At 49.5% G+C, this 57,671-nt stretch carries 49 protein-coding genes and 1 tRNA gene (1 of these 50 running past the window's edge); 27 read left to right on the forward strand and 23 right to left on the reverse strand.

Annotation, left to right across the window (positions count from 1 at the left end; translation table 11 throughout):
- The first annotated feature begins 263 nt into the window (after positions 1–263).
- The gene (locus H6G00_RS34865; protein ID WP_199318696.1) at positions 264–749 is read left to right on the forward strand and encodes a hypothetical protein; all 486 of its coding nucleotides are present in this window, start codon (positions 264–266) and stop codon (positions 747–749) included.
- A 115-nt stretch (positions 750–864) separates the two neighbouring features.
- On the opposite strand, the gene apcB is transcribed toward H6G00_RS34865, so the two are convergent.
- A complete protein-coding gene (apcB, locus tag H6G00_RS24895; RefSeq protein WP_190798807.1) occupies positions 865–1,374 on the reverse strand; it encodes an allophycocyanin subunit beta in 510 nt (169 codons plus the stop codon).
- Positions 1,375–2,024: 650 nt separating this feature from the next.
- Between apcB and glnA the strand changes: the two genes are divergently transcribed.
- From glnA to H6G00_RS24920, 5 genes are all read left to right on the forward strand, one after another.
- On the forward strand, positions 2,025–3,446 hold the full coding sequence (gene glnA / locus H6G00_RS24900; RefSeq protein WP_190645162.1) for a type I glutamate--ammonia ligase: 1,422 nt from the start codon (positions 2,025–2,027) through the stop codon (positions 3,444–3,446).
- Positions 3,447–3,643: 197 nt separating this feature from the next.
- Positions 3,644–3,817, forward strand: coding sequence for a hypothetical protein (locus tag H6G00_RS24905; protein WP_190645161.1), 174 nt, complete (start codon positions 3,644–3,646; stop codon positions 3,815–3,817).
- A 2-nt stretch (positions 3,818–3,819) separates the two neighbouring features.
- Entirely contained in the window at positions 3,820–4,620 is an 801-nt protein-coding gene (locus tag H6G00_RS24910; protein WP_190798808.1) for an alpha/beta hydrolase, read from the forward strand.
- A complete protein-coding gene (locus tag H6G00_RS24915; RefSeq protein WP_199318697.1) occupies positions 4,605–8,009 on the forward strand; it encodes a response regulator in 3,405 nt (1,134 codons plus the stop codon). The genes H6G00_RS24910 and H6G00_RS24915 overlap by 16 nt, the downstream gene beginning before the upstream one ends.
- Positions 8,006–9,637 (forward strand): ATP-binding protein, encoded by a 1,632-nt coding sequence (locus H6G00_RS24920; protein WP_190798809.1) that lies wholly within the window; start codon positions 8,006–8,008, stop codon positions 9,635–9,637. The genes H6G00_RS24915 and H6G00_RS24920 overlap by 4 nt, the downstream gene beginning before the upstream one ends.
- On the opposite strand, the gene H6G00_RS24925 is transcribed toward H6G00_RS24920, so the two are convergent.
- From H6G00_RS24925 to H6G00_RS24935, 3 genes are all read right to left on the reverse strand, one after another.
- Positions 9,634–10,524, reverse strand: a complete 891-nt coding sequence (locus H6G00_RS24925) for a S1 RNA-binding domain-containing protein (RefSeq protein WP_199314052.1) — start codon at positions 10,522–10,524, stop codon at positions 9,634–9,636. The two genes, H6G00_RS24920 and H6G00_RS24925, sit on opposite strands and share 4 nt — an antisense overlap.
- A 256-nt stretch (positions 10,525–10,780) precedes the next feature.
- Complete coding sequence (locus H6G00_RS24930; protein WP_190645158.1) at positions 10,781–11,026, reverse strand: hypothetical protein; 246 nt, start codon at positions 11,024–11,026, stop codon at positions 10,781–10,783.
- Positions 11,027–11,485: 459 nt separating this feature from the next.
- The gene (locus H6G00_RS24935) at positions 11,486–12,016 is read right to left on the reverse strand and encodes a hypothetical protein (protein WP_190645157.1); all 531 of its coding nucleotides are present in this window, start codon (positions 12,014–12,016) and stop codon (positions 11,486–11,488) included.
- A 332-nt stretch (positions 12,017–12,348) separates the two neighbouring features.
- Here H6G00_RS24935 and dapB point away from each other — a divergent pair, with 332 nt between their 5' ends.
- Together dapB and H6G00_RS24945 are read left to right on the forward strand one after the other, a co-directional pair.
- A complete protein-coding gene (gene dapB / locus H6G00_RS24940; protein ID WP_190798810.1) occupies positions 12,349–13,173 on the forward strand; it encodes a 4-hydroxy-tetrahydrodipicolinate reductase in 825 nt (274 codons plus the stop codon).
- Positions 13,174–13,484: 311 nt separating this feature from the next.
- The gene (locus tag H6G00_RS24945; RefSeq protein WP_242042487.1) at positions 13,485–14,222 is read left to right on the forward strand and encodes a phosphate ABC transporter permease; all 738 of its coding nucleotides are present in this window, start codon (positions 13,485–13,487) and stop codon (positions 14,220–14,222) included.
- A 28-nt stretch (positions 14,223–14,250) separates the two neighbouring features.
- Here H6G00_RS24945 and H6G00_RS24950 read toward each other — a convergent pair whose 3' ends face one another.
- The 6 genes from H6G00_RS24950 to H6G00_RS36280 form a co-directional block, all read right to left on the reverse strand.
- Positions 14,251–14,880 carry a precorrin-8X methylmutase gene (locus H6G00_RS24950; protein WP_190645155.1) on the reverse strand — a complete coding sequence of 210 codons (630 nt, stop codon included), beginning with the start codon at positions 14,878–14,880 and terminating at the stop codon, positions 14,251–14,253.
- A gap of 76 nt (positions 14,881–14,956) precedes the next feature.
- The gene (locus H6G00_RS24955) at positions 14,957–15,772 is read right to left on the reverse strand and encodes a TPM domain-containing protein (RefSeq protein ID WP_190645154.1); all 816 of its coding nucleotides are present in this window, start codon (positions 15,770–15,772) and stop codon (positions 14,957–14,959) included.
- A 282-nt stretch (positions 15,773–16,054) separates the two neighbouring features.
- Entirely contained in the window at positions 16,055–16,660 is a 606-nt protein-coding gene (locus H6G00_RS35715; protein ID WP_190798811.1) for a DUF948 domain-containing protein, read from the reverse strand.
- Between the two features lie 10 nt (positions 16,661–16,670).
- Positions 16,671–17,030, reverse strand: coding sequence for a YtxH domain-containing protein (locus H6G00_RS24965; protein WP_190687411.1), 360 nt, complete (start codon positions 17,028–17,030; stop codon positions 16,671–16,673).
- Positions 17,031–17,181: 151 nt separating this feature from the next.
- On the reverse strand, positions 17,182–17,514 hold the full coding sequence (locus tag H6G00_RS24970) for a hypothetical protein (protein ID WP_190798812.1): 333 nt from the start codon (positions 17,512–17,514) through the stop codon (positions 17,182–17,184).
- 5 nt (positions 17,515–17,519) lie between these two features.
- On the reverse strand, positions 17,520–17,645 hold the full coding sequence (locus tag H6G00_RS36280) for a hypothetical protein (RefSeq protein WP_277881965.1): 126 nt from the start codon (positions 17,643–17,645) through the stop codon (positions 17,520–17,522).
- A 230-nt stretch (positions 17,646–17,875) separates the two neighbouring features.
- Here H6G00_RS36280 and H6G00_RS24975 point away from each other — a divergent pair, with 230 nt between their 5' ends.
- From H6G00_RS24975 to H6G00_RS24985, 3 genes are all read left to right on the forward strand, one after another.
- Positions 17,876–20,998, forward strand: coding sequence for an S-layer homology domain-containing protein (locus tag H6G00_RS24975; RefSeq protein WP_190798813.1), 3,123 nt, complete (start codon positions 17,876–17,878; stop codon positions 20,996–20,998).
- A gap of 11 nt (positions 20,999–21,009) precedes the next feature.
- Entirely contained in the window at positions 21,010–21,378 is a 369-nt protein-coding gene (locus H6G00_RS24980) for a hypothetical protein (protein WP_190798814.1), read from the forward strand.
- Between the two features lie 208 nt (positions 21,379–21,586).
- Positions 21,587–23,473: a tetratricopeptide repeat protein gene (locus H6G00_RS24985; protein WP_190798815.1), complete on the forward strand. Its 1,887-nt coding sequence runs from the start codon at positions 21,587–21,589 to the stop codon at positions 23,471–23,473.
- Positions 23,474–23,619: 146 nt separating this feature from the next.
- Here H6G00_RS24985 and H6G00_RS24990 read toward each other — a convergent pair whose 3' ends face one another.
- On the reverse strand, positions 23,620–25,335 hold the full coding sequence (locus H6G00_RS24990) for a BamA/TamA family outer membrane protein (RefSeq protein WP_242042488.1): 1,716 nt from the start codon (positions 25,333–25,335) through the stop codon (positions 23,620–23,622).
- 330 nt (positions 25,336–25,665) lie between these two features.
- Between H6G00_RS24990 and H6G00_RS24995 the strand changes: the two genes are divergently transcribed.
- Positions 25,666–26,787, forward strand: coding sequence for an iron-containing redox enzyme family protein (locus tag H6G00_RS24995; RefSeq protein WP_190798816.1), 1,122 nt, complete (start codon positions 25,666–25,668; stop codon positions 26,785–26,787).
- Here H6G00_RS24995 and nfi read toward each other — a convergent pair.
- The 4 genes from nfi to lepA all read right to left on the reverse strand — a co-directional run bounded on the left by nfi (position 26,784) and on the right by lepA (position 32,330).
- Positions 26,784–27,443, reverse strand: a complete 660-nt coding sequence (gene nfi / locus H6G00_RS25000) for a deoxyribonuclease V (protein WP_190798817.1) — start codon at positions 27,441–27,443, stop codon at positions 26,784–26,786. The genes H6G00_RS24995 and nfi overlap by 4 nt on opposite strands.
- A gap of 187 nt (positions 27,444–27,630) precedes the next feature.
- The gene (locus H6G00_RS25005) at positions 27,631–29,022 is read right to left on the reverse strand and encodes a UDP-glucose/GDP-mannose dehydrogenase family protein (protein WP_190645145.1); all 1,392 of its coding nucleotides are present in this window, start codon (positions 29,020–29,022) and stop codon (positions 27,631–27,633) included.
- Positions 29,023–29,161: 139 nt separating this feature from the next.
- Positions 29,162–30,115 carry a UDP-glucuronic acid decarboxylase family protein gene (locus tag H6G00_RS25010; RefSeq protein ID WP_190645144.1) on the reverse strand — a complete coding sequence of 318 codons (954 nt, stop codon included), beginning with the start codon at positions 30,113–30,115 and terminating at the stop codon, positions 29,162–29,164.
- A 412-nt stretch (positions 30,116–30,527) separates the two neighbouring features.
- Positions 30,528–32,330, reverse strand: a complete 1,803-nt coding sequence (gene lepA / locus H6G00_RS25015) for a translation elongation factor 4 (RefSeq protein WP_190798818.1) — start codon at positions 32,328–32,330, stop codon at positions 30,528–30,530.
- Between the two features lie 432 nt (positions 32,331–32,762).
- Here lepA and H6G00_RS25020 point away from each other — a divergent pair, with 432 nt between their 5' ends.
- The 6 genes from H6G00_RS25020 to H6G00_RS25045 all read left to right on the forward strand — a co-directional run bounded on the left by H6G00_RS25020 (position 32,763) and on the right by H6G00_RS25045 (position 38,686).
- The gene (locus tag H6G00_RS25020; RefSeq protein WP_190645142.1) at positions 32,763–32,993 is read left to right on the forward strand and encodes a hypothetical protein; all 231 of its coding nucleotides are present in this window, start codon (positions 32,763–32,765) and stop codon (positions 32,991–32,993) included.
- A gap of 285 nt (positions 32,994–33,278) precedes the next feature.
- Positions 33,279–35,069: an ATP-binding protein gene (locus tag H6G00_RS25025; protein WP_199314053.1), complete on the forward strand. Its 1,791-nt coding sequence runs from the start codon at positions 33,279–33,281 to the stop codon at positions 35,067–35,069.
- Positions 35,070–35,213: 144 nt separating this feature from the next.
- Positions 35,214–36,167: an asparaginase gene (locus tag H6G00_RS25030; protein ID WP_190645140.1), complete on the forward strand. Its 954-nt coding sequence runs from the start codon at positions 35,214–35,216 to the stop codon at positions 36,165–36,167.
- A 63-nt stretch (positions 36,168–36,230) separates the two neighbouring features.
- Positions 36,231–36,307, forward strand: a tRNA-Met gene (locus tag H6G00_RS25035).
- A gap of 152 nt (positions 36,308–36,459) precedes the next feature.
- On the forward strand, positions 36,460–37,932 hold the full coding sequence (locus H6G00_RS25040) for a DUF697 domain-containing protein (RefSeq protein WP_190798819.1): 1,473 nt from the start codon (positions 36,460–36,462) through the stop codon (positions 37,930–37,932).
- A gap of 4 nt (positions 37,933–37,936) precedes the next feature.
- Positions 37,937–38,686 (forward strand): hypothetical protein, encoded by a 750-nt coding sequence (locus H6G00_RS25045; RefSeq protein ID WP_190798820.1) that lies wholly within the window; start codon positions 37,937–37,939, stop codon positions 38,684–38,686.
- On the opposite strand, the gene mnmH is transcribed toward H6G00_RS25045, so the two are convergent.
- Together mnmH and selD are read right to left on the reverse strand one after the other, a co-directional pair.
- On the reverse strand, positions 38,683–39,714 hold the full coding sequence (gene mnmH / locus H6G00_RS25050) for a tRNA 2-selenouridine(34) synthase MnmH (protein WP_190798821.1): 1,032 nt from the start codon (positions 39,712–39,714) through the stop codon (positions 38,683–38,685). The two genes, H6G00_RS25045 and mnmH, sit on opposite strands and share 4 nt — an antisense overlap.
- A 96-nt stretch (positions 39,715–39,810) precedes the next feature.
- A complete protein-coding gene (gene selD, locus H6G00_RS25055; protein WP_347278223.1) occupies positions 39,811–42,105 on the reverse strand; it encodes a selenide, water dikinase SelD in 2,295 nt (764 codons plus the stop codon).
- A 545-nt stretch (positions 42,106–42,650) separates the two neighbouring features.
- Here selD and H6G00_RS25060 point away from each other — a divergent pair.
- The 5 genes from H6G00_RS25060 (at position 42,651) to frr (ending at position 47,779) form a co-directional block, all read left to right on the forward strand.
- Positions 42,651–43,019, forward strand: a complete 369-nt coding sequence (locus H6G00_RS25060; RefSeq protein ID WP_190798822.1) for a response regulator — start codon at positions 42,651–42,653, stop codon at positions 43,017–43,019.
- 23 nt (positions 43,020–43,042) lie between these two features.
- On the forward strand, positions 43,043–45,706 hold the full coding sequence (locus H6G00_RS25065; RefSeq protein WP_190798823.1) for a response regulator: 2,664 nt from the start codon (positions 43,043–43,045) through the stop codon (positions 45,704–45,706).
- Positions 45,707–45,889: 183 nt separating this feature from the next.
- Positions 45,890–46,435 carry a thioredoxin family protein gene (locus H6G00_RS25070; RefSeq protein WP_190798824.1) on the forward strand — a complete coding sequence of 182 codons (546 nt, stop codon included), beginning with the start codon at positions 45,890–45,892 and terminating at the stop codon, positions 46,433–46,435.
- 80 nt (positions 46,436–46,515) lie between these two features.
- Positions 46,516–47,244, forward strand: a complete 729-nt coding sequence (gene pyrH, locus H6G00_RS25075; protein WP_190645133.1) for a UMP kinase — start codon at positions 46,516–46,518, stop codon at positions 47,242–47,244.
- Complete coding sequence (gene frr, locus H6G00_RS25080) at positions 47,231–47,779, forward strand: ribosome recycling factor (RefSeq protein ID WP_190645132.1); 549 nt, start codon at positions 47,231–47,233, stop codon at positions 47,777–47,779. The genes pyrH and frr overlap by 14 nt, the downstream gene beginning before the upstream one ends.
- Before the next feature lie 12 nt (positions 47,780–47,791).
- Here frr and H6G00_RS25085 read toward each other — a convergent pair whose 3' ends face one another.
- Positions 47,792–47,956 carry a family 2 glycosyl transferase gene (locus tag H6G00_RS25085; RefSeq protein ID WP_190645131.1) on the reverse strand — a complete coding sequence of 55 codons (165 nt, stop codon included), beginning with the start codon at positions 47,954–47,956 and terminating at the stop codon, positions 47,792–47,794.
- Positions 47,957–48,461: 505 nt separating this feature from the next.
- Between H6G00_RS25085 and H6G00_RS25090 the strand changes: the two genes are divergently transcribed.
- The gene (locus tag H6G00_RS25090; RefSeq protein ID WP_190645130.1) at positions 48,462–49,592 is read left to right on the forward strand and encodes a geranylgeranyl reductase family protein; all 1,131 of its coding nucleotides are present in this window, start codon (positions 48,462–48,464) and stop codon (positions 49,590–49,592) included.
- 128 nt (positions 49,593–49,720) lie between these two features.
- Here the strand turns inward: H6G00_RS25090 and H6G00_RS25095 are convergent, their stop codons facing one another.
- Positions 49,721–50,359: a hypothetical protein gene (locus H6G00_RS25095; RefSeq protein ID WP_190798825.1), complete on the reverse strand. Its 639-nt coding sequence runs from the start codon at positions 50,357–50,359 to the stop codon at positions 49,721–49,723.
- A gap of 252 nt (positions 50,360–50,611) precedes the next feature.
- Between H6G00_RS25095 and H6G00_RS25100 the strand changes: the two genes are divergently transcribed.
- Positions 50,612–50,950 (forward strand): P-II family nitrogen regulator, encoded by a 339-nt coding sequence (locus H6G00_RS25100; protein WP_190645128.1) that lies wholly within the window; start codon positions 50,612–50,614, stop codon positions 50,948–50,950.
- 279 nt (positions 50,951–51,229) lie between these two features.
- Positions 51,230–52,783 carry an adenylate/guanylate cyclase domain-containing protein gene (locus H6G00_RS25105; protein WP_190798826.1) on the forward strand — a complete coding sequence of 518 codons (1,554 nt, stop codon included), beginning with the start codon at positions 51,230–51,232 and terminating at the stop codon, positions 52,781–52,783.
- A 69-nt stretch (positions 52,784–52,852) separates the two neighbouring features.
- Here the strand turns inward: H6G00_RS25105 and H6G00_RS25110 are convergent, their stop codons facing one another.
- The 3 genes from H6G00_RS25110 to mrdA all read right to left on the reverse strand — a co-directional run bounded on the left by H6G00_RS25110 (position 52,853) and on the right by mrdA (position 56,300).
- Positions 52,853–53,620 (reverse strand): MinD/ParA family protein, encoded by a 768-nt coding sequence (locus tag H6G00_RS25110; protein ID WP_190645126.1) that lies wholly within the window; start codon positions 53,618–53,620, stop codon positions 52,853–52,855.
- Between the two features lie 288 nt (positions 53,621–53,908).
- On the reverse strand, positions 53,909–54,376 hold the full coding sequence (locus H6G00_RS25115; RefSeq protein ID WP_190798827.1) for a hypothetical protein: 468 nt from the start codon (positions 54,374–54,376) through the stop codon (positions 53,909–53,911).
- Positions 54,377–54,524: 148 nt separating this feature from the next.
- Positions 54,525–56,300 carry a penicillin-binding protein 2 gene (gene mrdA / locus H6G00_RS25120; RefSeq protein WP_190645124.1) on the reverse strand — a complete coding sequence of 592 codons (1,776 nt, stop codon included), beginning with the start codon at positions 56,298–56,300 and terminating at the stop codon, positions 54,525–54,527.
- 494 nt (positions 56,301–56,794) lie between these two features.
- On the opposite strand from mrdA, the gene H6G00_RS25125 reads away from it, so the two are divergent.
- Positions 56,795–57,130 (forward strand): STAS domain-containing protein, encoded by a 336-nt coding sequence (locus H6G00_RS25125; protein ID WP_190687456.1) that lies wholly within the window; start codon positions 56,795–56,797, stop codon positions 57,128–57,130.
- Positions 57,131–57,135: 5 nt separating this feature from the next.
- Here the strand turns inward: H6G00_RS25125 and H6G00_RS25130 are convergent, their stop codons facing one another.
- A protein-coding gene (locus H6G00_RS25130; protein WP_190687458.1) for a SpoIIE family protein phosphatase crosses the window boundary here: on the reverse strand, positions 57,136–57,671 show its final stretch. It continues 595 nt past the right edge of the window; 536 of the gene's 1,131 nt are visible here — the last part of the coding sequence; its start codon lies off the right edge, out of view — the gene reads right to left on this strand; it ends in the stop codon at positions 57,136–57,138.

The following is a 57,671-nucleotide window of genomic DNA, read 5'->3' on the forward strand; positions in this document are numbered from 1 at the left end:
CGGCACCCCGCTAAGCGGGGTGCCCTTCCATCTATAGCTCTAATTTTTGGGATTGGTATTAGCATCCCGTACTTTACCGGATGGCAATTTGTCTAGAAAAAACAAGAATAAATCTAAAGATATTTAAAGCAGCCTCGACTTAACTTATGCAGTTTTCCTCTGCCTTAAACGCTCAAAGCCCTATTTCTTCTTCTATACAATTTCTCAAGTTTCGTAATCAATACCATTCTTGTCACATCCACGTACCTGACTCAGAGCGTTGTTTGGCTGCGATTTTCTTCGACCAGGCTTATTACAGTTTTTTTAAATTTGAGAAAGACCAAAACCGAGCCAGTCAAGTTGCCAACAGGCTGAATTATCGAGGCGACACAAGTGTAATTACTGAAACTCCAAAGGGTTATGCAATTTGGATTTTGGAACCAGAAGCCAAGCCATCCCAGCTTTTACAAGCTGTGCACAGCAGACCAAGACAGCCACAGCGATCGCTCCAACAAAAGCAGTCCTACAATATTTTGACCTCTCGCAGCCAGTATCGCCCTTGTCACATTCGAGTGCCTGACCTAGACAAACCCCTTGCAGCGATCGCCTTTAACGGCAATTACTACAGTCTGTTTAAGGTAGTTGAAGATGTTAAACAAGCTAAGCAGCTGATCATTCGCCTGAGCCACCGTGGAGATTCAACCGTAATTACAAAATCTGTGAAAGGTTATGGGCTTTGGGTTCTGGAACCTGAAGGTTATGTTGATTAACGAAGACTCTAATCGATAAACTTGAATCGATTAGAGTCTTCTCTAAAGGGCATCAAAAACAAAGAATGGGGTAAAGGCTATCTTCACCCCATTCTTTCAAGTTACTGAATTTGGATTAAAGGTCTTTTTCGCCCAGCTCACGAGTCATGTAATCGAAGGGCTGATCCAGAAATCCTGTATTTTCGACACCAGTAGCAGCAATCTGCTCCTTAACAATCTCCTTCATAATTTGAATGCCGTTCACAGTTGGGCCAATCGGTACTCCTAAGGAGTTATAAGTTTCTCGCAGCCCTTGCAAAACACGCTCATCTAGCACGTCCATGCTGCCTGCAACCAGCGCGTAGCTAGCATAGCGCAGGTAGTAGTCCATATCGCGCAGACATGCTGCATAGCGACGAGTGGTGTAAGCATTTCCACCCGGACGAATTAGCTCAGGAATTTCTTCAAACAGCCGTGACCCTGCCTGCTTGACAATAGCAGCAGCGTTAGAGTTAATGACCGCAGCCGCCTGAACCCGTGCCATGCCTGTATCAAAATAAGACTTTAGGGTATCAAGCGCATTACGGTCTAGATAGCGACCTGTAATGTCATAATTTTCAATCAGGCTCGTCACTGCATCACGCATGAACTCAGTCTCCCAATGATTCTTATACTTAAACGCAGGTTTATATATTCCAAGGTTCAGGATAAAGTGTATCACGCTGAGTTTGGCGTAACCGAGGCTGAATCTAGGATTGAGCAGGTTCCGATTGTTAAATTTTGTAGCGGGCGATCGCCATCCCTTCTCAACTTAATCCTGCAACTAAAAATTACGAATTAGACGTAAAGCCGAAACTTTTCAGGCAGAAATGCAGCCGTATCAGCCCATTGCCTCCCAAAACTTCAGATTCCCAGTCGATTTACATCTTTTGCTTCCCTTTTAGTTAAATCAGTCCAAAAACTTAGCACTTGTTTTGGCAACGAGCCACATTTTGTAGCTTTCGATACAAAATGTGGCTAATCGTGTTTCTAGGATGATTCAGGTGTAACAAAGCTCAATTGATACAGGGCACATCGTCTTCAGCAAAGCTAGCTCTGATACGGATTTCAGCGCTGTTTAAGGAGATACTGACCTTAATTTTTGAGTCAACCCAGTGCTGCAAAGCTTTCATCTTCAGCCCTAAACTAGGTTCCCCTGCACAGATAGCTTTGCTTACCTGGTACTCGTCTCACACTGTATTTTTGCCAGACCATCTTCTCTCCCCATTGAGATAGCCCAGAAACAAGGAGTAATTCATGGCACAGACCCCGCAAGACGTCTTGAGTTGGATTAAAGACCAAGACATTAAAATGGTTGACCTGAAGTTTATTGACATGCCAGGAATCTGGCAACACCTGACGGTTTACCATGACCAAATCGACGAAAGCAGTTTTACCGATGGTGTGCCTTTTGATGGCTCCAGCATCCGGGGTTGGAAGGCAATTAACGAGTCAGACATGACGATGGTGCTTGACCCCAAAACTGCCTGGATTGATCCCTTCATGAAGGAGCCAACCCTGAGCGTCATCTGTAGCATCAAGGAACCCAGAACTGGAGAACCTTACTCACGCTGCCCTCGCGTGATTGCTCAGAAAGCAGTAGATTACTTGCAAGCCACAGGCATTGGCGATACGGCCTTTTTTGGTCCTGAAGCAGAATTCTTCATCTTTGATGATGTTCGCTTTGACCAAAACGAACACTCCAGCTACTACTACGTCGATTCGATCGAAGGACGTTGGAATACTGGTCGTATAGAAGAGGGCGGGAACCTTGCCTACAAACCCCGCTACAAAGAAGGCTATTTCCCAGTTCCTCCCACCGATACGTCTCAAGATTTGCGGACGGAAATGTTGCTGACGATGGCAAAGTGTGGCGTACCCGTTGAGAAGCAGCACCACGAAGTCGCGACCGGCGGACAATGTGAGCTGGGCATCAAGTTTGATACCCTGGTCAACTCTGCTGATAACTTGATGATCTATAAGTACTGTATCAAGAACGTCGCTCGGAAGTACGGCAAAACCGTGACCTTCATGCCTAAGCCGCTATTTAACGATAACGGTTCTGGAATGCACACTCACCAGTCAATTTGGAAAGGTGGGCAGCCTCTCTTTGCGGGTGATGGTTATGCAGGCTTGAGCCAGATGGCGCTTCATTACATTGGCGGCATCCTCAAGCATGCTCCCGCACTGCTAGCATTTACGAATCCTACAACCAACTCTTACAAGCGATTGGTGCCTGGTTTTGAGGCTCCGGTGAACCTGGCTTATTCCCAAGGAAACCGCTCAGCTTCCGTTCGGATTCCTCTATCAGGAACCAATCCTAAAGCAAAGCGTTTGGAATTCCGTTGCCCCGATGCAACGTCTAACCCCTACCTGGCGTTTGCGGCAATGCTTTGTGCAGGAATTGACGGCATCAAGAACCAGATTGACCCCGGTGCTTCTCTGGATGTGGACATCTACGACCTCAGCCCAGAAGAATTGGCGAAGATTCCTTCTACCCCTGGTTCTTTGCTGGATGCGCTCAAGGCGCTGGAAGCAGACCACGACTTCTTACTGGCCAGCGGTGCCTTTACAGAAGACTTCATCACGAACTGGATTGAGTATAAGTTGGACAATGAGGTGAACCCCATGCGCCTACGTCCTCATCCTTATGAATTTGCGCTCTATTACGATTGCTAAGTAGAGTAGTCAAATAAATTAGCTCGATTTGGTACGCGGAGAAACGGGAAAGTTTTCCAAAAGAAAGCTTTCCCGTTTTTTGTTTGTGAGGGTGAAGCAATATTACGTAATTTAGGTTAAGTGACCCCTTTGAAGTTTTGAGATTGCTCTCTACAAGCTCTTTAGAATAAAGATAAAGGGCTGCAGAGATAACTTGAATGGCTTCTTTTGCTGATCTACCAACGGCTGGTACCGTTTTGCCTGACCTTACCCACCTACCTGAGTCGGATGGCGCGTTTGTGAAAAATTTTCAGAAGCTTCAAGTAGAACAGCAACAGGCAGAAAAATTGGTTACCCAGTTGAGGGCATCAGGGATTGATTCAGGTTTATAGAAATGGCACTCAGTATTCTTCAACGCAACAATGTCAAAGTTTTGGGAGATGGGGAAGAAACTCTAATTCTTGCTCATGGGTTTGGCTCTGACCAGACGGCGTGGCGATATCAGATTCCAGAGCTCCAGACTCGTTACCGAATTGTTTTATTTGACCATGTGGGGGCTGGTAAGTCTGATTTCAATGCTTACAGTCCACGTCGCTACAGCAGTCTCTATGGCTATGCGGAGGATTTGTTAGATCTGTGCGCTGCACTCAAGCTGAACCAATGTAGTTTGGTAGGGCATTCTGCTAGCGGGATGGTGAGTTTGTTGGCTGCACTGGTCGAGCCGGATCGATTTAGCAAGTTGATTTTTATTAGTGCGTCTCCACGCTACTTGAATGATGTGGGATATGTGGGTGGATTTGAGCAGTCTGACCTGGATGCACTTTATGCAGCTATGTCTTCTAATTACTATGCTTGGGCGAGTGGGTTTGCACCAATTGCCATGGGTAACCCAGATAAACCAGAGCTAGCCACTGAATTTGCCAATACGCTAGCTGCAATTCGTCCAGACATCGCCCAAGCTGTAGCACGGATGATTTTTCAGTCGGATCATCGAGCAGATTTGCCAAAGCTAAAGGTACCGACTTTCATCTTGCAATCTAGCGATGATGTTGCTGTGCCCATGCAAGTCGGGCAGTATATGGCAGCAAATATTCCTAAAAGTCAGTATATTCCTATTGATGCGACTGGGCATTTGCCGCATCTCAGTGCGCCTGATACGGTTTCTAAGGCGATCGCCACATGTTTGTCAAGCTGAACCCAAACCTACATTTCCAGTGGCTGCTGTCTCGGCTGCGGCTACATCATCCTGACTGGCTACCCACTTTTCGACCCTTTCTGGCGGCGTTGTGTTCGCTACTTGTAGGATTGGGCATGTTGGAGGGCTGGGGAACGGTACGCTTGCTGTCGCTGGTGCTGTTGCTTGTTTGTGCCATGTTACCCCTGTCAGGGTTGATCGTTATTGCAGGGGTGGCGATCGCCCTGATCGGTACAGCGTTGATAAGCAGCAACGGACTGCTCACTCGCCATTTGCTTGAGCTGATCAGTGTTGCAGTGTTTGGCACCATCGTTGGGCAGTTTCTTCGCAGGGTTGAGTGGAAACTAGCCTCTCAGCAAATTTTAGAATCCCTGACTCAACCTAAAGAAAATGGAACGGCTGAAACGTTAATCGGTACAGCAGTATCTTTGTTGCGAGACTTTACCGGAGCTGATGCGGCGATCGCCCTGCGTCAACTTGATTCGGTTACGGCCGAGGCACTGGTTTGCTTACCTCGGACTGCTCTGCCCAACCAACTGACCAACCCTGCTCTATTTACGGCTGCTCTAGAGCAAAACCGCAGCCTGTTCCATTCAAACTATCCAGCAGTTGAGGATGCTTCGCATGTGCTGCTGGCTCAGGGGGTGCGATCGCTAGCAATTTTGCCCTTACAAGGTTCCGACAATTTACGAGGAGCGATTCTGCTAATCTGGCATCGTCAGACCAACCTCTCAGACGATCTGCAACAATTTACTGCATCCCTTCTGAGCGAACTTCGAACGCTGCTTCAGTTTTGTGACACTACCCTGCGACTCGACAAACTGCAAGCGCGATTTGGAGCCATGCTAGAAACCATTCACCAGGGGGTGGTGTTTATGGATGAAAGCGGTGAACAAAGTTGGCTTAACCAGGCGGCGGCTGAACAGTTAGGGCTACCGCCCGGGGCGATCGATCCACCCATGATTGCTCAAGCAATGGCAACCTTGCGAACCCAAGCAAGCAATACCGCCGAAATTACCGCTCAGGGAGTAAAGCTGTTTAGCCAACCCCAAGCAACAATTCGCAACTGGAACTGGCTCTTCGACTACCCCCAGCCCAAAGTCCTGAGTGTTTCCAGCACACCAACGCGGGTGCGCGATGTACCGGGTCGTCTGTGGCTGTTTGATGATATCACGGAGCAATATCTAGCTCAAAAAGAACTATTAGAGCGAACTCAAGAACTTTCTCAAACCAATACCAAACTAGAGCTTGCCAAAGTTGAGGCTGAGGCAGCCACCCGTGCCAAGAGCTTATTTCTAGCCAACATGAGCCATGAAATTCGCACACCGATGAACGCCATCATCGGCATGACCGAACTGTTGCTCGATACGCGACTGATTCCCCGTCAACGAGAGTTTTTAGAAACGATTTACCAGAGCAGCAACACGCTACTCACTATCATTAACGACATTCTGGACTTCTCCAAAATGGAGTCTGGCAAACTGGAGCTAGAACATCAGCCTTTTGACTTGCGGATGTGCGTCGAATCCTCTCTTGATTTGTTAGCGTCCAAAGCAGCAGAACAAGGATTGGAGTTAGCCTACTGGGTTCATCCCCAAACCGCAAATCGTCTTCTAGGAGACACTACGCGACTCCAGCAAATTCTCGTCAACCTGCTCAGTAATGCCGTCAAATTTACCAAGACTGGAGAAATAGTCGTCTCCGTCACCCCTTTCCCTGATCCTCACCCCCAAACCTCCACTCCACAACCTCTCCACAAAATTCTGTTTACCGTAAAAGATACTGGAATTGGCATTCCTGCCGACCGAATGCACCACTTATTTAAATCCTTTAGTCAGGTTGATGCTTCAATTACTCGTCAGTATGGCGGCACGGGGCTGGGGCTAGCGATTAGCAACCAGCTTAGCGAAATGATGGGAGGGCAGATGTGGGTAGAGAGTGGTGGCAAGCTGGCAGGAAATCCACCGCTCCAGTGGAACCCGCCGTGGAAAGAACAGCCTTTGCAGCAACACCACTTAGAGTCTCCACTACTAGCGGAACAGGGTTCAACTTTTTACTTCACCATTACTGCCGCCGCCGATTCTAACTCGTCTTCTACGTCTGATACTGATATTGCTCAGCTTCAGCCGGAGCTTACAGGCAAACAGGTTTTAGTGGTGGATGATAGCCCCATCAATCGCCAAATCCTAACTCTACAAGCCCAGTCTTGGGGAATGGTTGTTCATGCCGTTGCGTCCGCTAGAGAGGCATTGTCCCTTTTGGGAGCAAAACAGCCTTTTGATTTGGCCATCTTGGATATGCAAATGCCTCAAATGGATGGGTTGACGTTGGGTGAGATGATTCGGCAGCAGACCCCGTATCAGCATTTGCCACTGGTGCTCCTGACGTCGATGGGTAAACCGGACAACATGGCAGCGGCAGCGGTTGAGTTTGCGGCTTGCTTGACCAAACCCGTGAAACAGTCGCAGCTTTACAATACTTTGATCCGCGTGTTGGGGACACAACCTATCGTGATTAAGCCATCTCAGGGGACGTTGGAGATTGACCCGCACTTAGCAGAGCAGTATCCGCTGAAGATTTTGCTGGCTGAAGATAATTTGGTAAACCAAAAAGTGGCCTTACTCATGCTGCAACGGTTGGGATATAAGGCAGACGTGGTGAGTAATGGCTTAGAAGCGTTAAAAGCATTGCAAGATCAGAAGTACGATCTGGTGCTAATGGATGTGCAAATGCCAGAGATGGATGGCTTGGAGGCGACACGCTCTATTTGTCAGAACTATTTACCAGAACGATGCCCCCGAATTGTGGCGATGACGGCAAACGCAATGCGGGGCGATCGCGAAGAATGTTTACAGTCCGGTATGGATGACTACATCAGCAAGCCGATTCAGATGCAAGACCTGCTCAGGGTATTAACTCAACAGCAGAGTTCAACTCATGTTCTGCCTGCTGTTCTGCCTGTCTCTGAGCCTACGATTGACACGAAGGTACTGCAATCTTTTCGAGCAATGGCAGGGGAGCAAAGTGCAGCAATTTTGACGGAACTGATTGATTGCTATTTAGAGGAAGCCCCAAAACTCATAGAAGAAATTGATGCGGCGATCGCCCACTCTGATGCGATCACTTTGCGCCGTGCTGCCCATACGCTAAAAGCTAACAGTGCAACCTTGGGAGCGATCGCCTTCTCCAACGCCTGTAAAGAATTAGAACTATTAGGACGCAACTGTAGTCCTGACAATGGCTTCAAGGGGCATTCTGAAAACGGCTCAAATTTTAATGTGAACGACTGTTTAGCCCAGGGTTGCAATCAGGCTACTCGGCTAAAGCTAGACTATGAACAAGTCAAATCCGCCTTACAGCTCGAACGCCACCAGGAGCAGGCAACATGACTGTGACAGCAACGTCTGAACCACCCCTAGTGCTGGTCATAGACGACGACAAGCTGACTCGGCTAGAACTACGTTTGGCAATGACTCAAGCTGGGTATCGAGTTGCCGAAGCAACAGACGGCAAAGAGGGTTTAGCCGTTTTTGAGCAAACTCGTCCGGCAATTGTGCTGCTTGACGCATTGATGCCTGTGATGGATGGCTTTGACTGCTGTCGCCAGCTTCGGGAAATGGAGGCTGAGGATATTCCCATCTTGATGATTACCAGCCTGGAAAATCAAGAATCGGTAGACTATGCCTTTGAAGTCGGCGCGACGGACTACATCACTAAACCTATTCACTGGGCAGTGCTGCGGCAGCGGGTGCGACGATTGATTAGGGCTCACCAAAACACCCAGGAATTGAAGCGACAGAATTTGCGATCGCAGCTCTTTGCTGACATCACCGTCAAGATTCGCCAATCGCTTCGTCTCAGCGAAATTTTGCAGACTACCGTGGCGGAGGTGCAAAAAATTCTGCAAGCGGATCGGGTGCTGATCTACAAGCTGGAACGCCAGAGTAGCAGAGGCATCACGGAAGCTGTGGGGGCTGGGTGTGAGTCTGTTTTAGCTAAAACACTCTACCCCAGACCGCTATCTGCGGATTTTCAGAAACACTATCAGCAGGGGAAATTTTGGGCAATTGATGATGTTGAGACAGGCGACGTACCCCCTGACTTAATTGAATGGTTGCACCAGTTTCAGGTCAAAGCGAAATTGGTAGTGCCAATCCTCTTGAAAGACGAACTATGGGGACTGCTGGTTGTGCATCACTGTAGCAGCCTCAGAGTCTGGAGCAGCTTTGAAATTGAGCTACTGCAGCAGTTGGCAAACCAGGTGGGAATTGCCTTGACACAGGTACGACTGCTAGAGCAAGAAAGGCACCAGCGTCAAGAGCTAGCCCGCTCGAATGCCGAGCTAGAGCAGTTTGCCTATGTTGCTTCCCATGACTTGCAAGAGCCGCTGCGAATGGTAGCTAGCTATGTTCAGCTTCTGGAGCGACGATATCAAGACCAGCTTGACCAGAATGCCCGCGACTTTATTGCTTATGCGGTGGATGGTACAGTTCGGATGCAGGAGTTGATTCAAGCGCTGCTGAGCTATTCTCGCATTGGCACACGCGGCAAGGAGTTTCGCCTCACTGACTGCAACAGTGCCCTTGATCGAGCATTGGAAAATCTAAGGCTGGCGATCGCCGAAACCGAAGCTGTGATCACCCATGATCCACTACCTGAACTGATGGCAGACTCGATTCAGCTCAGCCAGCTTTTTCAGAATCTATTAGGTAATGCACTTAAATTTCGCAGCGATCGCCCCCCAGTCATTCACATTGGCGCTGTTCAAAAGGAGGAGTCATGGCTATTCTCCGTGCAGGACAATGGGATTGGCATGGAAACCAAATATGGCGATCGCATCTTTGCCATCTTCCAGCGGTTGCACAGCCGCACCAAATATCCTGGCTCCGGGATTGGACTCGCCATCAGCAAAAAGATTGTAGAGCGTCACGGAGGGCAAATTTGGGTAGAGTCTACGCCTGGAGAGGGCACCACCTTTTACTTCACCATTCCCGTGGGCGATCAGGCGACCGTTTAACCCTCAACCCCTTCAACGCCGCGTTGCTCAATCGTTTTTCTAGCTTTTTCAGCACGGGTTGCGGCTTCTGCCATGACTTCCGGCATATTCTCCAGCATTTCTCCCGGATAGTTTTCCAGAACTTTGGTGGAGAGAGAAATCCGCCGCTTTACATCATCCAGGTCAATAATCACTGCTTTGATCGGCTGACCGACTTCAAACCCAGCATTGAGTGAGGCAACATAGTTCTTGCTCACCTGGTTGATGTGAATCAAGCCCGTCATGCCGTCAAAGTCTACAAACAAACCAAACGGCTTGATGCCAACAATTTTGCCCTCTACAAGCTCACCAATTGCAAGCTGACCCAGACTTGCCGCTTGGGCAGCCTGTCGCTGAGAAACTACTAGCTTTTTGCGGCTAGGGTCAATTTCCAGAAAGGCAACGGTCAGTGCTTTGCCGACTAAAGATTCCAAGTTATCGCGTTCAATCAGGTGCGATCGCGGAATGAACCCGCGCAGCCCCAACACATCCACCGTTACGCCGCCTTTATTCAGACCGTTGACTCGCGCCTGCACGGTCTTGCCGCTCTCTTGCATCTCGGCAAACTGCTGCCAGAGCTGCTTAATTTGCATCTGCCGAATCGAGAGCGTCACCTGCCCCTCAGCATTTTGCTCCTTAATAATCATGAACTCCCGCTCTTCATGCAGCGGCAGCGTTTCAGCCAGGTCAGTAACCCGTCTGATAGAAACTTCTTCTAAGGGCAAAAATGCTGCGGATTTGCCGCCAATGTCAACATAAACGCCATCGCTCTCGTAGCTATAAGCTTTACCACGCACCACCTGTCCTGATTGGAACTGGTAGTCGTGCTGTTCGAGGGCTTTGGCAAAGTCGTCAGAGGAAAAGGACAAGTCAGCCTCCTGGAAACCGATCAGTCATTAAATTTGCTAGAGGAGCATTCACTGAGTGTGAGTCACCACAAGCAATTGAGTCTTTTCAATATAATCAATTCTTGACGGATTCGGCAGGGAGTCTTTACGCAAAAAGAGGGGCGATCGCACCCCATATTTCTCTGGCTTATGCCAGCCCTATTAATTCATCTTGACAATCTTGTCAGTGACAAGGGCAAGACTGTCATTTTAGTAGCGCGATCGCCCCTCTTAATTCTTATCCTCCTCGTTTGCGATCGCGGGTCAAAATGCTCATCACCTCCCCGGAACCGGGAGCAGGTAGCAGAGGACTCCACGCCCCCACTTCGGCAAAGCCGCGTCCGTACAGATCGTGAATGGTTTCAATTACGCCATCGCGAGAGCCGATAATGAGAATCCGCAAGCGTTCGCGTTCGGGAAATTGAGCGTAAGACGAATCCTTCTCAACATGGAGTGAGTTGAGATCTAGAAAACATTCAGGCATCAGTTGTGACTCCGTTTAGGGTTTGCAAGGAAACCCCAAAAACCTAGCCACCCCGCACGCGCTGCCGATGAGAATTAGCAACGCTTTTTTGACATCACAAGTCGGGGTGGCTAGGGGAGTGTTAAAATTCTCCGTTAGCCGCCAGACTGCTTACTCAGTTTGGGGGTCAGTCGCTCATCGCTGCGCTAACAGCTTTGAGCGGCGCTAGATTCTTGGGTGTAGTGAGGTTGTTTGCGTGTAAAAAGACAACCTTAGCGTGAAAGCATATCTGGGATGGTGGCTTCTCGTCAAGGTAGTAACTTGTGGAATTTTTAAGGAGATGGGAGAGGCGATCGCACCCTCATTAAAGCTCTAAGTAATGAGTTTGTTATTGGAGAAGTGGAGGCGATCGTCCTGGCAGACGTTCAATGAGGCGATGGGTTTGCTTAATAGCAACACTCTACAACGACAGCGATCGCACTAGATGTACGGTTCACCTATGTTTTCGGATGATATTTGATGATCAAACCATTGGTGAATATTATGCGAAAAGGAAAATTGGACAATTTTAGGATTCTGGCTGTATTGTGCCAAGTAGCGTGGAGTCATCTTCCAAACACTAACGCGCTCACCTCGCGGAAAAAGCCTTAACAATTCTGCCATTGGTAGGATAAAGGCAGAAATATTTTGTCCACTGTCAATCACGATAGCAAAGTAAGGTGTGCAACCAAACGCCTTGCATGCAGCTTCAGCTTTATCAAAATTATCGTTTGGAATATTGAGATGTTCCGTTTCCTTGCCAATGTTCCGTGTGCGCCCCTTTACTGATATGCCTAAGCGCTCCTCCCGATCAGGATGCTTTGCAAGAAGGTCAATTCCTACATGATCAATTCGGGCACATTCTAACCCATACTTGGATAGCCAATATAGGACAAGATGTTCAAAAAACTCACCAGCAATTTTGGAGTGCCTCGAGCTTTTGTTTAGCAGTGGGAGGTGTCCGGACAACATCAACTGTCCTCCTGGGGGGGGGCAAATACGAGGATAACCTTGGCATATCCTCCAGTAAGCAATGCACTTGATACTTTATTGAACGGTAAGTCAGCGAATGTAGATCCTAACCCTCAATGCAACACATTATGGACTACTACATTGAACTGAAAATTGCTGCATAAGAAAGACCTCCACGTGGGTAATCAAGCGACATAGTTTCCACACATTCTCCAATCAAGTAAATAGACAACATCTTTCTGCGTTCTTGCAATTTCAGTACTGTGATGAACAAAGTATTGCTCACTCGGTGAGAATGTTTTTAGTAAGGATACAGGAAGGACATTTAGGTTATGGCACAGGCTGCAATTCCAGTCATAGTGAATGGGGCACTGGGGAAGATGGGGCGTGAAACCGTGAAGGCGATCGCCCAATCCGACGACATGGTGCTACTAGGCGCAATCTCTCGCAACCCCCAATATGCGGGTCAGGATGTCGGAGAGATCATCGGCTGTGGCGAATTAGAAGTGCCCGTGATGCCAGATTTGCAGTCGATGCTGGCGTTTGTCGCCCAGGAACAGCAGCCAGGGGTGATGGTTGATTTCACACATCCCAGCGTGGTGTATGACAATATTCGGTCGGCGATCGCCTATGGTGTTCGTCCCGTCGTCGGTACTACAGGTCTAAGTGCTGAGCAACTCAACGAACTGGCAGAGTTCGCCGACAAGTCCAGCATGGGCTGTGCGATTATTCCGAACTTCTCGATTGGTATGGTGCTGCTCCAGCAGGCAGCAATGCAAGCCTCCCAGTATTTTGACCACGTTGAAATTATCGAACTGCACCACAACCAAAAAGCTGATGCCCCCAGCGGGACGGCAATCCAAACTGCCCAACTGCTGTCAGAGTTTGGCAAGCCCTACAACCCGCCTAGCGTCAAGGAAACAGAAAAGATGCCAGGTGCCAGAGGTAGCGTCACCGAAGACGGCATTCGGATTCACAGTATTCGTTTGCCTGGTTTAATTGCTCATCAAGAGGTGATTTTTGGTGCGCCGGGACAGATTTATACGCTGCGCCATGATACGAGCGATCGCGCCTGCTACATGCCCGGAGTTCTGCTGTCGATTCACAAAGTGATTCAGCTTAAATCTCTAGTCTACGGATTAGAGAAATTGCTTTAAATAAAAAAATGCCCGACCCCATAAGCCCCCAGGGTCGGGCATTCCACCTGTAAGGACGCTTTCCTAACCAGAAAAACCAAAACAACTTGATTGCCCCCTAAGTTGCTCAGCCTTTCCGAATGCGTTCTTCAGAAGTAATCTAATTCTCAGCTTTTCGAGCGCAAAGAGCGTCCCAGCAACTACGGAACTTTTGCCCCAATGAACTTGAAGATTCAGTCCAAAAATTCCGTACATTTACCTTGACTTTTACAAATTTCTCATAAAAGCTTCCCACACCCCCTCAAAGGAGAGCTGATAGTGAAATCAACGCTATGAGCATCACGCAAATGTTAGGCTCGATTCAGTGTCATACTTCTCTTGATTCGATTGAGCATCTTCAACCTTCCATGCTGATTCCTCTGACCCGCAAAAAATTTGAAGAGTTAATTCCCATGGTTGCGACGACGGAGCAATATCGTTATTGCTGGGGCAAAGCTCCAGATTTTCTCAGACGGTTGCTCATTTCAGTCGCAGCAATAGTGGCTGTAGTGACTCTCGACGTTCTTCTGGGAGCAGGGTTTGGCATTGTCCTATTTATTGCAGGTGTAACGGCTGGCTTTTATTGGCTATGGAGTCCAGTTTATTGGGCTAGCCGCCGCAATATCGAGTGCCGCCGCTATCAGTACAGCGGCTTCTTGCAGGCTGAAGTAATGGATGTGTTCATTACAGAAGATTTAATTGGCGAGGAGGAAACGGTCAACAACCGAGGTGACCTGGTCATTGTTGAGAACCGGGAGCGCCGCCTCAACCTGGCAGTGGGGGATGAAAGTGGCTTTGTCACAAAGCTCCAGGTGCCGCTTCAGCGCAGCCATCGCGTGATTCGGTCGGGCGACATTGCCGAAATGATGGTGTTTTCCAACCGCCCTGACCTCAGCCGCATCTCTAAAGTTTCAGATCTCTACTTCCCTGACTACGAGCTTTGGGTGAGCGACTACCCTTACCTACGTCGAGATTCTTTCATAGAAGTTAGCCGCAAACTGCGCCGTCAAAGAGGGGCTTACGGTTACTAGGGCATGAGTTACTAGGGCATAAATTAACCTAACCTAGCCCATCTCCCTCTTTGCCATACGCTTGCCAGGCTAAGTCAACTAGCCCATTCATGATTGCCGCTGCCACTACCGCGCTGCCTTTGCGTCCCTCAATCCGAATATGAGGAATCAAGGAATCCTTAAGCCGCTCTTCTGCTACATCTACCCCAACGAAGCCGGCGGGAGTACCAATCACCAGAGCAGGTTTGATTTCTTCTGCCTCAATCAGATTCACCAGAGCGGTGAGAGCAGTTTGGGCCTGACCAATGACAAAGATGGCTTCGGGGTATCGCCTTGCCAAAGTTTCGATGCCCCAGGCAACACGAGTTTTGTCACGCTGAGGGCGAGTCAGCGTCTCCATGCTGCAATAAACAGGATTTGCAAAGGTGTTTTGAATGTTGGGAGTTATGCCTACCTGCACCATCGGCACATCCACCACAATGGTGCTGCGGGCAGCTAGAGCCGCCGCTCCTGCCTGAAGCGCCTGCTCGGAGAACCGAATTAAAGATTTGTACTCAAAGTCAGCCGTCGTGTAAATCACTCGCCGCACAATTTCATATTCTGACGGCGAGAAGACGTGATCTCCTATTTCGCGGTCAATAATTTGCAGGCTTTGAGCATCGGTGGCGTGCCATTCCATCGCTATCCTGGATTACGCTGGTCATAACTTAGCTTACTAGTAAGCTGGCAAACATTCGCTCACTTTGCCAATCATCTCAAGTTTCAGAGGCAGAGGAAGCGTTAATGATAGGAGAAAGGTAAGCAACAAGCGCTCCCAGTGCAAAGCCTGCGATATTACGGACAATCGGCAACCAGTCAGTAGTGCGGGTGATTACTGGTCCGAGTCCAAAGGCGATGAAGAGAATGCCCCAGAGCGGAGAAAAGATGAGCGCCCACTGCCACGCAAAAACCTGATTAGGCTGACGAGATTGAGCCGCGAAACCAAAAACGACTCCACCAACGACAGAAGTAATCAGGGTCAGAATCCACTGTTCTCTAGGCAAACCTGGCACCACCCGACAGCCATTTTGACGCAGACAGGTTTCGATCGAACCGAGAGCATCGAGAATGGAACTGTCTTCCCCGTTTTCTCGGACAAAGAACTGGTTGCCGTAGCGGGTTTGCAACTCAATCCAGAAGGTGCGGGGCAACAAATCGTAGAGGTCATCGCCAACGCTAAAGTTAAGCAGGTTGCCGCCGCGAGCGTCTGCGACCAGCAAAACGCTTCTATCATCTAACTGCCAAAAATCTTTGACGGCACGACCGGGAGTGCGATCGAACTGGGTCAACACGCGTAGCTTCCAGCCTGTCTCTGCCTCAAAGCTGTTTAACTCTGCATCGAGTTGCTCCTCCTGGATGCTGGTGAGGGAGTTTGCCAGGTCAATGATGTTGGTGGAGGTATCGGGCAGCAGTTCAGGATTGTCGTAAGCCAGCGCAGCAGGGGCAATCGCCCAACTCGAAAGGATCAGCAAAAACGCACTGACACAGGTGAGAAATTTAGCGGCAGGTTTGGGCAGATAGAAATTTAGCATCGACGGTTCTGGCTCAACCCTAATAAAGAGAAATGTTAATAAGTGACCCTGAATTTCAGGATTCGATGAGAAATTCTTTACACTTATTTACTTAATCTAATACCAATGTCGTCCAGGATGCAAAGCGATCGCCATAAATCTCATCTGCGATTCATCTCCTGCAAGCTAATCGAACACCCTGGCAAAGACGCTAATCGGTAGATCTCTGCAAATCTCTGCCTGAATAGTAGCGGGGCTGCGCCGCTACTATTCAGGCTTCACAAAGTAATTTAGGCAGGAAATCTAATCTTCAGGCTGGGTTGTGGAACTTTGCTTTCGCAGATAAGCAGAGTTTCTGCTAATTCGTTGAATTTCCTCTAGTTCGCTTTGGCTCTCAGGCGGGAGACCAAAGTCCTGCTGATCGTTCCAGTTTTCCTCTGGTTCTGCACTGTAGACATCCTCGCGCTGAGCAAAGTCTTGGCGATAGCTGTTGTCTAGCTCTAAAGCGCTTCTAGAACTGGCAGACAGTCGCTCTGGACGACGGGAAGGACGCTGAAACACCTTCCAGGCAGCTTTGACCCCCGCAAAAACGCCGCGTGTGGTTACTTGCGCCTGTCGAGCGCCTTGCCGAACGCCACTAATGCTTTGATTAACCTGCTGGACGACTTGTCCTGCATTCTGGACTCCTTCACTGACCTCGTCCGTTAAATCACTGATTTCCAGCCCTGTTAGCCGAATTGCTTCTAGAGTCGGCGGCAGTTCACGACTAAGGGTATCAAATAATTTTTCGGCACTGCGGGCTGCTCGTGCCAACTCACGCAAAGCTGGCAGTGCCACGATGAGCACCGCAGTGAGGCTAACTGCTACAAGCAGAATAGATAGCCCTAACCAAAATAGGGGATCAACCACAAGTCTTTGCCTACATCAAGCTGTCGTGAGCGGTGGGTTGAGGTTCGACGACCCGATCTTCGGCTGGACCGATTTCCTGGCGTTCGCGCTGACTGGCTTCTACTCCAGCGGCGATCGCCTCTCGCAGTCGAGTCAAGGTGCCATCCCAGTTTCGCAATGCGGTTTCTGAGAGTCGGTCTGCCTGTAGCTGCACACTGGTCGAAAGGTCTTCTGCTAATTCTGGTAGGGCATCCGCAGATTTTTTCAGCAATTGCCGCGTTTCTCGACCCGTTCGCGGAGCCATAAGCAACCCTGTCACTGCGCCGACCGCAGCCCCTAACAGTACGCCTCCCAAAAATGACCCCGATGATCCAGAGCGATTATCTGACATCGTTTCGTTCCTATTTCAAAATTGATTGTAGATTCGCGAATTTCACTATATTACTGGCCCTATTGCAACATCATAGAAGTTGAGCACCGAAATCGGCTGATTGCAGGGATACAGAGCTAATTCGCTGATTTGCTAAACTTGCCAAATTGGATTAACGGCGCAAGTAGGGCGATCGCCGAGAGGAAAGAAAGCGCGATCGCCTGAGCCACACCCGTTGCCCCAAACTTACTAGCCCTAAAATCTGCTGGAGCCGCTGAAGCTGGGGTTGAAGCTGCTGGTAGCTGCGTCGAAGCTGATAAATTCCCATTTGCCCGCTAGTGATTGCCTCGGGTGCCCCATACAGTAACGCATGGGTATACCGTTCAGCCGCCATCAGCGTAGCTGTAACCTTTGCCAAAAACTGCCGCAACCGCCAAATTCTCCAGGCAGCAAATAGACAACATAGGGCAATCAGGAAATTTAGCGCTACAACGACCATCACCATTTCTTCTAAATCCTCGCAGCGTTTGGTGGTTTGTAGGCAACAAAGGCAGCATGAGCTTCGGACAAGTCATAGTTGCCGTAGCAACGCATAACTTGAACCTGAAAACCGACTTGATGAAGTTGTTCAGACACTTCTGTCGCCTCACATAACCACAGCTTGAATGATTGGCGATCGCACCTTTCCCCGCAGCGATTGGGTCGCTACTAGAACTTAAATTACAGCAGGTTGAACAAATTGCAGATTCTTTCTAAAGGCACAGGTCTATTCAACAAAACGGGAGTTGGGTATGCAATCATGCCAGAGGGTGAAGTGGTCAAGAACTGCTCAAATCTAGGATCAAAGTTTATCGGGAGGAAGCTTGATGGTTCAGTCATCATCCCCTACAACGTACGTGAACCCTGCCAGTGGCAATGACAATGCGTCAGGCAGTCAAGCTGCTCCTTATAAGACGATTACCCGTGCCCTCCAGCGAGCTACATCTGGCACGAGAATTCAACTCGCAACAGGAACTTACAATGCTGCTAGCGGTGAGCGCTTTCCCCTGGTGATTCCCGTTGGCGTAACCGTTGTGGGCAACGAAGCGCAAAAGGGACGGGGCATTGTGCTGGATGGCAGCGGTGAATTTAATAGCCCCACCTTTGCCCGTCAAAATGTGATGATTCGCCCGGAGAATGGGGCGCAGCTTAGGGGCGTGATTGTGACCAATCGGGCACAGCGGGGAACAGGCGTATGGATTGAAGCGACCTCTCCGATCATGGCCAACAACACCTTTATTAACTGCGGACGGGAGGGTGTGTTTGCGACGGGCAATGCCACTCCAGAGGTCAGCGATAATGTTTTTCAGCAAAATGCAGCTAGCGGCATCTCCGTTGTTCGGAATGCGAAAGGTGAAATTCGCCGCAATGTTTTTCAGAAGACAGGCTACGGCATCGCCATCAGCGACAACGCAGCGCCATTGATTGTGGACAATCAGGTGTTTGAAAACCGTTCTGGCATCGTTCTCACGGGCAACTCTCGCCCGGTGCTGCGAAACAACCTGGTCGAGAGGAATACAAGTGACGGATTAGCAGTGGCTAACACAGCGCTACCTGACCTGGGCAAAGGGCAAGATCCGGGCGGCAATATTCTCCGCAGTAACGGTGAGTTTGACCTACGTAATGCAACTTCAGTCAAGCTAACCTCCGTGGGCAATCAGCTCAATCCAATTCGGGTAAACGGGGCTGTAGATTTTGTGGCAAGTCAAGTTATTGCTCCAGCGCCATTACCGGCACCTTCACCCACGCCCGTTCCGCCTCGACCAACTACATCTACTCCGTCACCTTCACCTACGCCTACCCCTCGACCTACGCCGACACCTACACCCACGCCCGTAACTGGGGCGGTGAACCTGCCAGATATCCGGGGATATTGGGCAGAAGCCTTTATTCGGGGGTTAGTTGAGCGAGACATCATTAGCGGCTTCCCAGACGGCACCTTTAAGCCGGAGTTGAATATTACTCGTGCTCAGTATGCGGCGGCGATCGCCAAAGCCTTCAACGTGCCTATCAAACGGGCAAACCAGGCATTTGTCGATGTGGCAGCTAACTTTTGGGCAGCAGGTGCGATCGCCAAAGCCTACCAGATGGGCTTCTTGGCAGGCTTTCCCGATCGCACCTTTCGTCCCAACCAAAACCTGACGCGGATTCAGGCGATCGTTTCGCTGATTAACGGGCTGGAGCTGACGGGTGGCAATCCTAACTCGCTGGGCGTGTATCGCGATCGAGCCCAAATTCCCAGCTATGCCACAAACGCAGTCGCTACCGCCACTCAAAAGCGAATTGTGGTTAACCATCCCCAGGTTAGTCAGCTAGAGCCAATGGTTGATATCACCAGGGCTGAAGTTGCAGCGCTGATTTATCAAACGCTCGTCTCGGCAGGGCAGGCAAGGGCGATCGATTCTCCGTTCATTGTCAATCCTGATATCTCGGTGCCTTCTTTTGCTGACATTCAGCCGCACTGGTCGTCAGACTTTGTCCGGGGGTTAGCCAGTCAGGGGGTGATCACAGGCTTTGCCGACGGCACCTTCAAACCTGACACAACCATGAATCGCGCTCAGTATGCAGCGCTGTTAGACAATACCTTTAACCCCATCGCTAAGCGAGCAGCAGCCAGTTTTAGTGATGTGTCTGCTGACTTTTGGGCGGCTGAGTCTATTCAGCGTGTTTACCGGGGGGGGCTGATGGCTGGCTTCCAGAACGGCACCTTCCTACCCAGCCAAAACGTCACGCGGATTCAGGTGTTGCTGGCTTTGACCAATGCCTTGGGACTGCCTGCCGGCAACACAGAGTTGTTGAATCGCTATGAGGATGCCGCAGCAATTCCAGCTCAGATGCAGGGGGCGATCGCCAGCGCCACCCAAACTCAGCTTGTGGTGAACTATCCCCAGGTAAATCGGCTCAACCCCAACCGTGAAGCCACTCGCGGGGAAGTCGCAGCAATGGTTTATCAGGCAATGGTGCAGGCAGCGCGATCGCCCGCGATCGCCTCGTCCTACATCGTCGGACCCAATTCCAACGCCCCTGCGGGAGAGCAAGTCCCTATCGTTTCACCCACCCCTCCGGCTGCTTCTCCGACGCCAGCACCTACTCCAGCACCCACGCCGTTACCGGTGGTTTCCGTACGACCCACCCCCACCCCTTCTCCTGCGCCCGTTCCCGTCGCTACACCAAGACCCACCCCTTCTCCTGCGCCTATTCCCATTCCCGTTCCACTGCCTGTCGTCCCTACGCCCCCCGTCGCTGCGCCTAGCCCAACTCCCGCGCCACCTGTTGCTACGCCAAGTCCAACGCCTGCGCCTATTCCCATTCCAGTTCCGTCACCTGTTACTCCGACGCCTCCTGCCTCTCCAGTTCCCGCTCCGACCCCAACCGCAGCAGCGCCCCTCGTGGTGGTCGATCCGGGGCATGGCGGCAACGATCCGGGAGCGATCGGAATTGACGGTTTGCGCGAAAAAGACATTAACCTGTCGGTTGCTCAACAAATTGCTGAATTGTTGCAGCAGCAGGGCATCAGGGTTGTTATGACTCGTCCTGACGATCGCACGCTAGAACTAGCGCCCAGAGTCAGCATCGCCGAACAAGCCAGGGCAAATCTATTTCTCAGCATTCATGCCAACGCGATTAGCCTCAGCCGACCGGAGGTGAACGGGTTAGAAACCTATCATTACCCCGGTTCTACAAGCGGTTCTCGCCTCGCCTCAGCAATTCACAGCAGCATCTTGGAAAGCATCACAGTTAAAGACCGGGGAGTGCGACAAGCCAACTTCTATGTGTTGAGGTATACCTCAATGCCCGCCACGCTGGTGGAATTGGGCTTTGTGACGGGGCAAGAAGATGCCGCAAAACTGGCTGACCCTGATCATCGCAGTCAATTAGCAAGGGCGATCGCCAGCGGCGCTCTGCAATACATTCGCCAGTACATTCAGCCAACTTTGACAAGCACTTGATTAGGTCGTGGGTGAGCCTGGAGCAGATCGGGAATGATTTTGGGGCGATCGCAAATGATCCCGAAGTGGTTAAGAGCGATTCCATTATGGTCGGGAATAATTCAGCGATAGTCAGCAACGATTCAGCGATGGTCGGGAATGGTTCAGCGGCAGGCGGCAACGATTCGGCAGTGGTCAGGAGTGGTTTAGTGACAGTCAGCAGCGATTCGGCAGTGGTCGGCAACGATTCGGCAGTGGTCGGCAACGATTCAGCGATGGTCGGGAATGATTCAGCAACGGGCAGGAACGATTCGGCAACGGGCGGGAACAGTTCAGTGACAGTCGGGAACGATTCGGCAATGCCTGAGAGTGTTTTCGCTAGAAACCAAGACGATTTTTAAGCACGGTGCCGTTAGAGAAGAATGGTCGGTCGTATCCATGACAGAAAAACCTCTTTCAGAGCTCTGTTAATTTTTCCTCGATCGCAGCAAATGCAGATCTAGGGGGATTCCGACTACTCTAGAAGGAAGTGTAAATAAATCTTTTCCTTTGGCGTTGCCTTTACCTGAAGCGAAAAGCTGCCAATGCCTACCCATTTTTCTCTAGCTCATGTCCGATTCCTTATCTCTGCGCGATCGCTATTTAGAACTGATTGACAAGATTGTTCAAGCTACGCTCAAGGGGCAAATTCGCTCCAAAGAGCAGGTTTACAAAATGCTGGTTGAGGGCGTGAGTCCAGGAACGGGCGAGATTTTTGAGCGATGTTTGGGCGATCGCATTGCTACGACTCAGCGCCAAACTGAAACGCAGGGGGATGAATTTAAGCAGGCAAAAGCGGTTCGTAGCTTACGAGCATTGCAGACCATTCGGGGAGAATGGGAGCGCTGGCAAGAACAAAACCAGGCAACGGAAGCACTAACCCGGGCAATTCAGCAGATTGTCACCGCTGAAACAGGCGATCGCCTGCACACGTTCCTTAAGCTGACTGACCCTAATCGCGCTCAGGCGCTTACTCTGTCACAACTTCAGCGACTCGCAAAAACACTACAGCAGCAGAGCGCACAACCCGAAGCCACAACAGATGCCAACGCCCAGCAAGAATTGCAGCAGCTTTCCCAGGGTTTGACCCAGGGTCTAACCTCGTGGCAGCGATTGGAAGACCACCTGGTTAGCTGGATTTATGAGCAGGGACGGGGGCTTGGTTTTGAAGGAGTTCCCGGACAGCGTGGACCTTGGGCGCTTTGGGCAAAGCAAGTGAATAGCCCGATGCCTCAATCTCTGTTTCACGCCCTGTCTCTGGAAAAATCGGTCGTGGAGTGGGCCGCGTCCCAGTCCACCAATCTAGATTTAAGTGCGCTGGTTGAGTTAGTCGTCGTCTTGCGGTGCCTTCAGCAAGGCTTAGTTAACTGGTTTGACAAGCTAGTTTATGACTCTAAAGTTGGGGCAAAGCTTTCAATTTCAACATTCCTAGCATTTGCGGTGATCTGGTCGCAGCTTGCAACGGGCATTCGTCAAGCTGCGATCGCTATTTCTCAGACCAGTTTGGGCGATGGCTGTTCGCAGCTCACGCTTCAGATTTTGCGAACCTTTGCTCAGCGAGACTATTTCCCGCTCTATGGCGGCATTTTTGCTTCATTTTCGGGTGAGTATCTGCGAAATGCGTTGGACTATCTAGATGAGCCTCTGCGCCGAGCCGAAGGAACCCAGGAAAAGGCGAGAATTTTAACGCTGTTAGGCTATTCCTTCCGCGCTCAAGGTCGGGTCGAGCAGTCCGTCGCGTTTCACCAGCAAGCGCTCGAAGTGGCTCGTGAAGCAGGCGATCGCCCCTGTGAAGTTGCTAACCTCAACCATCTCAGTCGCACCTGTATAGCCCAAACCAGCTACGCCGAAGCGATTAACTACAGCCAGCGAGCAGTCATTCTCAGTCGGCAAGCAGGCGATCGCCTGGGAGAAGCAAACGCCCTGGCAAATCTGGGTTACAGCGAAGTATTTCAGGCACAGCAGCTTGAACAAGCCGAGCCAGAGGTTTACGAATCCGCGATCGATCGTCTCCAGCAAGGGCTACAACTTTCTGAGAAATTGGGCGATCGCCAGAGTCAAGCCCTTTGCCTCAGCAGTTTAGGAATTGTCCAAGTGGCGCTAGATCAGGCTCAGGCAGCGATCGCCTACCTGGAAGGCGGCATCCAGGCAGCTCAATTTTCTGGCGACCTGTACCTGCAAGGCATCAACCTGGCTTATCTGGCAGAAGCTTACCATCGGCTGCAAAATCCGGCTCAAGCCATCCACACCGGATGCTTAGGAATGTACCTGTTAGAGCAAATCGCCTCCAACACCTGGCGACAGCCCGCAGGCTTGCTCACCGTGATTCGAGGACAACTGGGAGACGAAGCCTTTCAAACTAACCTGCAACAGCAGCGACCCGCCATCATCAGCGTCATTGGCGTAGATGGGTACGATCACCTCCCCACCTTGCTGGAGCGCTACAAAACCGAGTAGTTCTTTTACAGATGCAAAGATACAGATTTAGAATTTCACCAGGAAATTCTCGTAGGGGCGATTCGCGAATCGCCCCCACAAGGGGTTAAGGAATTCGTAGGTTGGGTGGAGCGTAGCGAAACCCAACCTACGCCGCTAAACTCCAGCTAGAAGCGATCGCCAACATTAAAGATCACTTCACTATCCCCCTGATCATTCAGTCCAAACTCCAGCCGCACTGGTCCAAAGGGCGTTCGGGCGCGTAAACCTACTCCATAACCCAAACCGTCTCCCGGCTTGTCTCGAACTTCTGCGGGTTCACCCGGTACGTTGTCCCCCGTCCCTAAATCAGTTGCGTAGTCCACAAACAGCGTGCCACCGACATCAATATCTTCGTCAAAGGCAGTGAACCCAAAGATCGGAAAACGATATTCAGCCGTTCCCTGAAGGAAACTGCGACCCGTGCCAATTTCACCGCCACCATAACCCCGCACCGAGCCAGCCCCGCCCAAGCTAAACGCTTCATACGGCGGCAAGTCGCCGATAAATGTACCTCCCTGTACATTCAGCACCAACGTGCGCGGACCTTCGGTGAAGCCAAACAGCGACAAGGGAATGAATCGGGTGTAGCTAGCAGCCAGACGGTTGAATAAGATATTGCTCTCGCCAATCGGAATCGATTGGTCAACGCCAACCCGTATTCGGTCGCCCTGAGTAGGATAGAGGCGATCGTCCCGGCGATCGCGCACCGCCGAAAAGTTGAGCGTTAGCAAATCATCCTGTCCATCTTCGTTGAAGGTAAGCCGATTGCCCAACTCATCTTCAGGAGCAATGTCAGAGCTGAACGCCTCATCCCGCACCGAAACCCGCTGGTAAGACACTCCTAGCGCCGCCACAAAATCTGGCGCAAGCGGACGGAAAAATTCAACTCCGCCGCCCAGCCGATGCACCCACGGATCTTCGCCATTGGGCAAATCAACCTCGCGATCGCCCTCATCAAATTCCGGTTCGATTCCCCGCTGATTAAACAGATTTATGGCATAACCCGTGCGGGATGAACTGCCCGCAATCCAGGGATCTCTAAAGTCCAAGTCAAACCCCAAGGTATTTTCACCCGCTTCAACCCCTAGCGACAGCGTCTGATTATTACCCCCAATGTTTCGCAATCCAAACCGCACGCCACCTGCCGTCCCACCTGCCCGATTCGACAAAGGCAACACGGTGACAGGACGGGCAGGGCCCTGAAGCGCAGTCGGGGCTGCCAGCGTTAACCCCGGCACGACGAAGAAGCGATCGCTTTCCAGCACATTCACAACCATGATCACCTGTCCATCTTCGGCAGGTTCTAACTCCAGCGTTGCCTGTCGCACAATACTCAGCCCGGTGACCCGCTCCAGCCCTTGTTGCGCTAAGTCTTGACTGTAAGCGTCTCCTGGCTGCAAGTTAAACTCTCGCGTGATGATGAAAGGTCGCGTCGTTCCTTCAGTTGGCTGTCCGTCCTCATCTACAAATTGCACTTGAATATCCGCAATGGTGGCTCCTTCAACCGGTGGCGCAACTGTTTCACCTTCAGGTGGCAGTTCTTCGGCTGGCTCTGGTTCTGTTGGCGGCGACAGTGGTTCTTCTGGAGGAAGAGTATCGATTGATTGAGTTAGTAAGGTTGAGGGAGAAGGGGGAATGGGCAATCGCCGCATCAACAGATCCTCTGCTCCAGCAGCAGCGGGTTGCAGAAGTGGTTGACTTGATTCACCTTCCAGCTCACCAACCGTTTGTGCCTGACTCGTTTCAATAAACAATAGATTCGCAAATACGACTCCTCCCGCCACAAGCCCAAGAAACTTTAGATCCAATAACCGGCAGCACTGCACTCTGTTTCTTTCCATAAACTCCTCATCGACTCACACAACGACTGCGAACCAACGAACCCATCAAATTACGAAACCTGGCAAGTTAGACATTAAGCGCCATCACTTGCACCGATACGCAGATGTAATAAATCTCCTGCCTGCTACAAAACTGGGCAAAGTGTTGAACTCTCCTCTAAACTTTACAATCCTTGCTCCACGCCTCATACCTTAGAGGGATAAAAGTCTGATGTCTATTGAAATAGGTATAAGGTTCAATATTTTATGGAATATATCTACGACTGAATACAGATGGATCTAGCCAAGGGGTTTCGGAAGATGGTAGTGAATATTACATAGATAAATTCCATGCACGGTAATCAGGTTACACTTCCAAACCCTGACCTAGAGGCAAGCTGGAGAACAACCGCCCAGCTAACTAAAGCGGATTACGCTCAGGCGGAGCAACACTTTACTCATTTATTAGAAGTAGAAGATTTGGATCAAAATCTAGACCGCCATGTCGAGCGCGTTAATGCTTTTGAGCAAGTCTTAGATTTAGCGATTTCCGCAGCCTACCAGTCAGCAAACTGCTCTAACTTGGCCCGTCTATTTACACAGCAAATTTTGTATCGGATCAATCGCCTAAAGCTGTTTTGGTTTGATGATCTGCGAAATTACTGCAACGAACGCTCCGTTTATCTACAAGACGTGCGGGATCAGATTGAACTGTCCTGGCAGCAGTGGGAAGCCTCACAGCTATCGCTGGAAACGTTGCAAAATCTGGATGTTACCCAAGCACTAACCGACCGAGCCGCTGAGGATCTGGAGCCAGAGCTATCAGAAAATGGCAGATATTTTCAAGAGGAAATGCAAGAAGCAGGGTATCGTCGGTTGCTGGCGATCGCCTCTCTTGACGGCTTGGTAGAAGCCAGTCAACTATCCCGCACCTTGGGCGGCGTTAGCAACGAGATTCACTCTGTGCTAACTCGCCTGCTGGTAGAAGAATACGGAGCAGGTCGGCTCAACCGCAAACATTCCTCCTACTTCACCCGAATGCTAGAGGAATTAGACATGGAAACTGAGCCAGAAGCCTACTTCGGTCTGGTACCCTGGGAAGTTTTGGCAACAATCAACCACAGTTTCTTGCTATCTGAGCGCAAGCGGTACTTTTTGCGCTACGTAGGTGGATTGCTACACACAGAAATCTCGGTCCCTGCTGCCTTCAGCGTTTATAGCAACGCCGCCCAGCGGTTGGGGCTTTCAGAAAACGCTACGGGCTACTGGGATTTGCACATCAAAGTCGATAAATTGCATGGACGCTGGATGCTCGACGAGGTTGCTTTGCCACTGATTAACCAGTACCCCAATGATGCTTGGGAACTAGTGTTTGGCTATGACCAGCAAAAGCTAATGGGCGATCGCGCTGGAGCAGCAGTTGCCGCACTCTGCCGTGAAGCTGACCAAAATGCTTCTAAACGGTTCACCTAACCTGAAGCCAGCTTGTGAGCAAAGCGAGTTGTTTCAGGCAGCCGATACTTTGGAGTACAGGCAAGCACATATTCAATCGATGTTTCCAGACTGATTCGGTGTCCAGGCGAAATGTAAAGCGGTTTTGTGTTGGGACGCGTCCGCAAGACCGCTCCGATTGTTTCGCCTTTGTGTAGCAGGGCTACCCAACTTCCTTTTTGATCTGGCACCTCGCCATGTTTACCAAACAGCCGAGACTTTGCCACTCCGACAGTAGGCAAGTCTACCAACAGCCCTATGTGAGAGGCAATGCCCAATCGACGCGGATGGGCAATTCCCTGCCCGTCACAGAGCAGCAAGTCTGGTGTGATTGTGAGCTGCTCCAAGGCATCCAAAACGGCAGGCACTTCTCGGAAAGACAACAACCCAGGAATATAGGGAAACGAAGTGGGACGGCGGGCAATTGCCTGCTCTTTCAACTCCAATTCAGGAAAACTCAAAACTGCTACCGCAGCACGAGTAGTGTCTCCATTATCCTCAAACCCCACATCAACTCCTGCGACAAAGTCCACAATACCGAGACAGTCGGTAGTGATCACCTGCTCTTTCAGGGATTGTTGAAGGGCGATCGCCTCCTCAGCCGTTTTTGCCCAATCATATTCTTGGTTAATCTTCATGGCGACCACCCTTCTCGTAGCCTTGCCCTCATTCAGGCACATAAAAAATAGGGGCAAGCGACTGCACTTAACCCCTACCAAACGTTATCCTAATTTGTCAGAACTCGGCCAAAAGCAATATTGAGTAAGCAGCGGACGACAAGGGGCTTAAGCCCCTTGTTTCGCGACAGACAACCTCCGTATTGGCTTAGCGACCGACCCCTACATAGCGGAAACCAACCGCTTCCAGTGTTTCTTGATCCAGGAAGTTACGACCGTCAATCATCACCGGGTTGTTCATCAGCTTAGACATTTTGGCGTAGTCAAGCGTACGGAATTGTGCCCAGTCCGTTACGAGAACTAGTGCATCACAACCATCAGCCAAACGCTCTGGATCAGTTTCCACAATCACGTTCGACAGCCCGTGACGCATTCCTGTTTGTGAAACTAGCGGGTCAAAAGCTTTAACTTTGGTGCCCAAACGGGACAAGTTTTCAATCAGGTCAAGTGCGGGAGCGTCTCGCATGTCGTCAGTATCAGGCTTAAAGGTCAAGCCTAACAGTCCCACGGTCTTGCCTTTGAGAATTTTCAGGACTTGCTGAAGCTTCTCAATCGTGATCAGTCGTTGGCGCTGGTTGACACTGACAGCCGCCTTAAGCAGCTGTGCCTCGTAGCCGTAGTCATCTGCCGTATGAATTAGCGCTGAGACATCTTTGGGGAAACAAGATCCACCCCAGCCAATGCCTGCTTGCAAAAACTTGCTGCCGATGCGGGAATCCAAACCGATGCCTTTAGCAACTTGAGTGACATCCGCACCTACGCGATCGCAAATATTTGCGACTTCGTTGATGAAGCTAATCTTGGTCGCCAGGAAAGCATTTGAGGCATACTTCACCATTTCAGCTGAGCTGATGTCGGTGACAACTACAGGCACCGTTGGAAGAGATTGGTCTGCGGCGAACTGACGAGACACAATCGGAGCATACAGCTCTTTCATCATGGCGACCGCCTTCTGACTGTTGCTGCCCAAAACAATCCGGTCAGGGTTGAAGGTATCGAATACCGCTGAACCTTCCCGCAGAAATTCTGGGTTGCTCACCACATCAAAGTCAGCTTCAACCTCAGATGGAGGCAATTCTTCTACAATCCCGCCAGCAGGAACCAGAGACTTTTGCCGCTCAGCAATGCCATCTAGTACAATCATTCGCACCCAGTCACCAGAACCAATGGGTACAGTTGACTTGTTTACAATTACTTTATAGCCGCCATTCAGGTTAGAGCCAATTCCACGGGCAACCGCCTCTACATAACGGGTGTCGCTCTCTCCAGTAGGCAAAGGAGGGGTGCCAACTGCAATAAATAAAACCTCGCCATGAGATACACCAGCAGCCAAATCGCTAGTAAACAAAATGCGCTGATCCTGAATTGCACTCTGCATCAGTTCTGATAAGCCAGGTTCAAAAATAGGGGATTGCCCTGACTGCATCAGTTTGACTTTCTCTTCATTGTTGTCAACGCAAATTACCTCGTGCCCGATGTGCGCTAAACAAACTCCGGTGACCAAGCCAACATATCCTGTACCAATGACACAAACACGCATAGGGGTGCATCCTCGCGAAAGAGCAGGTTAGTGAAACAATGAGTGTGGAAAGAGCTGTAACTAATCCCTACCTAAAGATAGAAATTGTTATTTCTGAAGGTAAGGAATTGTCAGGTTTACTGACAATTCCTCAAAGGGATTACTTTGAAATCGGCTGAGGACTGCGATCGCCAATTCGAGTCCTAAAGTCTTCTACAGTCAACTGCAAACCCTCCTTCAAGGGAACTGTAGGCTGCCAACCTAACCAGGTTTTGGCTCTGGTAATGTCTGGCTTGCGGCGACGGGGATCATCCTGTGGCAGAGTTTCAAATTTAATCTCTACATCAGGATTGACCATTTGCTGCACTGCTTGAGCCAATTGTAAAATCGTGTACTCATCCGGGTTGCCCAAGTTAACTGGACCCGTATGGTCACCATTCATCAACCGCATCAACCCTTCCACCAAGTCGGAGACGTAGCAGAAGCTGCGGGTTTGCGAACCTTCTCCATAGACCGTCAAAGGTTGATTTCTTAATGCTTGCACCACAAAATTGCTAACGACACGACCATCGTTTTCTAGCATTCTGGGTCCGTAGGTGTTGAAAATTCGAGCAACGCGAATTTCTACGTCATTCTGGCGGTGGTAGTCGAATGCCAAGGTTTCCGCAACTCGCTTGCCCTCGTCGTAGCAACTGCGAATACCGATGGGATTAACGTTGCCGCGATACTCTTCTGTCTGCGGATGGACCTCTGGATCACCATAGACTTCAGAAGTGGACGCTAATAAAAATCTAGCCTTGACTCGTTTTGCGAGTCCCAGCATATTCAGCGTTCCCATCACATTCGTTTTGATGGTTTTAACTGGGTTGTACTGATAATGTACCGGAGAAGCTGGGCAAGCCAGATGATAAATCTGATCCGCTTCTAACCGAATCGGCTCAGTGATGTCGTGACGAATCAACTCGAAGTAGGGATGATTCAACCAGCGGAGCAAGTTCCGCTTGTGACCTGTGTAGAAATTGTCTAAACAGATTACTTCATGCTCATCTTCGAGCAGGCGATCGATGAGGTGGGAGCCAATAAAACCCGCACCACCCGTGACTAGGATTCGCATAATTTTGCAGCTACAGTTATTTGAAGTAGGAGGGCTGAATTGTTCAAAATGGTCGCTAGACCTGCACCCTCGCCAGCCAGGATTTAAGCTTCAAGCTAACCTGGAATCAAAGTATCGTCCAGTCCTGACAATGTTGTTAGCGCTTTGTAAGCAACTTAACAGAGATTTAAGGTCTGATGAGGACATAGGGTGTATGGTTCACCAAATCTTCAACGCTCTATTAATCGTTGTTGAAGAATTTTACAAACTCAAGTTCCCCATGTCCGCTACAAATATGCAAGTGTCGAAAGGTTGATTTTGAAATCGAAAACAAAAATGGAGGATAGGCGATACTATCCTCCATTTTTTTCATTAACCTTCGTAGCTATAGCTACATATCTCAAGGCATCTAAAGCAGGAAGGGAGTAAACCACTAAAGTTTTAGCACTGCCATAAATGCTTCTTGAGGTACGTCTACTGTCCCAATTGATTTCAAGCGTTTCTTACCCTTCGCCTGCTTTTGCAATAGTTTTTTCTTACGACTGATATCACCGCCATAACATTTAGCTAGTACATCTTTACGTAAAGCCGGAATGCTTTCACTGGCAATAACTCGACTGCCGATAGAGGCTTGAATCGGAATTTTAAACTGATGACGCGGGATCAGTTCTTTGAGCTTCTCGACCAATGCTTTGCCGACGTAATAAGCCTTGTCGCGGTGAACGATGGTCGCTAAGGGATCAACTGGATCACCATTGATTAGAATGTCCAGCTTGGCTAAGGGGTTTTCTCGGTAGCCAATCAGATGATATTCCATGCTGGCGTAGCCTCGCGATCGCGACTTCATCTGGTCAAAAAAGTCAGTCACGACTTCTGCCAGAGGCAATTCGTAGGTTAGGGTAGTGCGTCCCTGAACCAGATATTTCATGTCTTTAAAGTCGCCGCGCCGATTCTGGCTAAGCTCCATCAGAGCTCCAACGAACTCCTCCGGCGTGATCATATCGACTTTGACGTAGGGTTCCTCAATTTTTTCACGCTGTTGAGGATCGGGCAGGAGACTGGGGTTGTCGATCATGACAACTTCACCATCAAGTTTCGTGACCTGATAGATCACAGATGGCGCTGTTGTGATCAGATCCAGCCCATATTCGCGCTCCAAGCGTTCCTGGACGATTTCCATGTGTAGCAGACCCAGGAAGCCACAGCGAAAGCCAAAGCCCATTGCGCTGGAGGTTTCCGGCTCATACTGCAAAGCGGCATCGCTGAGGCGCAGCTTTTCGAGAGCTTCGCGTAAGTCTTCAAACTGATCGGCATCAGTGGGAAACAGCCCACAAAATACCATTGGCTTTGCTTCGGTATAGCCGGGCAGCATAGCCGAGGCAGGATTTTTTGCCTGGGTGATAGTATCACCGACGCGGGCATCTTCAACCGATTTGATGGCAGCGGCAATGTAGCCCACTTCCCCAGCGTGCAGCTCTTCGACCTGAATTTGGGTTGGGGAAAGCACGCCCAATTCGTCGATTTCGTACTCTTTCTTAGATGCCATGAGTCGGATGCGATCGCCCTTCCTCACCGTTCCATCCATCACCCGAAAGTAAACAATTACACCCCGGTAGCTGTCGTAATAGCTGTCAAAAATTAAGGCACGGAGCGGCTCTTGAACCGTATCTTGCGGCGGCGGCACTAGATAAACAATTGACTCCAAGATTTCGTTAATTCCAATTCCTTCTTTAGCTGACGCAAGGATTGCACCGCTGCAATCGAGTCCAATAATTTCTTCAATTTCTGATTTAACTCGCTCGGGGTCAGCGCCAGGCAAATCAATTTTGTTTAAAACTGGAATAATTTCCAGATTATGTTCTAACGCCAGGTAGACGTTTGCCAAGGTTTGCGCTTCTACCCCTTGGGAGGCATCAACCACGAGCAAGGCCCCTTCGCAAGCGGCAAGCGATCGCGACACCTCATAGGAAAAGTCAACGTGACCAGGGGTATCAATCAGATTTAGAACGTATTGCTGCCCATCTCTGGCGGTGTAGTTCATCCGAGCAGCTTGCAATTTGATGGTGATGCCCCGTTCTCGCTCCAACTCCATGTTGTCGAGAAACTGCTGCTTCATCTCGCGATCGCTAACAGTACCAGTTACCTGGAGCAAACGATCTGCCAGAGTAGACTTGCCGTGATCAATGTGGGCAATGATAGAAAAATTACGGATACGAGAGACGGGTACGTCAGTCATAGACCTCAGCAAACGAGCAAAAAATAAGAGTAGTAGATAAAGCAGGCTGCCACTTAAAAACTTTGGGACAAGTGTCTGCCTTTTAATCTTGCAACACAGATGAGGTAGCTTGCCCCTAATATCTGCCTGCAAAGCCTGTACTGACCTCGCCTAAATACCAAAGTTACTTAAAGTATTGTAATGCTTCCCTATCAATCAAGCATGTTTTAGCTTTTTATCAAGATTTTTAGCTATGGGAGAACATGCAGAGTAAGCTTCTGACCTAATAGTTCTCCCTAGCAAGGGTAAGATTGTGATCAGGGCCGACTAAGGCAGCTTAATTAGAATCCGTGATTCCATCCTAATTTGTAGTCTTGCCGAAGAGTGCAGCGTAGAATAACGAATTAGTGGAACTTGAAGTGTCCCGCGTCAAAAAGAGGACTTCTTTATTTTATGAATGAACCTGCTGCCAATTCTGAGCAGTTATCGGACAAAGTAAAGCTCTCAATCCAAATGGATGCTGAACTCCTTGACCAGATCAGCCATCTGACTAACGACCCCAGTAAGGTGATTGAGGTCGCTGTCAGGCAATGGTTGCGTGGGGGTGCGCGGCGAGATGACGACCTGACTCGGACACTACAGCGTAATCCACCTGTTCCGCCGCGGGGTGAGTGGAATGACTAAAAATGACTAAAAGCTATGTAAACTCAACTCAAACCAACCTGTGTTTGTAGGAAAGTTAGCTAGATTAGTGACTAGAAGTGACTAGAACTTGGTTAACAAAGTGGGTGACACTTCTCCAAATGCGGGTAAATTGGGTGAGGGTAAAAATCTAAATCCCGTTTCAAAGTCTTGATTTGGGTACAGGTATCTGCTGGTTGCATCTATCTTCAGCTAATTTAGGCAAATGCTTAATCCTTACATCTTGTAGTTTCCAGTTCTGCGCTGATGACTCCGCACAGTGATTCTATGCTTCCCCTGACTGAGTCTACAGACTTGATAGCTGGCAAAAAGCATGACGGCTGCTTAAATACTCCTGGCATTGACCTGGTTTTTACTCAGGATGTTACAGGTCAATATTTGTCGTTTTATTGGCGAGACGCATCTCACTACCATTTGGATTTAAGCCAAGTAGTTGGGCACCGAATTGGAGAAGCGTTTAGCCCAGTGGCGATCGCCCCTTATCTCAATCGAGTGCGGCACGTTCTAGAACACCTGACCCCTGAAAAATTTAACTATCCCTTCCGCTGCGCTGATCAACATCTGGTGTTTGACCTGACCATCAGCCCAATTTTGATGCCTCACGGTACAGCAACTAGTATCATCGTGACTGGGCGTTTACTCTACACTTGCCCAGAAAATCAGGCACTAGAGCTAATTGATTCTTTAGTTCATCCCGTTGCTATTGCGAACCCGGAACGATATCAAAAACTGCTGACCCAAGTTGCCTGGAACGTTCGCCGCACCCTCGACCTACAACTCATCTGGCAGCAGACTGTAAGCGGTCTGGGTGAAGCCCTTGCCGTGAGCCGCTGTCTGGTCTGCTCCTATCAACCGCTCGATACCGAAGTAGAAGTCGTTGCTGAATATTGCCAATCCGACGTTGAGTCAATGCTAGGTGCAAGGCTACAGCTAACCGAAGAACTTCATCTCGGTCAAGCCTTGGCAACGCTAAAGCCAGTTTTTTTGACCTGTACCGATCAGTCAATCAATCAAAACTACTCAGTCTTAACAGTTGCAACCTGCTACAAAGACCAGCCTAACGGGTTAATCATTCTGCACCAGTTTGACCAAAACCAGGCTTTAAGCGAAGTAGAAATCAGGCTGGTGCAGGAGCTTGCCGATCAGGTTGGCACCGATATTGCCCATGCGACCCTGTTTGCAGAAAGCCAAACGCTTGCCGTTGAGCTGCAAGAGGCAAATGCTAGGCTGTTGCAAAAGCATCGAGAACTGGAAGAAGCCCGCCATCAGGCAGAAGAAGCCTCTCGGCTGAAAAGCGAGTTCTTGGCCAACACCTCTCATGAACTGCGAACTCCCCTGAACGGCATGATCGGCTTTTTGAAGCTGATTATGGACGGCATGGCAGACGACCCAGCCGAGCAAAGCGAATTTATTCAGGAGGCTTACCATTCAGCCGTTCACTTGCTCAGCATCATCAACGACATTCTTGATATCGCCAAGATTGAAGCAGGCAAGATGGAGCTAGACCTGAATCCGGTCAAGCTAGACGATCTGCTCAGTGACGTAGAGAACTTTACTCGAACCCAAGCTCAACAGAAAAACTTGAGCTTTGAGATTCGCACTCCGGCAACCCGCGATGAAGTGATTTTGATGGGCAACTATCAGCGGTTGTTGCAAGTGATGCTTAACCTGGTTGGCAATGCTATCAAGTTTACTCATCAGGGCGGTGTAACGATTAGCGCTGAAGTAATCCACAAAAAAGTTGTTGTCCAAAACCAGGAGAAACCTGGCATGGTCAAGATTAGCGTTGCCGATACAGGCATTGGCGTTTCTCTGGAAAAGCAGGACAAACTGTTTCAATCTTTTAGCCAACTAGACGGCTCTCGCACACGCCAATATGGCGGCACAGGTTTAGGGTTAGCCATTTCGCAGAAACTTGTAGAAGCGATGAGCGGGGTGGTGAACTTCTACAGCATGGGCGAAGGGTTGGGTTCTACGGTCACGTTTACGGTGCCGCTCTATCAAGATCCTGTGATGACCTCTGCCCAGATTGGCAATGCAGCTGATTTATTGCTCTAGTAAATTATTGAATTTTGGGTGTGGATTTGAGGGCTGGAGCAATACCTTCGCGCTCAGATTTATCTTTGGTTTAGGTTATCCACTCAGCCAAAGCGCTATAGTGAGGGATTGCACGGAAGTTCAGAGTGTGTCAGAGTTTTAGCCATGACTATGGGAAAGCGAACACAAGCGGCAGAGCTAGAAGTCCGTCTGTTGCGAGAAGGAATTATTGAATCAAGGCATCACGTTCATGCGGTTGTGTGTGATGACCGGGGGCGGGTTTTGTCAGTGGCAGGGAATTCGGAGACGGCTGCTTTTGTTCGTTCGGCGTTGAAGCCTTTTCAAGCCCTGGCGGTGACGACGACGGGCACGATGGAGCGCTATAACCTGAGCGATCGCGACTTAGCAATTATCTGTAGCTCTCATAAGGGCACGATTGAGCAGGTCAGGCAGGTTTTTAACATTCTTTGGCGTGCTGACATCGATCCGTCAATGCTGCAATGCCCGATTCCTGAAGGAAAGCATAGCCCTTTGCAATACAACTGCTCTGGAAAACACGCTGGGATGTTAGCAGTTTGTCAGCAACGCAGCTGGTCGTTTAATAGTTATCTTCAGCGCAACCACCCAGTTCAGCGATTGATTCTGGGCAAAGTTGCTGAGTTGCTGCGAATGCCTGCAGAGGAATTTATCAGTGCTCACGATGACTGTGGCGCACCCACCTACTTTATGCAGCTAGGGCAAATGGCAACTTTGTATGCCCTGCTGGCTTCAAGAGACAACCTGGATATGGAACGCATTGTCCGAGCAATGACCCATCACCCAACGATGGTGGCAGGGGATGGCGAATTTGACACGGAGTTGATGCGTTTGTCAGAAGGGGAACTGGTAAGCAAGTCCGGTTCTGAAGGAATTCAGTGTATTGCCAGATTGGGCGAAGGGTTGGGGCTGGCGATCAAGGTGCTGGACGGGGCAAAGCGAGCCAAATACGCAGTAGCAATTCACATTTTGAAACAGATGGGCTGGATCAGTCCGACGATCGCTGAAACCCTATCAGAAACCTACATGACCCAGGGTAACTTTAAGCGGTTAGATGTCGTTGGCGAGCTTTCTTTGCTCTGACCTGCAAAAAAACAAAAAAAGAACACCACATTTGCAAATAACCTGCTATAGTTAGAAGGGCGATGCGGGGTAGAGCAGCCTGGTAGCTCGTCGGGCTCATAACCCGAAGGTCAGTGGTTCAAATCCGCTCCCCGCCACCAAATGAACGAAAGCCCTGTGACTTCTTAGTCACAGGGCTTTTGTGTATGAAAAATCATTAGCGATTTTGACCATTCCTCCAGAAGCAGGGCTGGGACTCAGTAGAATGAAAGTACTAGCGAAGGCAAACGCAGGATTGAGAGGCAAAGGTTAAATGGATTTTAAGCTGCGGAAACCCATTTTGGTGGGAGGGTTGGGGTTGACGGCTGGGGTTTGGTTACTGCACGGACTCAACCCTGGAGTTGCTGATTTTAGCGGTACTGCCATTTGGGGGGCACTTGCTCTCAGTTCTGGCTTTTGGTGGCTACGCAAGCGATCGATCAAACCGCTCGACCTGACGGTTCCAGCGATACCTGTTGATCGGACTGCTGTAGAAAAAGCACTGTCCGCAGTTGAAACCTTAGTGAAGCAACTGGCAGCAGAAACTAACACAGGAACTCAGACTGCCGCTCTCACCAGCTTTCAGGAGAAACTGACCCAGCTAACCGCTGAACTAGAACGCAATGAAGTTCGTTTGGCGATCGCAGGCGGTCAATCTGTTGGTAAGACAGCTCTAACTCAATATTTGACTGAGAACTGGGTACCTCAACCCCAAAAGATTTCTATCAGTGACACCGTTGGACTTTTTGCTGAACCTGGAGAAGCTGGGGAAACGCTCGCACCAGAAGTTGATTCAGCCGATTTAGTGCTGTTCATCACGGCTAGCGATTTGACCAGCCCAGAGTATCAGACGATCCAGCAGTTGCTAACGCGACAGCAGCGAGTTTTGCTGCTGTTCAATAAACAGGATCAGTATTTGCCTGATGAGCGTCCATTGGTGTTGCAACAGATTCGGGCACGGGTACAAGGACAACTGGCTACAGAAGATGTGATGGCGATCGCCACTGCTCCTGCGCCGGTTAAAGTGCGGCAATACCAGTCTGGAAGCGTTCAAGAGCGACTGGAGCAGCCTACCGCTGATGTAGCTGGGTTGAGCGATCGCCTGACTCAAGTTTTGGCAGAAGAAGGTCAGCGATTGGTCTTATCTACCGTGCTGCGTCAGGTCAATTTGCTCAAACTCGATGTTCAGAATGCGTTGAATCAGATGAGACGCGATCGCGCCCTACCTCTAATTGAGCAGTCTCAGTGGATTGCTGCTGCTGCTGCCTTTGCCAACCCTGTCCCAAGTTTAGATTTGCTGGCGACTGCTGCAGTCAATACTCAACTGATTGTTGACTTGGGCGAGATTTATCAGCAAAAGTTCTCCTTGCAGCAGGCAAAAACAGCTACAGGTACGCTAGCTGACCTGATGGTTAAGCTGGGCTTGGTCGAGCTATCTGCTCAAGCGATCAGTCCTTTGCTCAAGAGCCATGCCGTCACCTTTGTAGCGGGTGGTTTGATGGAGGGACTGAGCGCTGCCTATCTGACTCGCTTAGCAGGGCTTAGCTTGATCGAGTATTTCCAGGAGCAAAGCTACGTCCTTGACCCAAACGCAGCCCCTTTCCAGGTTGGTCGTTTGACTCAAAAACTGAAAGCCGTATTTCAGGACAACCAACGAACAGCTTTCCTCCAAGCTTTGGTGCAGCAGGGAATTAGCCGCCTTGCCCCAGCGCCAACGCCAGCGCTCCCTGGTAGTGCAGCTAAGTAACTTGATGGCATCCCATAGAGTACGGCAGGCTAGTCAGCGATTGTTGATTAGCCTGCTGATCGTTGAAGCGCTAATTTTGCTGGTTTATCTAAGCAGCATTCGGGCGACGGGCACGGCTTATCCGCCATTTGATTTTAATGGTCAGGCTACGGTGCCATCTTTGCTGCAAGCGCTGCATTTTTTGGCGATCGCTCTCATCATTCTATGGATATTAGGACAGCGATATTTCCATCAAGTTTCTATTCAAAAATCAAACGGTTTTGCTCCGGAGAAACTATTTAGCCGCTCCCAAAAATCGCCTGCCCAAATTCCTTCTCTGGCTTTCCTCATTACCTTCGCAGTGTTAGTTTTTTATGCCGCAGTTGATGAAGTTTTCAAAATTCATTTGCAGCTTCATCGACTACTAGCAGGTCAAAACTGGAAATGGCTTTACCTCAATCTGTTTGCAGGCATCATGGTATGGCATGGACAGGACTTCATTCGACTTTGGCGGCAATCTCAAAGAGAAACTTACCTAGTACTGCTAGGCATTGCGATTTTTGTTCTGGGTGGATACGGGTCTGAAATTCTTAAAGATTTTCTGCTTGACGCTGGCTCTTACCAAAGCATTGAACATGAAACAGTTTTGGAGTTACCAGTTGAAAACTTGAGAATTGCCTACGAAGAATTATCAGAATTAATTGGCGAGAATTTGATCCTTTACGCTTGTCTTCAGTTTGTTGGTAAGCGTTTAGAACTAGGGAAAGTAGTTTAACAGAGTTCTTGACAGTAAAACTTTGCTTTTTCGAGTAAAAGTGCAGCACTTTCTGCGTCTGACAAACCCGTGACATCAACACTATAAATCGGCACTTTCCGCTTTTCTAAATCGTATTGATAGGTTTTGTCGTAGTACTCCAGAATCAGGTCAAATGCCTCGGTAAGCTGACGCTGTTGGAGCAGGGCGATCGCCTGCTGAGTTCGCAATCCACCTAAACGCTTGCGAATTCGTTCTGTTGCACCAATCAATTCCTCGATATTTGCTGAGCCATATACCTCTACTAAAAGCGCTAATCGCTCAGCACGTGGGCGAACCACCTGAATAATCGGAGCCTGTATCATTTGCTGGAATAGCGGATCAGGTACCCGACAAATGCCGATTCGACAGCTTTCGGCTTCAATCCAAACGGGTTGGGCTGGGTCAAAGTTAGACCAGGCGATCGCCACTCGATTCTCAAAATGCTCATTCGAGGGCTGCGGCGGCAGACCCAAACTACCAAAACTGCTGCCTCGATGACTTGCTAGTTGCTCCAGATCCAGGGTTTGTGCACCCTGGGCTGCCAAGGCAGTGAGAATGTTAGTTTTGCCAGTTCCCGTCATGCCGCCCAAGGTAATGATTGGCTTAGGTGTTTGGCAAGCGTTCAGCGCCCAATTGCGAAAAGTTTTATAGCCACCTTTTAGCGTAGAAACTTGGAATCCAGCCATCTCCAGCACCCAAGCGACGGCTCCGCTCCGCATTCCGCCACGCCAGCAGTGAATCCGAACCTGTTTGTCGGGTGCCAAGGCTTTTGCCTGGGTGATGAAGTTAACGAATTTTGGACCCGCGATCGCAAACCCCAACTCCACTGCCTGCTCTCTTCCCTGCTGCTTATAACAAGTCCCCACCTGTGCCCGTTCTTCATCCGTAAACAAGGGAAAGCTCTTGGCATTGGGAATGTGCCCCTGAGCATACTCATTAGGACTTCGCACGTCCAGGATGATGCCCGGTGTGTTGAGGAAATCGGAAATCGGGAAGGAGTGGGGCATGGAGGGGCTAGGGACTGGGGACTAAGGGTTAGGATTCTAGGGAGCAGCATCTTGCCCGCTCGCTAGTTCTACGTTAGGAGAACTTCAGAAATTACCCTATCTATTGACTATCGTAATGGGGAGCCTGCTCTGAGCGGAGGGAAGGACGTTACCGATAATGTGGCTATGAGGGTATCCCGCAGATTGCAGGCAGGCGAGACAGTCGCTAGCGCGATCGCCAGGAACAGCAGCCAGCAGCCCACCCGATGTTTGGGGATCAAACAGCAGGGGAAATAGGGCATGACTGCTTACCTGATCGAGATTTTGAATTTGGCGGGAGGCTTGAAGGTTTTGAGCATAAAGAGAACTGACAATACCTTGCTGGAGCGTATTTTCTGCACCATCCATAACTGGGATCGCTTCCAGATTTAATTCGACGGAAGCTTGAGAAGAACGAAGCATTTCTGCCAGGTGTCCTATGAGTCCAAAACCAGTGATGTCGGTGCAGGCGATCGCTCCATGTTCCCGTAAACAGGCTGACGCTGCTTGATTAGAAAGCAACATAGACTGAATTGCAGCTTCGATCCAGCGTCCTTTTGCCTTCAGTTGCATATCGGCAGCAAACAGCGTCCCAGTACCCAGCGCTTTGGTCAGAATCAGGACGTGTCCGGGTTTCATGCCGCTCTTTCTTAAGAGGTGATCGGGATGAGCCAATCCATTGCATGACAGTCCGAATGCTAAATCTGGGCCTTCGCTGGTGTGTCCACCAACCAGGACAGCCTGAGCTTGATTGAGTGTTTTTACTGCACCTGAAAGCAGTTGATATAAAGTTTCTTCGAGTTTGGCTGGGGTGGCGTAGGGAAGGGTGGCGATCGCCAGCGCACTCTGTGGCTCAGCCCCCATTGCAAAAAGGTCACTCAAGCAATGATTGGTGCTGATCTGCCCAAATAGGAAAGGATCGTCGATCAGGGCGCGAAAATAGTCCACCGTTTGCACCATTGCCTGTCCTGCTGGCACCTGTAGAACAGCGGCATCCTCAGCAGCATCTAGTCCAATCAACACATCTTTTCGACTTGTCCAGGCTTGCTCTTGCTGAACGCGCTTTAGAGACTTCTCTAAGGTTGAACTGCCAACTTTGGAACCACAGCCTGCACAGGGCATGGAGGACGGGGGGTTGGAGATTGGGGAGTAGGGATTAGAGATTGGGAGTTGAGGGTTAAGGGCTGGCTCTCCCATTGGCTTGAGGTGAGTGAACTGGCGCATGAATTTGCGATCGATACGGTCTTTCCAGCGCCAGAGAAGGGGAGAGGGCCCAACGGCGAAGGGATCACGGGAAGCGAGAGCGGCGCGATCGCCCGTTCCTACTAAAATCAAGTACTTCTTTTGCGGAATAAATGGCTTGAGCGGTTTGTTGAGCAGCGCATTGCGGAGATTTTGAAATAGCGGTTTGCCCTGACGGACAGCAAACACACCTGCCTTGGGGCGTGGGTGGCTTACCATTGTGGCGACATCTCCAGCGGCAAAAACCTGAGAATGAGAGACAGATTGCAGCGCGTCGTTGACCTGAATGAATCCTTGGGCATTGGTTGCTAAGCCTGACTTACTCAGCCAGGGAGCGGCGGCAGCTTGTGTCACCCAGAAAACGCGATCGCACTCTACGTTTAGCCCTGATTCGCACCTGACCAACCCTGGCTTAACCTCAGAAACGCTCTCTTGCAGGTGCAGCTCTAGACCGCGATCGCTCAAAATCTTGCCTAGCTGTTGACCCACCCAGGGATTGCGATCGGGCAACAGGCGACTACCCCGATGAAACAGGTGCAATTCCAAGTTGGTCAAAGGCTGTCCAGCAGCCTGATAAATCCGCTGTAGATGCGCCTGCACTGACAGTGCCAGTTCTACCCCGCCTGCTCCCCCTCCGACGATGCCTAGCCTGAGAGGTTGATGGGGAGTTTGGGTGACCGCTTCTACCAGTTGTTCCCAGTAATGCAGAAATTGGGAAATGGGTTTAACTGGGGTGGCATGTTCCAAGGCTCCTGGAACGGGTGATGCAGTTGGCGTGCTGCCAATATCGATGGAGAGCAGGTCAAAGGCGATCGGCGGACGGTTGGCACACAGCACTCGATTTTGCTCTAGATCTAAACCGATCGCTCGATCAATGACCATTTGCGCCTGAGCAAATTGGCTCAGAGGGCGCAGATCAATATGGCAATCATCAAAACTGTAAAGCCCTGCTACATAGCCAGGCAACATTCCTGAATAGGGTGTGTGGGCAACATCGGTGATCAGCGTCAACCGCACACCGAGCAGCGGCTTCATGCCAAATTTTTTGAGGGCGATCGCATGACTGTGCCCGCCTCCAACCAATACTAAATCTCGAACGATTGGCTGCGATCGCTGCTTTCCTGCTTCCACCAAACACTACCTCATTGGAGTTAAAAAGTTACTGAGTAATAAAACCTTTTCAAGGTTTCAGTAGTTTCACGCGTCGTTTTCATAAATTTTCTTCAAGTAGCTTTGATCTTAATACTTTTCTTCCGTATAAGTACGAGTTTTTGTGAGTAGAAATGAATTTTAATCGGCAGCAAAACAATGAAAATATTTTTTGAAAGATAAAACTTTCTTAGTATTTGTTATTAGGTATAATCAAAACTCATGTCATCGTTTGAACAATTTATAGCTAGATGCAATAAACTCAACAAAGACATGTCAAACTAACTCGAAGTGATCACACGATTCATAAAAGGCAGAGCTTTCAAGCTCTTATACGAGTTTAGGAGTAGTATTTAGGACAGATTTTTTATCGAAAAGAGGCTATTACATAGCTATGGGAATTGATACTTACTCTACAGTTTTAAAATATCTGGACTACTCGGCTCAATTTATTAGGTCGAACGGTCAACATAATTGATAACTGCGCCCAAAGATCCATTTTGGACATTTCTTACAATTAGGTTCCGATGGACAAAAAAATCATTTTGATCGCAGATGATGAACCTCAACTGAGGCTCTTGGTACGAACAACACTTGAGGACGAAGATTACGACATCTATGAAGCTGAAGATGGACAACAAGCCTTGGAAATTGCAGCTCAGATTAGCCCTGACCTATTTCTGCTGGACAACATGATGCCCGTGTTGGATGGGATTTCGGTGTGTAAAGCGCTTCGCGAAAACCCAACCTTTCGCGATCGCCCAATCATCATGCTGACTGCCAAATCACAGCAGCAAGACATTGCCATCGGTAAAGCTGCGGGAGTCAATCACTATTTCACTAAACCCTTCAGCCCACTAGAGCTTCTGACATTGATCGAAGAAATTCTTGCTTGATAAGCGATACCCAATTAATGCCCATGATTGAGCAACTTTTTAGGTTCTGGTCTAGGCTGTCAATCCGTAGCAAAGGCACAGTCGTAATTGCTCTCCCCATCCTGTGCCTAGCGATCGCCATAGGAATCTCCAGCTTGCTCAGCCGACGAGTAGAACTAGCCGAACAGGAAGTTAAGCACACTCAAGAAGTGCAGCTACACTCCGAACAAATCCTGCGGCTCCTGGTAGACGCAGAAACAGGGGTGCGGGGCTATTTGCTAACCGGAAACTCAGAGTTTCTCGAACCTTACTCCAATGCTCAAGACAAGCTGCTAGATGCTGTTGAACAACTAGAGTCGCTCAGCCAACAAAACCCCAACCAGTTGAACCGAGTAGAGGTAATCTCTAAACTCGTTGATCAAAGGCTCGTCTCGCTTCAGCGTAATATAGCGCTGCTCAGTCCCTCTAGGGGTACTGCCGTGCTGGCAGCCGAGGGAGAACGCTTGCAGACATTGATTCGAGGAAAGTCTGCAATGGACATGCTGCGTAAGAAGCTAGGGGAATTTATTGCTGTCGAAGAAAACCGGCTAGCAGAACGACAACAGATTTTAGAACAAGAAAGAGAACTGAGCAGAGCAGCACTTTGGCTAGCTGGAATCATTGGCATCGTGGGGGGCTTGGGAGCCAATTATCTCTATACCGTTAGTGTTGTTCGCCGAATTCACCGACTCCAGCACAATGCCCTTGCGGTCGCGGCCGGAGAGGCTTTAGCTGAACCGATCCCAGGAGAGGACGAAATTAGCCAGTTGGATCAGGCACTTTATGCTACAGCCGATCAAATTTCCCAGAAACAGGATCGGCTGCAAGCTGCCAACCGTCAAATTGCTGAAGCAGCTCGAAAAGAAAAAGCATTGCTCGATAATTCGCTAGATGTGATTTGTTCAATCGATGGGGAAGGCCGCTTTGTAGAAGTCAGTCCAGCTTCTCTTAAGACTTGGGGCTATCTCCCCTATGAGCTAATTGGTCGATTTTACGAAGAGTTTGTGGTGCCTGACGATCTGGAAAAAACGCGGGCGATCGCCACCGAAGCTCTTGCAGGTAAATCCATCTCAGGTTTTGAAAATCGCTACGTTCGCAAAGACGGCTCTTGGATAGACATTGTTTGGTCTGCCAGCTGGTCTACCACTGAACAACTGCTATTTTGCGTTGCCCGCAACAACACAGAGCGTAAAGAAGTCGAGCGACTGAAAAATGAATTTGTCTCTACAGTCAGCCATGAGCTGCGGACTCCGCTGACCAGTTTGCGCGGCTTTAGTGAAATCCTGTTGCGTAAGGCTTGCTCTCCTGAAAAGCAGCGGCAGTATCTCACCATCATTCAAAACGAAAGCAAGCGTCTGACCAATCTGATTAATGACTTTCTCGACCTTCAGCGGATTGAATCAGGCAAACAAAACTACGACTTTGCCCCAATTGACGTGGTACCTCTGCTACATGAGACAGTAGACCTATTTGCTGGAACAGATAAACTACACGTGATTCGAGTTGAAGCTCCAGATAGTTTGCCAGACGTAAAAGCAGATAGCGATCGCATCCGTCAGGTACTTTCCAATTTAGTCTCCAACGCCATTAAATATTCACCAGATGGCGGAGAAGTCGTAATTTCTGCGGTTCAACAAGATGCCCTCGTCCAAATCAGCATCACCGACCGGGGAATGGGCATGGCACCCGAAGCAATGGCACGCCTTTTCACCAAATTCTACCGAGTAGACAACGCCAACACCCGCAAGATTGGTGGAACGGGATTGGGGTTAGCGCTGGTCAAAGAGATTATCGAAGCTCATGACGGACAAGTCTGGGTAGAGAGCGAACTGGGACAAGGCAGCACCTTCTTCTTCACCTTGCCCCAAGCCATTCAGGGAACCAAAGCCATTACAAATGGAAACCATTCCTCGGGGGCGATCGATATTTTGCTAGTCGAAGACGATACCGCCTTTACCGAACTTTTGCGAGAAGAATTTAGCCACACAGGTTTACACATCGTTTCCACCGCATTTGCAGAACAAGCTTTGGAACTGATTCAGCAACATTTACCCCGTCTGATATTTCTCGACATTTTGTTGGCTGGAGAAATGGACGGATGGGACTTTCTCGTTGCCATTAAGGGCGATCGCCAACTTGCATCACTACCCGTCATGGTGATTACCATGACAGAACCAAACACTAAAGGACTTGTCTTTAAGGGTGCTGAATATTTGCCTAAAACGGCTGCTCCTGAACTGTTGCAGCAGGCAGTCGAACATTACTTACCGCAGTCCTCCAGCAAAGTTCTGTTAGTTGTGGATGATGATCCAAACTTCCGCCAGCAGGTGATCGAGTCTCTCGATGAGACGGCAGACGTACACTTTATCGAAGCTGAAAACGGCAAACAGGCGCTTGAGTACATTCAGCAGCAGTTACCTGACCTGCTGATTCTCGATTTGCTGATGCCACAGATCAATGGGTTTGAAGTGCTGCAGTTCCTGCGTTCAGACCGAAATACGCTAACGCTTCCAGTGTTAGTTATGACTGGGGCTGACCTGACTTCAGCCGAAAAAGCCTACCTCAAACAAGGGTTGGCAACCCTGGTTAGCAAACAGGCGGTCGGCACAGAAGCCTTGATTCAAATTGTTGAGCAAACACTAAGCGTTGTGGGGAGAGCGCGCGGGTGAGGGTCAACTGAGTTTACAGCTAGTCAATTAGTCTATAGATTATGGATATCTTGTTTGAGCAACAGGAATTCTAGCTGGTTTGTCATTTGTCGCTCGTCGCTTGTTTGCGTCTGCCAAGGACCAATGACCGATGACCAATGACGAATAACCAATGACCCCTTTAGTCAGGCAACGCAAGCTCTCATGGAAAAAACAGGAACTCCCATCGGCAGCTACGCTCCTGATTTTGAGCTGCCGGGAATCGACGGCATGGTGCATCATCTAGCTCGCTACCTGGAGAAAGCTCCTGCAGTGGGCGTAATTTTTATGTGCAACCACTGCCCCTACGTGCAGCTATATCTGAGCCGTTTAAAGCAGATTCAGTCTGATTTTCAAGGTCAGGGATTCACGTTGATTGGGATCAATGCCAATGACGATAAGCGCTATCCCGATGACAGTTTCGAGAATATGAAACAGTTTGCAGCAGAACAGCAGCTTAATTTTCCTTACTTACGTGATGTCACGCAGGATGTTGCCAAAACATTTGGAGCCGAGAGAACACCAGAAGCGTTTTTAATCGATCGCTCAGGTATTCTCCGCTACAGTGGACTGATTGATGACAACGCTCAAGACCCGGAGACAGTTCGAGTAACTTATTTACGAGATGCGATCGCCCAACTCTTGACCCACGGCTCAGTTACAGTACCTTCCACTAACTCAGTCGGCTGCTCCGTCAAATGGCGGCAGTAAAAGTGGCTACCTAAATTTCACGGAATTACACCTGTGCTGTTATCTTAGGTGGAGCAACCTGAGTTAAAAATTGTCACTGCATGGGGATAACTTACCAGCGGGTTTTGTTGAAGCTGAGCGGTGAAGCACTGATGGGCGACCTTTCCTATGGGATCGACCCAAAAGTTGTGCAAGACATCGCTCAAGAGGTCGCAGCCGTCGTCGCAAACGGAGTGCAAGTCGCAATCGTCGTCGGTGGCGGCAACATCTTTCGTGGAGTCAAGGGCGCGGCTGCCGGAATGGATCGGGCAACGGCTGACTATATCGGCATGATTGCCACGGTGATGAATGCAATGACGCTACAAGATGCACTAGAGCAAATTGGCGTTCCGACACGCGTCCAAACGGCCATTGAGATGCAGGAAGTAGCTGAACCCTACATTCGCCGTCGAGCAATTCGCCACTTGGAAAAGGGCAGGGTCGTAATCTTTGGAGCAGGGTCGGGCAACCCATTCTTCACCACAGATACGACAGCGGCACTGAGAGCGGCTGAGATCAACGCCGAGGTTGTCTTTAAGGCAACTAAGGTCGATGGAGTCTATGACTCTGATCCGAGAAAGAATCCAAATGCTCGCCGCTTTCAAACCCTGACCTACGGGCATGTGTTAACCCAAGACCTCCGCGTGATGGATGGCACGGCGATCGCTCTGTGCAAAGATAACGATATACCTATCATCGTGTTCGACCTTTCCGTTTCGGGGAATATTCGCCGAGCCGTGATGGGAGAGCCGATTGGAACAATTGTGAGAGGTTCTTGTGAAATTAGCTGAAATTGAAAGCCAGATGCAGAAATCGATTGAAGCGACTCAGCGCTCCTTCAACACGATTCGTACTGGGCGAGCAAACGCAGCGATTTTAGATCGGGTGATGGTGGAATATTACGGCAGCCCCACGCCGCTCAAATCTCTGGCTGGTATCAACACCCCTGACGCTAGCACGATTACGATTCAACCTTACGATCGGGGTGCTTTGAATCTGATTGAGAAGGCCATTTCGCTGTCAGATATTGGATTAACGCCGAATAATGATGGCTCCACCATTCGGTTAAACATTCCACCATTGACTAGCGATCGCCGTAAAGAATTAGTCAAGGTTGCTGCTAAGTTTGCAGAAGAAGGCAAAGTCGCGATTCGGAACATTCGCCGAGATGCGATCGACGCAGTTCGCAAGCAAGAAAAAAGTAGCGAAATTTCGGAAGACGAGGCTCGTGATATCCAGGACAATATCCAGAAACTGACCGATAAGTACGTTGCCAAAGTAGACACCCTTCTGGCTGAAAAAGAAGCCGATATTCTGAAGGTTTAACGACTCAAATCTTTATGCAACTTGCACCTGTGCATGACGCACCACGTAAGCGACATGCAGAGGATAGCCATGTGCATAAATTGCATCTACGCATTTGAGCGCAGCGTCACGATTTTTGTAGGAGCGCAGAACCCGCTCTCTGCCGTTGGCGTATTGAATGCAAAGTTGCCAAATCATAGTCCTATCCTCGTGAATCACAACAAGCTTAGAATAAATGCTGTGGGCGATGGTTTCGCCACAGCCCACAGCATGAAGAAGGTCTAATCCTGGAAGTACCCTTTTGACTCAAGGTGACTTCATCAATCTTTCATACACAATCCTATGAGCTTCATCAGGACTTTGTACTCCGTGCAAATGTCCAATTTGATCTAAATCACAAGCACAATGCCTGTTCCGTCACATACAAGAATTCACTGTCCGGCATTGCTTAGCACTGTCCGGATTTCTGGGTAAACAAAACGCATTGAAGATAAAGAACTGCATCAACTTCCTCAGAGTTGAAGCATTAAAGCTGATTCTTCAACTCTCCTTCATGGAAGTTTCAGAAAACTTTTCGCTAAAAACGTGATCACAGCCAGCCTGGATTCTAGACTGTGAACTACGTAGTTTTGGGGTTGAGTAGCAGAATGCCCAGTGTAACTACCAGATCAATTTGGTGTACTAGGAGCTAGATTCAAAGCTTATGTTTGATTGCATTATTGTGGGCGCAGGGCCAGCCGGTGGCACTGCGGCATATCATCTGGCAAAGCGCGGACGCTCAGTTTTAGTGCTAGAAAAAGCTTCCCTGCCCCGCTATAAGCCTTGTGGCGGTGGCGTATCGCCACAAGTAGCTGAGTGGTTTGACTTCGACTTTAGCCCTGCGATTTCAATCAAGGTCAATGCGATTCGCTATACCTGGAAAATGGGCGATCCAGTCGAAGCAAAGCTAAAGGACTCAGAACCCATTTGGATGGTGCGGCGGGATGTATTTGACCATTTCCTCGTGCAGCAGGCGCAGAAGCAAGGCGCAGAACTCCGTGACAATACCGAAGTTACAGGAATTGAGTTTAAGAGTGACCACTGGCAAGTTAATACTGCAAATGGGCCCGTCACCGGACGCTACGTGATTGCAGCGGATGGAGCTAAAGGGTCAATGGCAAAATGGCTTGGTTTCAAAGACCGCAAACGCCGTTTTGCGGGAGCGCTAGAAGCCGAAGCAGCAGCCAATGTGAAAGACCCCGAATCTGCTCATTTTGAGTTTGGTATGGTCAAGAATGGCTATATCTGGAACTTCCCTAAGGCAGATGGCTACTCGATTGGTGTAGGCACCTTCCGGGGTGGTGAGCAGCAAGATTTCAAAGCAATCTTGACCGAATACGCTACCCTGTTTGGCATTGACCTTAAGACCACGCAGCAATATGGACATCCGCTTTGCTTGTGGGATGGCAACCAAAAGCTGCATACGCAAAACGCGCTGCTAGCGGGTGAAGCTGCCTGTGTTGTTGATCCGTTTACTGCTGAAGGGATTCGTCCTTCCATCTTTACTGGAGTAAAAGCAGCAGAGGCAATTGATGGGGCGATCGCTGGGGACAAAAATGCCCTGGAACGTTATACCCAAGTCATTAGCGATGAATGGGGCGCTGACATGGTCTGGGCCCAACGCCTCGCTGGGATCTTTTACCGGGCACCTGGCATTGGCTACCGGGTAGGAGTCAAGCGCCCTTCCGCAACTGAGCGGATGGTCAAAATCTTGTGTGGCGAGCTGCGTTATGCAGACGTTGCTAATCGAGCGATGAAGCGGCTAGGTGCGGGGCTGATCCCGGGTATGGGATAGGTTGCTACAGTTACCCTTCCACTACCGCAGTCCTTAAGGGCGTAGCATTCAGCAGATGAACTCTGAACCAGACCGAGGATTTCTGCCCGAATGCTACGCCCCCAAGCGAAGCTTAAATTTCAAACCTTTCAAGGTTGCTTAGAGGCTTCTAGTGCCAGAATCGCTTTCACTTCTTCAAGCAGTTGATCTTGTTGCAGGCGAATTGCTTCTAGTTGGTTCAGCAAATCGGCTAGCCGCTGGTTTTTGTCTGGTTCAGGAGCGGACTTAGGCAAGGTAGCAACCGTAAACAAACTAATGATGCTGCACCAGACCCAGTGAATCAGCCTCAGCGGGGCGTGAAGTAAAGCAACCCAGGCTTGCTGCACCAGGTTGGCGATCGCCCCAATCAGTCCCCACAGCAGCACCAACAGCAACAGCCCGATCGCCAAAGCATAGAGCGGATGCATAATCAGCCACGCCAACATCGGGTGAGTTGTCAGCCAGTCTTGAAAGGAACCTAAGACAACGTTCTGCATTCCTTCTCCAAAAGCATTTCCCATACGTCCACCGCGCTGCATTGTTCCACCAATCATTCCATCCAGGGAGGTCCTAGCACTTGCTGCCGTTTCAGTTAGGGTTGCTTTAGTTTGATGAATAGGCTGGGCAATCGTCTGGGTTGCCTGCTCAGAAAAACTAGCAGCAGCGTTCTGAGCTTCTCCAAACATTGCTGTCAGCCGATCTGTGACCTGACTTTTGACCTTTGTCACCAAACTAATTCCCTGCTCCATAATTCCCCAACCTCCCTACTGCCATTATGCTAAGTAGTGCCCAATCCGCTCAATCTGGAATTTGTCTACTTCGTATTCCTTAAAGATGCAAGTTAAACAAAACCCGATTTTGAAAGACGGTAGTGGCAAGATGAGGATTGATAGCTCTACCGTAAAATGTATTGAATGTTACAAAATATCACTTCCTAGCGGTGGTAGAAACATTCATGCTAGTAAGCGCATTAGTGAACCGAGTAAGGAGTGAAGGGATACATGAAAAAGGTTGAAGCAATTATTCGCCCTTTTAAGCTAGATGAAGTCAAGATTGCACTGGTAAATGCAGGCATTGTCGGCATGACCGTTTCTGAAGTTCGAGGATTTGGACGGCAAAAAGGACAGACCGAACGCTATCGCGGTTCAGAGTATACAGTTGAATTTTTACAAAAACTGAAAGTCGAGATCGTTGTAGAGAATGATCAGGTTGACATGGTCGTCGAAAAAATTATCGTCGCTGCCCGCACTGGCGAAATTGGCGATGGCAAAATTTTCATCACGCCCGTGGACGAAATCATCCGCATTCGTACAGGCGAGAAAAATTTAGAAGCCATTTAAGCACTAAAAGCCCTTTAAACAACACACTGCCCTTCCAGGGCATACTCTATTCCCTCTTGCCGAGACAGCGAGTTATCACATCTCGACAAGAGGGAAAATTGTGCCTGATTTTTTGGAGCGAGGCTTTCAGGCAGGAATTTTGCGTATCCGATCAAAATTTGACTTGAAGGTTCTGCCCTACCAACTGAACTTAAACAGGCAAGGCGATTAGCCTTCAAAACAATTTCTACAAATGGAGAATTGCTATAGTTCAGTTCATATTCCATTGGGTAGGACTTGATGCTGTTTGACTCTGCTCCTGATTTGGCAGCAATTGAGTTACGATTGCGGCAGCTTTTGCCCGCTAGCTTATATGCAGAAATTTGGGTTGAGCCGTTGCCCAATAGCTTAATGCGGGTGTTTGAGCATTTGCGAACGCTTCAACATGTTTTACACGGCTATATGCCCCGGCAGGTTCTAGAATTGCCGCCCTGTCCAGGTGAGGTGCGTTATTCCTGGCAAGAGGGCACGCTGTTATTCACTGACCTAGCAGGTTTTACCCCTTTAATGGAGGCAAACGCAGCCCACGGTCAGCAAGGCGCGCTGCTGCTGCTGGACATACTCAATCGCTATTTCTCCGAGATGGTCGAGATCGTGAGCAAATCAGGTGGCGATCTGCTTGAGTTCACAGGGGATGCAATACTGGTGCAGTTTCTAGCTGACTCATATGAGAGTGATGCTGCTCAGGCGGTGCGAGCAGGCTTGCGAATGCAGCGGGCAATGGCTCATTTTGAGGATATAGAAACACCTCAAGGCAAATTTTGTCTGGAGATGCGAGTAGGGATTCATACTGGACGCTTTCTTACAGCAGACATCGGCACACCGATGCGAATGGCGCATGTGCTATTGGGCAGTACGGTACAGCAGGCAAAACATGCGGAGGGGGCAGGTGAGGTAGGCAGAGTTTGTCTAACGGATAAGGTGGGCGATCGCCTTCGAAGCAAATTCCGGCTTGAGTCTCTGAATGCAGATCTCAATGCAGATCATGTCTTGGTCAAGGATGACCTCCTGCTGGACCAGCTAGGGGAATATGACATCACACCCAGTCGTCGCCGCCTTTCCAGCTCCCTCTTACTCGATCGCAGCCCACAAGGATTGATTGCTGAAATTCAAGAAGCAGTAAAGCGAATCGAGCCGCTTGCCAGCTATTTGTCCACGCCAATTCTCAATTTGTTAGTTGAAAGTGCTGCAAAACGCCAAATTTCACCAAATTTTCCAGAAGCTACTGTCGTTTTTGTTAATTTGGTTGGCTTTCCGGAGTCGATAGATAAAGCGACCTCAGATGAGGTTAAGGATGTAGTCGGCAGCTTTTCGCGCACGTTTGCCTTAGTTCATGCGGCAGTGCGATCGCACGGCGGCATTCTACAAAAAGTCACCTATCATCTGGTTGGGTCGGATATCTTAATCTACTTTGGCGTTTTGGATGCTCACACAGATGACGCTGTGCGGGCGGCTAGAGCAGCTACAGCAATACAGGAAATCGTGATGAAACTGTCTACGCTGATGGTTGAAGGTCAACCTGCAGAAGTCACCTGCCGGATTGGAATCGCGTCTGGCTTTGTATTTGCTGCCGAGATTGGTGAACCCAGAGGCAGGCGAGAATTTAATATTCTCGGTGATCCCGTGAATACGGCAGCGCGATTGTCCATGCAGGCAACCCCCAATCAGATTTTGGTGACGGAGCAGGTTTATGGAGCGATCGCCCCCCAGTTCAGCGGTGAGCCATTAGGGAAGATCGCCCTCAAGGGCAAAGTTTTACCAACCGCTATCTTTGCCTTGCAAAGCCAGCTATAGAAGTACCGAAAAAGACGAGAAGGAGTGCGCCTTCTGATCTAGAATCACGTCTAGAGTGACAGCCGAGGATTAGCGTTTGCTCATAATTTGCTGAGCGATCGCTTCCACAATTCGACTCAGGGGATGCTGAGGATATTTCACCGAAAATATGCCTGCGCTAGCCAGCACCATCATTTCATCGGAGTGAGGCAAAACTCCAGCGACTACAGCACTATAAGCCTCCTCAACCTTTTGCTTGAGTAAATCAAAATCAAAGACGGTGGGCGCTTTGTTAACCACCATTAACAGCTTAGGAACTTCTAGCTTACGAGCCACATCCACCGTAACGGCCGTTCCTTGATAGTCCTGCTGATCGGGTCTCAAAATTAGCACCAGCACATCAGAAATGGTGATCGACAGCAACGTTTCCTCATTGAGTCCCGGATGCGTATCAATTAGCAGGTAGTCCAACCTCAACGCTTTAACCAGGTCTTGAAAGCCATCATTGAGCAATCCTACGTCATAGCCTTCTCGCAGCACCTTGGCAATTTCTCCAGCTTTGGCACTAGAAGGTACTAAGAAGAGCTTGCTGCGTTCAGTGCCTTTTCCCTCTAAGACTGAGGTGACATCATAGGCAACCTCCTGGATAGTACGGCGACCCCAAAGATAGTCATTGAGCGAGCGGTCAATCTGGTCTTCATCAAAACCAAAGAGAACGTGAATTCCAGGAGATTGAATATCAGTATCGACCACACCAACCCGATAGCCATGACGGGCAATCGTTGCAGCCAGATTAGCGGTTGAATTGGACTTACCCGTTCCGCCACGGTAGGAATGGATCGAAACGATCATAGACATGGGTTTACCTCTAGCCGAAGGAAGTTGGAGACAACCGAATGCAGCTTACTGTGGCTAAAACAACCTATCTTCAATTTGGATCTGCTGCTAGCTCAACCTCAACATTCAAGTCAGTTCACCCTGATTCAGCCTAATCTGGTTTGATTCCCGAAAATCATTTTGAGAGTAGGTATTCCCAATTCAGAAAATTTTTCTGCAAGTCTCTACCTTGGTTGCGTGTAGCATCATAACGCCAATGTAATGCAAATTGGTAGACGTTACCCCTGCCCTTTTCTACCTTTAAGGATGTTAATCAGAAGGACCCTCAGCCAGGCGAATGGTTCGCCCTGACTGCTCCGTGTGCACAACATAGGCTCCATTAGGAGTGTTGAACACGACGCGGTATCCGGGTGTGATCATCTCAGCGCAGAACTCTTCTGGACTGGGAACTCCTATGCAAGCGTTATTCCAATCTACTGGTTCAAACTGTTGTAGGGCGATCGCCCCACTAGTGATCCCCGTCTCTGCTGCCAAAAATGATTTAAGGTGCTCTGTTAATGAATCAGGCAAAACCGCAGTAGCATCCCCAGATGACCTTTGATTCAGATTGTCCGCTGCTGAGTCAGAAGGATCTGTGGTTGTTGCCGTTGGAGATGGGCTATCTGCTTCCAATGGGGCTGTCTCCAGGTTAACCGCGTCCGAATTCAGTGCTGGACTACAAGCACTTACCAGTATCAACAGCACGAGCGTTAAGCAGACAAAAATAATCTGGCGCATGGGAAACCTTTCCCTTTAGCTAAGGTACAAAATGTAAGCCAACGACTTACATCTACACCCTAAACCTTAGAGCCCTTGCTTTAGGGAGGAATTTTAGAGGTAAAACAATCCTTCTACCTCTAAAATTCCTCCCTAACCAAGCTGCCGATCAGCGCTGTCCAAAGTAGGTTTTGTAGATTTCATGGGCAATTGGGACAGCAGTTACTCCGCCGAACCCGCCACCTTCAACAACTACTGCAATCGCAATCTGAGGATCATCCACCGGTCCATAACCCACGAATACCGCGTTATCTTTTTGACCCGGTACTTCTGCAGTACCCGTTTTGCCAGCCGTCAAAGGAATAGAACCATCATTTAGCCGACGAGCAGTTCCTTCCTGCACAGCTGCAACCAATCCAGACTTAACGGCTTCAAGGTTTTCTGGAGTTATGCCAGTTGCGACTCTTTCTGCGGACAGGGTTTCAGTTTGACTTGTGAGCAAGTGGGGTTTGACGCGCCACCCACCATTAGCGATCGCCGCTGTCAAAACAGCCATCTCCAATGGTGTAACCTGAACCAAACCCTGCCCAATTGACATACTCACCGTGTCACCCGTATACCAGGGTTCGCCATACAGTTCTTCTTTTTGAGCTGGGGTAGGCACAGATCCCCGGCTGCCTCCATCTAACCCCAAATCAGTGATCCCAATGCCCAGTGCTTCTGACCAATGCGCGATTTGCTCTGGCCCAACGGCAATGCCAACTTGATAGAAAAAGGTATTGCTGCTGACCGCCATCGCCTTGCGAAACCCAATCGGACCGTAGCCACCGCTATGCTCATTGAAAACCGTGCCACCAACATTAATCGAAGCGTAGGTATTCACGATAGAGCTGGGAGAAAACTTACCCGACTGCAAGCCCGCTACGGCTGTGATAATTTTGAATGTGCTGCCAGGAGGATAGCCCTGCAAAGCCCGATTTAGGAACGGCTGGGTGTCTCCGTTGAGTTGTTGCCACTCTGACTCTGTAACGCGACGGGTAAAGATGTTGGGATCAAAGCTAGGACCGCTGGCGATCGCCAGCACTGCCCCCGTTTTTACATCCATTACCACCACTGCCCCTCGGCGTTGAGCAAGCGCTCGCTCAGCCGTCTGCTGTAAATCCAAATCCAGTGTTAACCGCACCTGATTACCTGCCACAGCAGGGTCCGTACCCATCCAGCGTAATTCTTGCCCTCGTGCATTCACCTCAACCTTACGACTGCCCCAGCGACCGTCTAGCTCAGCGTTGGCTAACCGCTCGATCCCCATTTGCCCCACGATCATGCCATATGGATAATCCGGGTTCTCCTTCAAGTCTTCCTCAGTCGCCTCGCCAATGTAGCCCAGCACGTGAGCTGCCAAATCGCCATGAGGATAATAGCGACTCGACTCGGCGATCGTTTCTACACCAGGAAACTGAGCCGACTGCTCAGCCAAAGCGACAAACGCACTTTGATTGAGTTGCTGAGTAATTCGGACAGGCATCGGTGAGTTGTAGCCCGCCTTCTCCAGTTGCTCAATGATTTCTGCGGCTGGCGTATTTAATAACGGGCTGAGGCGAGAAGCCGTCACCTGCCACTGTTCGGGTGACTGTTGACGCGGCCAAAGATATACAGAACGGGCCAACCGGTTGGCTGCAAACAGTTTCCCGTCGCGATCAGTAATATTGCCTCGATCAGAAGGAATTGGGATCAGTCGAACCCGATTTTGTTCTGCAAGGCGCTGGTTAAACTCGCCCTGAACCAACTGCAAATGAGTGAGACGCACCACAAATGCGCTCATGATTGCAGTCGTAAAAAGCATTAAAAATACTCCACGCCATACCAACTTGTCCCGGCTGGCTGATCGCAGCAGGGAAGTTTTGGCAGAGCGTCTATCGGATGCATAAGAAATTCCACTAGCCATCTGCACTGCGTCCGCAAAATTTAGTGTACGGTGTCTTGGGATTTCACAAATTTCTCGGTTTGCGGTTAAATTTGCAGTTCCCTCGGGCACTTATATAGAAATTTTTAAGCCCCTTGCTTTGTTACCATCCCTCAATGAGTGATCCAAATCCGGATTTTTAGCGGTTAAGACACTGATGGGGGTTGCAAGTAGAGTACAAGACGAAGATTAAAACTTCGCTAAAACTTTTATCTTTGTCAGCTTGAGCTGAGCTTGCACCAATAAAAACAGCACCCAGCAATTTTTAGGATAGGAAAGCACTAACTTCAAGGTGACAAGACTACTGTTGTTTCCCAATTCATAGCAGGTGTTTTACCCCAACGTCACCTGTTTTGCAGTTTCTGTTTCAGTTTTTCATGCATGGCTATCGCGTTCTCACACGTTAGAGCTAGAGGCAATGTGGGCAGTATGAAGAGGTAGTAGCCCTCATCCAACGCCGCACTTGGACATAAGCCATGAAAACTATCAAAGTGATACAACCTGCTGGCATCCTAGACAGCACAAAAGCAACCGAAATTCGACGCGAGGTTGCTGATGTAGTGGAACAAAACGCAGGAATTGTATTGATCGACCTGAAAGACGTAACGTTTGTTGATAGTTCAGGCTTAGGCGCGCTGGTTGTCGCACTTAAAACAGTTCGAGCAGCAGGCGGCAAGCTCTACATCTGCTCAATCAATGATCAGGTGAAAATGCTATTTGAACTCACCAGTATGGATCGAGTGTTTGAGGTATTTACAGATCGAGCAGAGTTTAACCAGCAAGTCTTAACGACTTGTACTAATTCACTTTAGGCAGATTAATCAAAACGAACTCTAAGTAGGGATAAATCGTCATTAAAGGCTGCTTCGTTGCTGAGCAAATGAACTGTTTCTAACAGTTCATCCAGGTTAGAAGTATTTCCCTGCTTGGTTAGCAAATCAATGAACGGCTCTAGTCCCCAAATTTCTTCATTGGTTTGACGTATTTCATAAACGCCGTCACTAAACACATATAGATTACCGCCTACTGGAATCTCGCAACGGCTACTTGTAAAGGAAACGTCCGTTAACATGCCGACCGGTAGCGCTGGAGTTTTGAGCAACTGAACTTCTAACGCTCCATTTTCAGTGTTAGATGCCAAAACTGCGGGTGGATGTCCAGCACTCGCGTAGGTCATCTGACGTTTAGCCTGATTATAAACGCCGTACCAAATCGTGAAATATTTCTCGTTCTGGCTATTCATTTGAAAGGTTTCGTTTAACCCTCGAAGAACATCATGGGGTTGGTAGAAGTTGACATCGGGTAAGGACTGCGATCGCAACAAATTTAATACTGCGATTGACGGTAAAGCTG

Origin of the sequence: Leptolyngbya sp. FACHB-541, from assembly GCF_014695875.1 — a bacterium.
Lineage (GTDB): Bacteria > Cyanobacteriota > Cyanobacteriia > Elainellales > Elainellaceae > JAAUTN01.

What these genes read in the sequence shown, in the direction of transcription:
- apcB (WP_190798807.1), bottom strand. Translation starts at nt 1,374, where the DNA reads ATGCGTGATGCAGTGACGAGCCTGATTGAAAATTATGACATTACAGGT.
- glnA (WP_190645162.1), top strand. Translation starts at nt 2,025, where the DNA reads ATGGCACAGACCCCGCAAGACGTCTTGAGTTGGATTAAAGACCAAGAC.
- H6G00_RS24905 (WP_190645161.1), top strand. Translation starts at nt 3,644, where the DNA reads ATGGCTTCTTTTGCTGATCTACCAACGGCTGGTACCGTTTTGCCTGAC.
- H6G00_RS24910 (WP_190798808.1), top strand. Translation starts at nt 3,820, where the DNA reads ATGGCACTCAGTATTCTTCAACGCAACAATGTCAAAGTTTTGGGAGAT.
- H6G00_RS24915 (WP_199318697.1), top strand. Translation starts at nt 4,605, where the DNA reads ATGTTTGTCAAGCTGAACCCAAACCTACATTTCCAGTGGCTGCTGTCT.
- H6G00_RS24920 (WP_190798809.1), top strand. Translation starts at nt 8,006, where the DNA reads ATGACTGTGACAGCAACGTCTGAACCACCCCTAGTGCTGGTCATAGAC.
- H6G00_RS24930 (WP_190645158.1), bottom strand. Translation starts at nt 11,026, where the DNA reads ATGCCTGAATGTTTTCTAGATCTCAACTCACTCCATGTTGAGAAGGAT.
- H6G00_RS24935 (WP_190645157.1), bottom strand. Translation starts at nt 12,016, where the DNA reads ATGTTGTCCGGACACCTCCCACTGCTAAACAAAAGCTCGAGGCACTCC.
- dapB (WP_190798810.1), top strand. Translation starts at nt 12,349, where the DNA reads ATGGCACAGGCTGCAATTCCAGTCATAGTGAATGGGGCACTGGGGAAG.
- H6G00_RS24945 (WP_242042487.1), top strand. Translation starts at nt 13,485, where the DNA reads ATGAGCATCACGCAAATGTTAGGCTCGATTCAGTGTCATACTTCTCTT.
- H6G00_RS24950 (WP_190645155.1), bottom strand. Translation starts at nt 14,880, where the DNA reads ATGGAATGGCACGCCACCGATGCTCAAAGCCTGCAAATTATTGACCGC.
- H6G00_RS24955 (WP_190645154.1), bottom strand. Translation starts at nt 15,772, where the DNA reads ATGCTAAATTTCTATCTGCCCAAACCTGCCGCTAAATTTCTCACCTGT.
- H6G00_RS24965 (WP_190687411.1), bottom strand. Translation starts at nt 17,030, where the DNA reads ATGTCAGATAATCGCTCTGGATCATCGGGGTCATTTTTGGGAGGCGTA.
- H6G00_RS24970 (WP_190798812.1), bottom strand. Translation starts at nt 17,514, where the DNA reads ATGGTGATGGTCGTTGTAGCGCTAAATTTCCTGATTGCCCTATGTTGT.
- H6G00_RS24975 (WP_190798813.1), top strand. Translation starts at nt 17,876, where the DNA reads ATGGTTCAGTCATCATCCCCTACAACGTACGTGAACCCTGCCAGTGGC.
- H6G00_RS24985 (WP_190798815.1), top strand. Translation starts at nt 21,587, where the DNA reads ATGTCCGATTCCTTATCTCTGCGCGATCGCTATTTAGAACTGATTGAC.
- H6G00_RS24990 (WP_242042488.1), bottom strand. Translation starts at nt 25,335, where the DNA reads ATGGAAAGAAACAGAGTGCAGTGCTGCCGGTTATTGGATCTAAAGTTT.
- H6G00_RS24995 (WP_190798816.1), top strand. Translation starts at nt 25,666, where the DNA reads ATGCACGGTAATCAGGTTACACTTCCAAACCCTGACCTAGAGGCAAGC.
- nfi (WP_190798817.1), bottom strand. Translation starts at nt 27,443, where the DNA reads ATGAAGATTAACCAAGAATATGATTGGGCAAAAACGGCTGAGGAGGCG.
- H6G00_RS25005 (WP_190645145.1), bottom strand. Translation starts at nt 29,022, where the DNA reads ATGCGTGTTTGTGTCATTGGTACAGGATATGTTGGCTTGGTCACCGGA.
- H6G00_RS25010 (WP_190645144.1), bottom strand. Translation starts at nt 30,115, where the DNA reads ATGCGAATCCTAGTCACGGGTGGTGCGGGTTTTATTGGCTCCCACCTC.
- lepA (WP_190798818.1), bottom strand. Translation starts at nt 32,330, where the DNA reads ATGACTGACGTACCCGTCTCTCGTATCCGTAATTTTTCTATCATTGCC.
- H6G00_RS25020 (WP_190645142.1), top strand. Translation starts at nt 32,763, where the DNA reads ATGAATGAACCTGCTGCCAATTCTGAGCAGTTATCGGACAAAGTAAAG.
- H6G00_RS25025 (WP_199314053.1), top strand. Translation starts at nt 33,279, where the DNA reads ATGCTTCCCCTGACTGAGTCTACAGACTTGATAGCTGGCAAAAAGCAT.
- H6G00_RS25030 (WP_190645140.1), top strand. Translation starts at nt 35,214, where the DNA reads ATGACTATGGGAAAGCGAACACAAGCGGCAGAGCTAGAAGTCCGTCTG.
- H6G00_RS25040 (WP_190798819.1), top strand. Translation starts at nt 36,460, where the DNA reads ATGGATTTTAAGCTGCGGAAACCCATTTTGGTGGGAGGGTTGGGGTTG.
- H6G00_RS25045 (WP_190798820.1), top strand. Translation starts at nt 37,937, where the DNA reads ATGGCATCCCATAGAGTACGGCAGGCTAGTCAGCGATTGTTGATTAGC.
- mnmH (WP_190798821.1), bottom strand. Translation starts at nt 39,714, where the DNA reads ATGCCCCACTCCTTCCCGATTTCCGATTTCCTCAACACACCGGGCATC.
- H6G00_RS25060 (WP_190798822.1), top strand. Translation starts at nt 42,651, where the DNA reads ATGGACAAAAAAATCATTTTGATCGCAGATGATGAACCTCAACTGAGG.
- H6G00_RS25065 (WP_190798823.1), top strand. Translation starts at nt 43,043, where the DNA reads ATGATTGAGCAACTTTTTAGGTTCTGGTCTAGGCTGTCAATCCGTAGC.
- H6G00_RS25070 (WP_190798824.1), top strand. Translation starts at nt 45,890, where the DNA reads ATGGAAAAAACAGGAACTCCCATCGGCAGCTACGCTCCTGATTTTGAG.
- pyrH (WP_190645133.1), top strand. Translation starts at nt 46,516, where the DNA reads ATGGGGATAACTTACCAGCGGGTTTTGTTGAAGCTGAGCGGTGAAGCA.
- H6G00_RS25085 (WP_190645131.1), bottom strand. Translation starts at nt 47,956, where the DNA reads ATGATTTGGCAACTTTGCATTCAATACGCCAACGGCAGAGAGCGGGTT.
- H6G00_RS25090 (WP_190645130.1), top strand. Translation starts at nt 48,462, where the DNA reads ATGTTTGATTGCATTATTGTGGGCGCAGGGCCAGCCGGTGGCACTGCG.
- H6G00_RS25095 (WP_190798825.1), bottom strand. Translation starts at nt 50,359, where the DNA reads ATGGAGCAGGGAATTAGTTTGGTGACAAAGGTCAAAAGTCAGGTCACA.
- H6G00_RS25100 (WP_190645128.1), top strand. Translation starts at nt 50,612, where the DNA reads ATGAAAAAGGTTGAAGCAATTATTCGCCCTTTTAAGCTAGATGAAGTC.
- H6G00_RS25105 (WP_190798826.1), top strand. Translation starts at nt 51,230, where the DNA reads ATGCTGTTTGACTCTGCTCCTGATTTGGCAGCAATTGAGTTACGATTG.
- H6G00_RS25110 (WP_190645126.1), bottom strand. Translation starts at nt 53,620, where the DNA reads ATGTCTATGATCGTTTCGATCCATTCCTACCGTGGCGGAACGGGTAAG.
- H6G00_RS25115 (WP_190798827.1), bottom strand. Translation starts at nt 54,376, where the DNA reads ATGCGCCAGATTATTTTTGTCTGCTTAACGCTCGTGCTGTTGATACTG.
- mrdA (WP_190645124.1), bottom strand. Translation starts at nt 56,300, where the DNA reads ATGGCTAGTGGAATTTCTTATGCATCCGATAGACGCTCTGCCAAAACT.
- H6G00_RS25125 (WP_190687456.1), top strand. Translation starts at nt 56,795, where the DNA reads ATGAAAACTATCAAAGTGATACAACCTGCTGGCATCCTAGACAGCACA.